General features: G+C 64.3%; 58 protein-coding genes (2 of these 58 running past the window's edge). 27 read left to right on the top strand and 31 right to left on the bottom strand.

Annotated features, from left to right (window positions below; all coding sequences use genetic code 11):
* The 6 genes from whiA to AUCHE_RS16090 form a co-directional block, all read left to right on the top strand.
* Positions 1 to 300: the 3' end of a DNA-binding protein WhiA gene (whiA, locus tag AUCHE_RS03825; RefSeq protein ID WP_006501959.1), read on the top strand. Its footprint begins 681 nt before the window's first position; only the last 300 of its 981 coding nucleotides appear in the window; its start codon lies off the left edge, out of view; the stop codon is at positions 298 to 300.
* A gap of 275 nt (positions 301 to 575) precedes the next feature.
* Positions 576 to 1,580 (top strand): type I glyceraldehyde-3-phosphate dehydrogenase, encoded by a 1,005-nt coding sequence (gap, locus tag AUCHE_RS03820; protein ID WP_006501958.1) that lies wholly within the window; start codon positions 576 to 578, stop codon positions 1,578 to 1,580.
* Positions 1,581 to 1,683: 103 nt separating this feature from the next.
* Positions 1,684 to 2,892, top strand: a complete 1,209-nt coding sequence (locus AUCHE_RS03815) for a phosphoglycerate kinase (RefSeq protein WP_006501957.1) — start codon at positions 1,684 to 1,686, stop codon at positions 2,890 to 2,892.
* A gap of 3 nt (positions 2,893 to 2,895) precedes the next feature.
* A complete protein-coding gene (tpiA, locus tag AUCHE_RS03810; protein WP_006501956.1) occupies positions 2,896 to 3,684 on the top strand; it encodes a triose-phosphate isomerase in 789 nt (262 codons plus the stop codon).
* Between the two features lie 174 nt (positions 3,685 to 3,858).
* Positions 3,859 to 4,104 carry a preprotein translocase subunit SecG gene (gene secG / locus AUCHE_RS03805; RefSeq protein WP_006501955.1) on the top strand — a complete coding sequence of 82 codons (246 nt, stop codon included), beginning with the start codon at positions 3,859 to 3,861 and terminating at the stop codon, positions 4,102 to 4,104.
* Between the two features lie 63 nt (positions 4,105 to 4,167).
* On the top strand, positions 4,168 to 4,518 hold the full coding sequence (locus AUCHE_RS16090; RefSeq protein ID WP_006501954.1) for an RNA polymerase-binding protein RbpA: 351 nt from the start codon (positions 4,168 to 4,170) through the stop codon (positions 4,516 to 4,518).
* 76 nt (positions 4,519 to 4,594) lie between these two features.
* On the opposite strand, the gene AUCHE_RS03800 is transcribed toward AUCHE_RS16090, so the two are convergent.
* From AUCHE_RS03800 to tkt, 4 genes are read right to left on the bottom strand one after another with little or no spacing between them, the layout of a single operon-like run.
* On the bottom strand, positions 4,595 to 5,524 hold the full coding sequence (locus AUCHE_RS03800; RefSeq protein WP_006501953.1) for a glucose-6-phosphate dehydrogenase assembly protein OpcA: 930 nt from the start codon (positions 5,522 to 5,524) through the stop codon (positions 4,595 to 4,597).
* Positions 5,521 to 7,065, bottom strand: a complete 1,545-nt coding sequence (gene zwf, locus AUCHE_RS03795; protein WP_006501952.1) for a glucose-6-phosphate dehydrogenase — start codon at positions 7,063 to 7,065, stop codon at positions 5,521 to 5,523. Before zwf ends, AUCHE_RS03800 begins: the two co-directional genes overlap by 4 nt.
* Positions 7,066 to 8,181 (bottom strand): transaldolase, encoded by a 1,116-nt coding sequence (gene tal / locus AUCHE_RS03790; RefSeq protein ID WP_006501951.1) that lies wholly within the window; start codon positions 8,179 to 8,181, stop codon positions 7,066 to 7,068.
* The gene (gene tkt / locus AUCHE_RS03785; RefSeq protein ID WP_006501950.1) at positions 8,178 to 10,328 is read right to left on the bottom strand and encodes a transketolase; all 2,151 of its coding nucleotides are present in this window, start codon (positions 10,326 to 10,328) and stop codon (positions 8,178 to 8,180) included. Before tkt ends, tal begins: the two co-directional genes overlap by 4 nt.
* A gap of 272 nt (positions 10,329 to 10,600) precedes the next feature.
* Here tkt and AUCHE_RS03780 point away from each other — a divergent pair, with 272 nt between their 5' ends.
* Complete coding sequence (locus AUCHE_RS03780; RefSeq protein ID WP_006501949.1) at positions 10,601 to 11,575, top strand: heme o synthase; 975 nt, start codon at positions 10,601 to 10,603, stop codon at positions 11,573 to 11,575.
* Between the two features lie 53 nt (positions 11,576 to 11,628).
* On the opposite strand, the gene AUCHE_RS03775 is transcribed toward AUCHE_RS03780, so the two are convergent.
* From AUCHE_RS03775 to AUCHE_RS03765, 3 genes are all read right to left on the bottom strand, one after another.
* A complete protein-coding gene (locus tag AUCHE_RS03775; RefSeq protein WP_052024795.1) occupies positions 11,629 to 12,633 on the bottom strand; it encodes a COX15/CtaA family protein in 1,005 nt (334 codons plus the stop codon).
* A gap of 97 nt (positions 12,634 to 12,730) precedes the next feature.
* Complete coding sequence (locus AUCHE_RS03770; RefSeq protein WP_245706799.1) at positions 12,731 to 13,537, bottom strand: ABC-2 transporter permease; 807 nt, start codon at positions 13,535 to 13,537, stop codon at positions 12,731 to 12,733.
* Complete coding sequence (locus AUCHE_RS03765; protein WP_006501946.1) at positions 13,534 to 14,232, bottom strand: ABC transporter ATP-binding protein; 699 nt, start codon at positions 14,230 to 14,232, stop codon at positions 13,534 to 13,536. The genes AUCHE_RS03770 and AUCHE_RS03765 overlap by 4 nt, the downstream gene beginning before the upstream one ends.
* Positions 14,233 to 14,382: 150 nt before the next feature.
* Here AUCHE_RS03765 and AUCHE_RS03760 point away from each other — a divergent pair, with 150 nt between their 5' ends.
* The 14 genes from AUCHE_RS03760 to panC all read left to right on the top strand — a co-directional run bounded on the left by AUCHE_RS03760 (position 14,383) and on the right by panC (position 27,046).
* Positions 14,383 to 15,168, top strand: a complete 786-nt coding sequence (locus AUCHE_RS03760) for a helix-turn-helix transcriptional regulator (RefSeq protein WP_081578121.1) — start codon at positions 14,383 to 14,385, stop codon at positions 15,166 to 15,168.
* Positions 15,165 to 16,580 (top strand): Fe-S cluster assembly protein SufB, encoded by a 1,416-nt coding sequence (gene sufB / locus AUCHE_RS03755; RefSeq protein WP_006501944.1) that lies wholly within the window; start codon positions 15,165 to 15,167, stop codon positions 16,578 to 16,580. Before AUCHE_RS03760 ends, sufB begins: the two co-directional genes overlap by 4 nt.
* Positions 16,580 to 17,776: a Fe-S cluster assembly protein SufD gene (sufD, locus tag AUCHE_RS03750; protein ID WP_006501943.1), complete on the top strand. Its 1,197-nt coding sequence runs from the start codon at positions 16,580 to 16,582 to the stop codon at positions 17,774 to 17,776. Before sufB ends, sufD begins: the two co-directional genes overlap by 1 nt.
* A complete protein-coding gene (locus AUCHE_RS03745) occupies positions 17,773 to 18,105 on the top strand; it encodes a non-heme iron oxygenase ferredoxin subunit (RefSeq protein ID WP_006501942.1) in 333 nt (110 codons plus the stop codon). The genes sufD and AUCHE_RS03745 overlap by 4 nt, the downstream gene beginning before the upstream one ends.
* 40 nt (positions 18,106 to 18,145) lie before the next feature.
* Positions 18,146 to 18,904 (top strand): Fe-S cluster assembly ATPase SufC, encoded by a 759-nt coding sequence (gene sufC, locus AUCHE_RS03740; protein WP_040321534.1) that lies wholly within the window; start codon positions 18,146 to 18,148, stop codon positions 18,902 to 18,904.
* Positions 18,904 to 20,262, top strand: a complete 1,359-nt coding sequence (locus AUCHE_RS03735; RefSeq protein ID WP_006501940.1) for an aminotransferase class V-fold PLP-dependent enzyme — start codon at positions 18,904 to 18,906, stop codon at positions 20,260 to 20,262. The genes sufC and AUCHE_RS03735 overlap by 1 nt, the downstream gene beginning before the upstream one ends.
* Positions 20,262 to 20,738, top strand: a complete 477-nt coding sequence (sufU, locus tag AUCHE_RS03730; protein WP_006501939.1) for a Fe-S cluster assembly sulfur transfer protein SufU — start codon at positions 20,262 to 20,264, stop codon at positions 20,736 to 20,738. The genes AUCHE_RS03735 and sufU overlap by 1 nt, the downstream gene beginning before the upstream one ends.
* Positions 20,735 to 21,103 (top strand): metal-sulfur cluster assembly factor, encoded by a 369-nt coding sequence (locus AUCHE_RS03725; protein ID WP_006501938.1) that lies wholly within the window; start codon positions 20,735 to 20,737, stop codon positions 21,101 to 21,103. The genes sufU and AUCHE_RS03725 overlap by 4 nt, the downstream gene beginning before the upstream one ends.
* A 195-nt stretch (positions 21,104 to 21,298) precedes the next feature.
* Positions 21,299 to 21,877: a TIGR03086 family metal-binding protein gene (locus tag AUCHE_RS03720; RefSeq protein ID WP_006501937.1), complete on the top strand. Its 579-nt coding sequence runs from the start codon at positions 21,299 to 21,301 to the stop codon at positions 21,875 to 21,877.
* Between the two features lie 810 nt (positions 21,878 to 22,687).
* A complete protein-coding gene (locus AUCHE_RS03715; RefSeq protein ID WP_006501936.1) occupies positions 22,688 to 23,896 on the top strand; it encodes a tyrosine-type recombinase/integrase in 1,209 nt (402 codons plus the stop codon).
* A complete protein-coding gene (locus tag AUCHE_RS15490; protein WP_006501935.1) occupies positions 23,889 to 24,791 on the top strand; it encodes a Rossmann-like and DUF2520 domain-containing protein in 903 nt (300 codons plus the stop codon). The genes AUCHE_RS03715 and AUCHE_RS15490 overlap by 8 nt, the downstream gene beginning before the upstream one ends.
* A 116-nt stretch (positions 24,792 to 24,907) precedes the next feature.
* Complete coding sequence (gene panD / locus AUCHE_RS03700) at positions 24,908 to 25,321, top strand: aspartate 1-decarboxylase (RefSeq protein WP_040321416.1); 414 nt, start codon at positions 24,908 to 24,910, stop codon at positions 25,319 to 25,321.
* Complete coding sequence (gene panB, locus AUCHE_RS03695; protein ID WP_006501933.1) at positions 25,321 to 26,184, top strand: 3-methyl-2-oxobutanoate hydroxymethyltransferase; 864 nt, start codon at positions 25,321 to 25,323, stop codon at positions 26,182 to 26,184. Before panD ends, panB begins: the two co-directional genes overlap by 1 nt.
* 1 nt (position 26,185) lies before the next feature.
* Entirely contained in the window at positions 26,186 to 27,046 is an 861-nt protein-coding gene (gene panC / locus AUCHE_RS03690) for a pantoate--beta-alanine ligase (protein WP_006501932.1), read from the top strand.
* Here panC and AUCHE_RS03685 read toward each other — a convergent pair.
* From AUCHE_RS03685 to deoD, 7 genes are all read right to left on the bottom strand, one after another.
* On the bottom strand, positions 27,035 to 27,613 hold the full coding sequence (locus AUCHE_RS03685) for an HhH-GPD-type base excision DNA repair protein (RefSeq protein WP_006501931.1): 579 nt from the start codon (positions 27,611 to 27,613) through the stop codon (positions 27,035 to 27,037). The two genes, panC and AUCHE_RS03685, sit on opposite strands and share 12 nt — an antisense overlap.
* Positions 27,614 to 27,630: 17 nt before the next feature.
* Positions 27,631 to 28,752, bottom strand: coding sequence for an ATP-binding protein (locus AUCHE_RS03680; RefSeq protein WP_040321531.1), 1,122 nt, complete (start codon positions 28,750 to 28,752; stop codon positions 27,631 to 27,633).
* 61 nt (positions 28,753 to 28,813) lie between these two features.
* Entirely contained in the window at positions 28,814 to 29,647 is an 834-nt protein-coding gene (locus tag AUCHE_RS03675; RefSeq protein ID WP_006501929.1) for a hypothetical protein, read from the bottom strand.
* On the bottom strand, positions 29,647 to 30,657 hold the full coding sequence (locus AUCHE_RS03670; RefSeq protein WP_006501928.1) for a transketolase family protein: 1,011 nt from the start codon (positions 30,655 to 30,657) through the stop codon (positions 29,647 to 29,649). Before AUCHE_RS03670 ends, AUCHE_RS03675 begins: the two co-directional genes overlap by 1 nt.
* Position 30,658: 1 nt before the next feature.
* Positions 30,659 to 31,552, bottom strand: coding sequence for a transketolase (locus tag AUCHE_RS03665; protein ID WP_006501927.1), 894 nt, complete (start codon positions 31,550 to 31,552; stop codon positions 30,659 to 30,661).
* Between the two features lies 1 nt (position 31,553).
* Positions 31,554 to 32,834, bottom strand: a complete 1,281-nt coding sequence (locus AUCHE_RS03660; protein ID WP_006501926.1) for an aminotransferase class III-fold pyridoxal phosphate-dependent enzyme — start codon at positions 32,832 to 32,834, stop codon at positions 31,554 to 31,556.
* 739 nt (positions 32,835 to 33,573) lie between these two features.
* On the bottom strand, positions 33,574 to 34,284 hold the full coding sequence (gene deoD / locus AUCHE_RS03655) for a purine-nucleoside phosphorylase (RefSeq protein ID WP_006501925.1): 711 nt from the start codon (positions 34,282 to 34,284) through the stop codon (positions 33,574 to 33,576).
* A gap of 299 nt (positions 34,285 to 34,583) precedes the next feature.
* Between deoD and AUCHE_RS03650 the strand changes: the two genes are divergently transcribed.
* Positions 34,584 to 35,750: a glycosyltransferase 87 family protein gene (locus AUCHE_RS03650; RefSeq protein WP_245706825.1), complete on the top strand. Its 1,167-nt coding sequence runs from the start codon at positions 34,584 to 34,586 to the stop codon at positions 35,748 to 35,750.
* 61 nt (positions 35,751 to 35,811) lie between these two features.
* Here the strand turns inward: AUCHE_RS03650 and AUCHE_RS03645 are convergent, their stop codons facing one another.
* Complete coding sequence (locus AUCHE_RS03645) at positions 35,812 to 35,985, bottom strand: CsbD family protein (protein WP_006501923.1); 174 nt, start codon at positions 35,983 to 35,985, stop codon at positions 35,812 to 35,814.
* A 325-nt stretch (positions 35,986 to 36,310) separates the two neighbouring features.
* On the opposite strand from AUCHE_RS03645, the gene AUCHE_RS03640 reads away from it, so the two are divergent.
* A complete protein-coding gene (locus AUCHE_RS03640; protein WP_006501922.1) occupies positions 36,311 to 36,667 on the top strand; it encodes an RNA polymerase-binding protein RbpA in 357 nt (118 codons plus the stop codon).
* An 87-nt stretch (positions 36,668 to 36,754) separates the two neighbouring features.
* On the opposite strand, the gene AUCHE_RS03635 is transcribed toward AUCHE_RS03640, so the two are convergent.
* The 3 genes from AUCHE_RS03635 to lnt form a co-directional block, all read right to left on the bottom strand.
* Complete coding sequence (locus AUCHE_RS03635) at positions 36,755 to 37,192, bottom strand: FxsA family protein (RefSeq protein WP_245706824.1); 438 nt, start codon at positions 37,190 to 37,192, stop codon at positions 36,755 to 36,757.
* 71 nt (positions 37,193 to 37,263) lie between these two features.
* Positions 37,264 to 38,094 (bottom strand): polyprenol monophosphomannose synthase, encoded by an 831-nt coding sequence (locus AUCHE_RS03630; protein ID WP_006501920.1) that lies wholly within the window; start codon positions 38,092 to 38,094, stop codon positions 37,264 to 37,266.
* A gap of 27 nt (positions 38,095 to 38,121) precedes the next feature.
* Positions 38,122 to 39,720, bottom strand: a complete 1,599-nt coding sequence (gene lnt, locus AUCHE_RS03625) for an apolipoprotein N-acyltransferase (protein WP_006501919.1) — start codon at positions 39,718 to 39,720, stop codon at positions 38,122 to 38,124.
* 390 nt (positions 39,721 to 40,110) lie between these two features.
* Between lnt and AUCHE_RS03620 the strand changes: the two genes are divergently transcribed.
* Positions 40,111 to 41,034, top strand: coding sequence for a 5'-3' exonuclease (locus AUCHE_RS03620; RefSeq protein WP_006501918.1), 924 nt, complete (start codon positions 40,111 to 40,113; stop codon positions 41,032 to 41,034).
* A gap of 28 nt (positions 41,035 to 41,062) precedes the next feature.
* Here the strand turns inward: AUCHE_RS03620 and AUCHE_RS03615 are convergent, their stop codons facing one another.
* From AUCHE_RS03615 to dop, 12 genes are all read right to left on the bottom strand, one after another.
* Positions 41,063 to 43,903, bottom strand: a complete 2,841-nt coding sequence (locus AUCHE_RS03615; protein WP_006501917.1) for a DEAD/DEAH box helicase — start codon at positions 43,901 to 43,903, stop codon at positions 41,063 to 41,065.
* A 70-nt stretch (positions 43,904 to 43,973) separates the two neighbouring features.
* A complete protein-coding gene (gene tatC / locus AUCHE_RS03610; protein WP_040321411.1) occupies positions 43,974 to 44,726 on the bottom strand; it encodes a twin-arginine translocase subunit TatC in 753 nt (250 codons plus the stop codon).
* Between the two features lie 59 nt (positions 44,727 to 44,785).
* On the bottom strand, positions 44,786 to 45,211 hold the full coding sequence (gene tatA, locus AUCHE_RS03605) for a Sec-independent protein translocase subunit TatA (protein ID WP_006501915.1): 426 nt from the start codon (positions 45,209 to 45,211) through the stop codon (positions 44,786 to 44,788).
* Positions 45,212 to 45,274: 63 nt separating this feature from the next.
* Entirely contained in the window at positions 45,275 to 46,291 is a 1,017-nt protein-coding gene (locus tag AUCHE_RS03600; RefSeq protein WP_006501914.1) for a helix-turn-helix transcriptional regulator, read from the bottom strand.
* Positions 46,288 to 47,298 carry a helix-turn-helix transcriptional regulator gene (locus AUCHE_RS03595; RefSeq protein ID WP_040321410.1) on the bottom strand — a complete coding sequence of 337 codons (1,011 nt, stop codon included), beginning with the start codon at positions 47,296 to 47,298 and terminating at the stop codon, positions 46,288 to 46,290. Before AUCHE_RS03595 ends, AUCHE_RS03600 begins: the two co-directional genes overlap by 4 nt.
* A gap of 55 nt (positions 47,299 to 47,353) precedes the next feature.
* Positions 47,354 to 47,737: an FKBP-type peptidyl-prolyl cis-trans isomerase gene (locus AUCHE_RS03590; RefSeq protein ID WP_006501912.1), complete on the bottom strand. Its 384-nt coding sequence runs from the start codon at positions 47,735 to 47,737 to the stop codon at positions 47,354 to 47,356.
* Positions 47,738 to 47,813: 76 nt separating this feature from the next.
* On the bottom strand, positions 47,814 to 48,809 hold the full coding sequence (locus tag AUCHE_RS03585) for an FKBP-type peptidyl-prolyl cis-trans isomerase (protein ID WP_006501911.1): 996 nt from the start codon (positions 48,807 to 48,809) through the stop codon (positions 47,814 to 47,816).
* 129 nt (positions 48,810 to 48,938) lie between these two features.
* The gene (gene pafA / locus AUCHE_RS03580) at positions 48,939 to 50,306 is read right to left on the bottom strand and encodes a Pup--protein ligase (protein ID WP_006501910.1); all 1,368 of its coding nucleotides are present in this window, start codon (positions 50,304 to 50,306) and stop codon (positions 48,939 to 48,941) included.
* A 3-nt stretch (positions 50,307 to 50,309) separates the two neighbouring features.
* Complete coding sequence (gene prcA, locus AUCHE_RS03575) at positions 50,310 to 51,032, bottom strand: proteasome subunit alpha (RefSeq protein ID WP_006501909.1); 723 nt, start codon at positions 51,030 to 51,032, stop codon at positions 50,310 to 50,312.
* Entirely contained in the window at positions 51,029 to 51,847 is an 819-nt protein-coding gene (gene prcB, locus AUCHE_RS03570) for a proteasome subunit beta (protein ID WP_006501908.1), read from the bottom strand. The genes prcA and prcB overlap by 4 nt, the downstream gene beginning before the upstream one ends.
* Entirely contained in the window at positions 51,844 to 52,038 is a 195-nt protein-coding gene (locus AUCHE_RS03565) for a ubiquitin-like protein Pup (protein WP_006501907.1), read from the bottom strand. The genes prcB and AUCHE_RS03565 overlap by 4 nt, the downstream gene beginning before the upstream one ends.
* A gap of 32 nt (positions 52,039 to 52,070) precedes the next feature.
* Positions 52,071 to 53,645 carry a depupylase/deamidase Dop gene (gene dop, locus AUCHE_RS03560; RefSeq protein WP_006501906.1) on the bottom strand — a complete coding sequence of 525 codons (1,575 nt, stop codon included), beginning with the start codon at positions 53,643 to 53,645 and terminating at the stop codon, positions 52,071 to 52,073.
* Positions 53,646 to 53,725: 80 nt separating this feature from the next.
* Here dop and AUCHE_RS03555 point away from each other — a divergent pair, with 80 nt between their 5' ends.
* A complete protein-coding gene (locus AUCHE_RS03555) occupies positions 53,726 to 54,340 on the top strand; it encodes a class I SAM-dependent methyltransferase (protein ID WP_081578119.1) in 615 nt (204 codons plus the stop codon).
* A gap of 3 nt (positions 54,341 to 54,343) precedes the next feature.
* Positions 54,344 to 55,363, top strand: a complete 1,020-nt coding sequence (locus tag AUCHE_RS03550; RefSeq protein ID WP_143114858.1) for an alpha/beta hydrolase — start codon at positions 54,344 to 54,346, stop codon at positions 55,361 to 55,363.
* Here AUCHE_RS03550 and AUCHE_RS03545 read toward each other — a convergent pair.
* Positions 55,351 to 55,920: a TetR/AcrR family transcriptional regulator gene (locus AUCHE_RS03545; protein WP_006501903.1), complete on the bottom strand. Its 570-nt coding sequence runs from the start codon at positions 55,918 to 55,920 to the stop codon at positions 55,351 to 55,353. The two genes, AUCHE_RS03550 and AUCHE_RS03545, sit on opposite strands and share 13 nt — an antisense overlap.
* Positions 55,921 to 56,103: 183 nt before the next feature.
* Between AUCHE_RS03545 and AUCHE_RS03540 the strand changes: the two genes are divergently transcribed.
* On the top strand, positions 56,104 to 56,772 hold the 5' portion of the coding sequence (locus tag AUCHE_RS03540) for a ribose-phosphate diphosphokinase (RefSeq protein ID WP_006501902.1). 342 nt of this gene lie beyond the right edge of the window; 669 of the gene's 1,011 nt are visible here — the first part of the coding sequence; its start codon is at positions 56,104 to 56,106; its stop codon lies beyond the right edge, outside the window.

Genomic DNA, 56,772 nt, shown 5'->3' with positions numbered 1-56,772 from the left:
GACGACGCGAACCTGCGCCGATCGGCTCGAGCCGCGGTGACCGCGGGTGCGCGGGTCAACCGGGCTTTGGAGATCCTCGGTGAGGAGGTTCCCGACCATCTGCGTGAGGCGGGGCAGCTCCGGCTCGACCACAAACAGGCCAGTCTCGAGGAGTTGGGTTCGCTGGCTCAACCGCCGATGACCAAGGATGCTGTCGCCGGTCGGATCCGACGGCTCCTGGCCATGGCAGACAAGCGGGCCGCGGAGTTGGGGATCCCCGGCACCGAAGCAGGTCTCTCAGAAGAGCTTTTGGATGCCTGATCCCTTGTCCCAGAACGAAATCAGACAGCTATCACCTGACGGGAACGGCCGACTCCCCAGCGTCCTCCGATGACAGTTCGGCGCACCGAACGCCGATGTGGGCCTTACGTCCCGGCCCCCGAGGTGTGAACTCCCGCAGGAAACCGTTAGGGTCGGTGGTGTCGTACGACGGCGTATCGGCTCGACGTCCACTGTCTGAGCGCCATAGACGCCCTCCATGGATGGACGCCAGGCCCCTCGCCGGACCGTGAAAGGCACACCAGGAAGGCAAGAACGTGACTGTTCGCGTTGGTATCAATGGCTTTGGCCGTATTGGCCGCAACTTCTTCCGCGCTGTCGTGGCGTCCGGCGCGGACATCGAGATCGTGGCGGTCAACGACCTGACCGACAACAAGACGCTGGCACACCTGCTCAAGTACGACTCGATCCTGGGACGTTTCCCCGGTGAGGTCACCTTCGACGAGACCTCCATCACCGTGGACGGCAAGAAGATCCTCGCCTTCGAAGAGCGCGACCCGGCTCAGCTGCCCTGGGGCACCAACAACGTCGACATCGTGATCGAGTCGACCGGTTTCTTCACCGACGCCACCAAGGCCAAGGCCCACATCGAGGCCGGCGCCAAGAAGGTCATCATCTCCGCTCCCGCGAAGAACGAAGACCTCACCGTGGTCATGGGTGTCAACGAGGACCAGTACGACGGTTCCCAGACGATCATCTCCAATGCCTCCTGCACCACCAACTGCCTCGCGCCGATGGCCAAGGTGCTCAACGACGGTCTGGGCATCGTCAAGGGGCTCATGACCACCATCCACGCGTACACGCAGGACCAGAACCTGCAGGACGGCCCGCACAAGGACCTGCGTCGCAGCCGCGCCGCCGCCCTGAACATGGTGCCGACCACCACCGGCGCCGCCAAGGCGGTCGCCCTGGTTCTGCCTGAGCTGAAGGGCAAGCTCGACGGTTACGCGATGCGCGTGCCCACGCCCACCGGCTCCGCGACCGACCTCACCTTCGAAGCGTCTCGCGAGACCACTGTCGAAGAGGTCAACGCCCTCATCAAGGCCGCCGCCGAGAGCGGACGCCTCCAGGGCATCCTGAAGTACACCGAGGACCCGATCGTCTCCAAGGACATCGAGACCGACCCCGCAGCCTGCATCTTTGACGCCCAGCTGACCAAGGTCATCGGGAACCAGGTCAAGGTCGTCGGGTGGTACGACAACGAGTGGGGCTACAGCAACCAGCTCGTTAACCTCACCTCGCTGGTCGCCAGCAAGCTCTGATCACGCGACTGCGCTGAACGACCCCGTGCGCCGGGCGGCCCCCCGGCCACCCGGCGCACGGGCGTATTCCCACGACATCTACCGCCCTTTCGCGAGGAGAACCATGAAGACCACGGAGGACCTGCTCCGGCAGGACCTGCACGGCAAACGCGTGCTCGTCCGCAGCGACCTGAACGTCCCGCTCGACGACGCCAAGAACATCACGGACGACGGGCGCCTGCGCGCATCCGTGCCGACGATCAAGGCTCTGGCCTCTGCTGGTGCCGCCGTCGTCGTCGTCGCTCACCTGGGCCGTCCCAAAGGTGCGCCCGAGGCGAAGTACTCCTTGGCTCCCGTCGTGGACCGTTTCTCCGAGCTGCTCGGCACCACTGTTCGCTTCGCCACCGACACGGTGGGCGAATCGGCGAAGAAGGCCGTCGCCGACCTCCAGGACGGTGAGATCGCGCTCCTGGAGAACCTGCGTTTCAACGCGGGGGAGACCAGCAAGGACGAATCCGAGCGGGGCGCCTTCGCCGACGAGCTCGCGGCCTTCGCGGACTTCTTCGTCTCCGACGGATTCGGTGTGGTGCATCGCAAACAGGCCAGCGTCTACGACGTGGCGACCCGGCTGCCGCACTTCGCCGGCGGGCTCGTGGGCACCGAGGTCGAGGTCCTGAAGCGTCTGACCCAGGAGCCCAAGCGACCCTATGCCGTCGTACTGGGCGGCGCGAAGGTAGCCGACAAGCTGGCTGTCATCGCCAATCTGATGAAGACCGCCGACCGGCTCATCATCGGTGGCGGTATGGCCTACACCTTCCTCAAGGCGAAGGGCTACGAGGTCGGGACGTCCTTGTTGGACCCGGAGAAGGTCGAGACCTGCGCGGCTTATCTCGCCGAGGCCGAGGCCAAGGGTGTGGAGATCGTGCTGCCGATCGACACGGTGATCGCGCCGGAGTTCTCCGACCAGGTCGAGACGAAGATCGTCTCCTCCGATGAGATCCCCGCGGACTGGATGGGCCTGGATATCGGTCCGAAGTCCCGAGAACTGTTCGCGAGCAAGATCGTCGACTGCAAGACGGTTTTCTGGAACGGCCCGATGGGGGCGTTCGAGATGGCGCCTTACTCCGGCGGAACCAAGGCTGTGGGGCAAGCGCTGGTCGATGCAACGGCATCCGGGGCGTTGACCGTGGTCGGCGGGGGCGACTCCGCTGCCGCAGTGCGCCAGCTTGGCTTCACCGACGACCAGTTCGGTCACATCTCCACCGGCGGTGGAGCAAGCCTTGAGTACCTGGAGGGGAAGACCCTCCCCGGCATCGAGATCCTGGAGAGCTGAACAGTGACGACCCGTACCCCGCTGATGGCGGGCAACTGGAAGATGAACCTCGACCACCTGCAGGCGACGCATCTGGTGCAGAAGCTGGACTGGTCGTTGAAGGACGCCAAGCACGACTTCACCGAGGTGGAAGTCGCGGTCTGCCCGCCGTTCACCGACCTGCGTACCGTGCAGACCCTGGTGGAGGGTGACAAACTCGAGCTGCGTTATGGCGCGCAGGACATCTCTCGGCACACCGAGGGCGCTTACACCGGTGAGATCTCCGGTCCGATGCTGTCCAAGCTGGGATGCACCTACGTCATCATCGGGCACAGCGAACGTCGTGAGTACCACGGCGAGTCCGACGAGCTGCTCAATGCGAAGGTGAAGGCGGCCTACGAGCACGGGCTCACGCCGATCCTGTGCTGCGGCGAGGGCCTCGACGTCCGGAAGGCCGGCGGCCAGGTCGCCCACGTCCTGACCCAGATCGAAGCCGATCTGCAGGGTGTTCCCGCTGAGCAGGCTGCTTCGATCGTGGTGGCTTACGAACCCATCTGGGCGATCGGCACCGGCGAGGTCGCCACGCCCGAGGACGCCCAGGAGGTCTGTGGCGCCATTCGGGTGAAGCTCGCCGAGTTGTACGGCCAGGAGATCGCCGATGGGATCCGTGTGCTCTACGGAGGTTCGGTCAAGTCCGGCAATGTGAGCGCCATCATGGCCAAACCGGATGTGGACGGCGCATTGGTCGGCGGGGCTTCGCTGCAGCCGGAAGAATTCGCGGCGATCTGCGGGTTCGAGGCCGCGAAGAACTGACTCAGGACCTGCAGGTCCTCGCATGTCGGCAGGTCCGGGACGGCTCACCAAAGCGTGTCGCCGCCTCGGGCCGGCCGACCGGGTCGGCGAGGGCAGGAGCGTCCGGTAAGCTCTGCAGCGGTCGGGGTATTCCCCGAGACAAGTTCTCCGTGCTAAGGACAAGGTGGCGCACGAGTGGATGTTTTGAAGATCGCGCTCCAGGTCTTCCTGGTGTTGGGTTGCATCTTCCTGACCTTCCTGATCCTCTTGCATAAGGGCAAAGGTGGAGGAATGTCCGACATGTTCGGTGGTGGTTTCTCCAACACCATGGGCGGATCCTCCGTTGCCGAGCGGAACCTCAACCGGATCACCATCGCTATCGCCCTGATGTGGTTCGTCTGCATCGTGGGGCTCGGACTTCTGGAACGTTTCAAAGGCTGATCCGTCCTTGTCCGGCGCTGCCTCCGACGGGGCTGTGCCGGACATTTTTCTTGAGGAGCTCCGATGACCGGTGCCAGTGCGATTCGCGGTAGCAGAATCGGTGCAGGGCCCATGGGGGAGAGCGAAAGAGGGGAATCCGCGCCACGGGTCGATGTGACCTACTGGTGTGCCAACGGACACGAGACCCGACTCAGTTTCTCTGCCGAAGCAGAATCCAACACCCCCGCTACCTGGGACTGCCCCCGATGCGGTTTCCCAGCAGGGCAGGACCGGGAGTGTCCCCCGGACGCCTTAAGACATGCGCCGTACAAGACCCACCTGGCCTATGTGAAGGAAAGGCGTACTGACGCCGACGGGGAAGCGATCTTGGCAGAGGCCCTCGGAGCGCTGCGCAAGCGCACGACCGGCAGCTGATCGTACTTTTCGATACGGCTGGGGCCGGGGACCATCTTGATGGTCCCCGGCCCCAGCCGTTTTTGAATATCGCAGATCAGCTCTCGGCCGCCCCCTTGACCAGGGGAAGACCTTTCACCAAGGACTCTTCGTAGACCTCGTCCGGGTCCAACCGGGCAAGCTCGTCGGCGAGACATTCCTCGTCGGTCCGTCGGGCCAGGGCGATCCGACGCACTGGTTGTCCGGGCTGGGAGAGCACCGCCACCAGTCCGTCCGGGCGGGTCAGTTCCAACGCGCCGCTTTCCCGTTCCAGGACGACCGACAGCAGGCCTGCGCCAGGAGCGGCTCGTTCGCGGGTCACCGAGCATTCCAGACGATGGGCCAGCCAGCCTGCGATCAGGTCCGTGGACGCGGAATCCTCTCCACCGCAGACGGTGACATGGATGACCGGCTCGAAAGGCGGCTGTTCCAGAGCGGCCGCGAGGACACCCCTCCACCTGGTGACCCTGGTCCAGGCCAGATCGGTATCACCGGCGGCATATGTTCTCGGACGGGCGAAGATCGCCTTCAACGGGTCGGAGGAATGCTCCGCGTCGGTGATCCGGCGGCGGGCCAGAGCTCCGACCGGATCCTGTGCCGGATTCTTCGGAGCATTCTGCGGCCACCAGGCCACGACCGGTGAATCCGGGAGCAGGAAGGGCAGTACCACAGATTCGGCGTGGCCGTTCACTTCCCCGAACAGCCTCAGGACGACGATCTCCGAAGCCCCGGCGTCACCACCGACCCTGATCTGTCCGTCGATCCTGTTCTTGCCCCGTCGGGTGCTGTTGACCACACAGACGATCCGACTGGGATGTTGGTGGGTCGCCTGAGTCGCGACGCGCAGAGTCTCTTCGGCATGTTCATCGTCCACGACGATGACCAGGGTCAATACCCTGCTCAACGCCATCGCGCCGGTGTCCTCACGTAGCCCCTGCAGCCGGGAGGACAGGGCCCCGACGGTGGTACCAGGCAGATCCACAATCATGGCATCCTCCAGACGCGGCCGTCACGGGACAGCATGTCGTGCGCACTCTGCGGGCCCCACTGCCCCGCCGGGTACGTCTGTGGCCGTTCGGGGGAGAGCGCCCAAGCCCGGGTCACCGGGTCGAGGATCTGCCAGGACAGTTCGACCTCCTCGTGTCGGGGGAACAACGGCGGGTCACCCAACAACACGTCGAGGATCAACCGTTCGTAGGCTTCCGGGCTGGACTCGGTGAAGGAGCGTCCGTATCCGAAATCCATGGAGACCTCCCGGACCTCCATCTGCGCTCCGGGTACCTTCGCACCGAAACGCATGGTCACTCCCTCGTCGGGCTGGACCCGGATGACGATCGCATTCTGTCCGAGCTCCTCGGCATCGGTCTCGTCGAAAGGTAGATGCGGTGCTCTCTTGAAGACCAGGGCGATCTCGGTGACCCGTTTGGCCAGTCTCTTCCCGGTGCGCAGGTAGAAAGGCACCCCTGCCCACCGCCGAGTCTCCACAACGAGTTTCAACGCGGCAAAGGTCTCGGTCGTCGAGTTCACGTCGACACCGTGTTCATCGGCATAGCTCCCCACCGGGACACCGCCCTGCCAGCCCGCGCCATAACGTCCGCGAGCCGTAGCCTGTTCCACCGGGCCGGCGAGCCTGACCGCGGAGAGGACCTTCTCCTTCTCGGCGCGCAGATGATGCGCTGCGAAGGAGATCGGCTCCTCCATCGCGGTCAAGGCCAACAGCTGCAGCAGATGGTTCTGGATGACATCCCTCGCCGCGCCGATCCCGTCGTAGTAACCGGCACGTCCTCCGATCCCGATGTCCTCCGCCATGGTGATCTGCACATGGTCGATGTGGTTGCTGTTCCAGATCGGTTCGAACAGTTCGTTGGCGAAACGCAGGGCCAACAAGTTCTGGACGGTTTCCTTCCCCAGGTAGTGGTCGATCCGGAAGACCGAGTCGGCGGGGAAGACGTCCTCCACGATCTCGTTCAGTATCCGGGCGCTGGCGAGGTCGTCGCCGAAAGGTTTCTCGATGATCACCCGGCGCCAGGCATCCTCCCTGGAGGACGCCAGCCCAGAACGCTGCAGCTGTTGACACACCGGACCGAAATAAGACGGAGGGATCGACAGGTAGAAGGCGTGATTGCCTCCGGTGCCACGTTGCTCGTCGAGCTCCTTCACGGTGGCGCTGAGCCGGTCGAAAGCGTCGTCGTCGTCGAAGGCTCCCGAGACGAAACGAACACCTTCGAGGAGCTGACGCCACACCTCCTCTCGGAAGGCGGTGCGAGCATGGGCCCGCACCGCCTCGTGCACGACAGCGGCGAAGTCCTCGTCGCGCCAGTCCCGCCGACCGAAACCCACCAGTGAGAATCCTGGCGGCAACAACCCTCGGTTCGCGAGATCGTAGATCGCCGGGAGGAGCTTCTTACGGGCGAGGTCACCGGTCACCCCGAACATCACCATCGCACACGGGCCGGCGATCCGTGGGAGACGCTTGTCCCGCGTATCCCGCAACGGATTGACACCGGGAGTGATCTGAGCAGGACTCATTCAGTCACGCACTTTCCTGAGCTCGGACTCCACCGAGGACAACAGCTCGGACCAGGAGTCCTCGAACTTCACCAAGCCCTCGGTCTCCAACTTCTCCACGACCTCGGTGTACGAGATCCCCAGCCGTTCCAGATCGTCCAGGACCGTTGCTGCGGACTCGACCGAATCGGTCATCACGTCACCGAGGATCTCGGCGTGGTCGGCCACCGCAGCCAATGTCGCCCGAGGCATCGTGTTCACCGTCCCCGGTGCCACCAACCCGGTCACGTACATCGTGTCCGGATAGGAGGGATCCTTCACCCCGGTGGAAGCCCACAACGGGCGTTGGGGGCGGGCCCCGTCATCGGCGAGATTCGCCCACCGGGGCGTACTGAAGGTTTCCGCATAAGCCTGATAGGCCAGACAGGCGTTGCCGATACCCGCTCTGCCCCGCAGAGCCGCAGCCTCCGAGGAACCCAATTCGTCCAACCGCGCGTCGATGTCACTGTCGACGCGGCTGATGAAGAAGGACGCCACCGAATGGATGCGGTCCAACGGACGCCCCGCCTGACGGGCCTGCTCCAGACCCGTCAGGTAGGCGTTCATGACCGCCCGATAACGATCCAGCGAGAAGATCAAGGTGACATTCACATCGATGCCCTCGGCGATGAGTGTCGAGATGGCCGGCAACCCCTCGACCGTCGCCGGGACCTTGATCATCACATTCGGTCGGTCCACGACGGACCACAACCGGCGAGCCATATCCACCGTCGCCGCCGTGTCCCGGGCCAGACGGGGGTCGACCTCGATCGACACCCGCCCGTCCTGCCCTTGCGTCCGGTCGTACACCGGACGCAGCGCATCGCAAGCCTGCCGGACGTCATCGGTCGTGATCACCAATACCGCCTCGTCGACGCCCACGCCTTCACCGGCGAGCTCAACGAGCTGGGAGGCGTAAGCGTCCCCGTCTCTGAGCGCGCCAGCGAAGATCGTCGGATTCGTGGTGACACCGACCACGCCCTGGTCGTCCACGAGCGAAGCCAGCTCACCCGAGGTGATCATCGCCCGGTTCAGGTCGTCGAGCCAGACGGACACGCCTTCACCGGCGAGCCGCTCCAGCCGTGGGTTCTGCGTCATCTGGCCCCTTCCACAGCGGACATGGTCTGCTTGGCGGCGGCGACGACACGCTCCGCCGTGAACCCGTACTCCTCGAACAGTTTCGCACCTGAAGCAGACTCGCCGAAGTGGTCGATGCTCAGGATGACCCCGGCGTCGCCGACGAACTCCCGCCACTGGCCGGAGTGCGCGGCCTCGACGGCAACCCGTGCGCGGACGCCGGAGGGCAGCACCGACTCACGGTATTCCTCGCTCTGAGCGGCGAACCACTCCCAGCACGGCATCGAGACCACTCGGGCACGGATCCCCTCGCCGGACAAGGTCTCGTAGGCGGACAGCGCCAACTGCACCTCCGATCCGGTGGCCATCAGGACGACCTGGGGCTCGCCCTCGCAGTCGGCCAGGACGTAGGCGCCCTTGGCGACACCTTCGGCAGAGGCATAACGCTCCCGGTCGACCGTGGGTACCGCCTGTCGTGTCAACAGGATCGCCTTGGGGTTCTCCCAACTGCGCAGGATCGTCCGCCATGCCACAGCGGTCTCGTTGGCGTCGGCAGGTCGGACGACCTCGAGGTTCGGGATGAGCCGCAGGCTGGGGATGTGCTCGATCGGCTGATGGGTGGGCCCGTCCTCACCCAGACCGACAGAATCATGTGTCCACACGAACACCGCAGGCATCTTCTGCAGCGCGGCCAATCGCACGGCCGGACGCATGAAGTCGGAGAACGTCAGGAAGGTCCCACCATAAGGACGGGTCAAACCCTCCAAAGCGATCCCGTTGAGGATCATGCCCATCGCGTTCTCCCGGATCCCGAAGTGCAAGGTGCGCCCGTACGGGCCGCCCTGCCATGAACGGGTCTGGTGCTCAGCCGGGACAAAACTCGGCTGCCCATCCATCGTCGTGTTGTTCGACTCGGCGAGATCGGCCGAACCACCCCACAACTCCGGCATGACCTCGGCCAGCGCCGACAGGACCTTCCCGGACGCGGCACGGGTCGCGATCCCCTTGGCATCCGCGGGGAAGACCGGGAACGCCTCCTCGAAACCTTCAGGCGTCTCGTGAGCGAGAACCCGGTCGAGCAACGCCGCCCGCTGCGGGTTCGCCGCCCGCCACGCCTCGAAGCGGGAATCCCACTGCGCCCGCTCGGCCCGGGCCCGGACCGCCAAACCCTCCCGGGTGTGAGCGATCACGGCGTCGTCCACCGCGAAGTCGGCGTCGGGGTCGAAACCGAGCAGCTTCTTCGTGGCCCGGATCTCCTCGGCGCCCAATGCGGCACCGTGCGACTTCCCGGTGTCCTGCAGAGTCGGCGCAGGCCAGGCAATCACCGTGTCGAGGATGACGATCGTGGGTTTGTCGGCCACCCGACGGCCCTCCTCGATCGCCGCGTGCAGGGCGTCGACGTCCTCGACATAGGCCTCACCCCCCGGGCCCTGACGCCAGTCGACATGACGGACGTCCCACCCATAGGACGTGAACCGGCCGGCGACGTCCTCGCTGAAGGAGATGTCGGTACGATCCTCGATCGAGATGTAATTCGAGTCGTACACCAACGTCAGATTGCCCAACTGCTGATGCCCCGCCAACGAACAGGCCTCGGAGGCCACACCCTCCTGAAGACACCCGTCACCGGCGACGACGTACACATGATGATCGAAAGGGCTCTCCCCGACCGGCGACTCAGGATCGAAGATCCCACGCTGACGACGCTGAGCCATCGCCATCCCGACCGCACTGGCCAACCCCGAACCCAACGGCCCCGTGGTGATCTCCACACCCGTGGTGTGATGCACCTCCGGATGCCCCGGAGTCTTGCTCCGCCACGTCCGCAAAGCCTTCAGATCATCCAACTCCAGACCGATACCGGCCAGATACAACTGAACGTACTGGGTAAGGCTCGAATGCCCATTCGACAGGACAAACCGGTCCCTGCCCAACCACATCGGATCAGCCGGGTCCAACTTCATGACGTTCTGGTAGAGCAGATAGGCCACCGGCGCCAAACTCATCGCGGTACCGGGATGCCCGTTACCGACCTTCTGCACCGCGTCGGCAGCCAGGATGCGCGCGGTGTCCACGGCCCGGACATCGAGATCACTCCAACCGACCGACTCCGCCACAGGGGCGGCAAGGGACTGGTCACGAAGGGCGAAGGGGCGTAGCTGAGACACTGGTTCTCCTCACTGGGCGAGATCACAGGCGGACCTGCGGGCGCACTCGTCGGCGCTGTTCGGCGTACCGGGCAGCACTGACCGGAACATCCACACTCGAGCGTACCCATCACTGAAGACACTGGAAATCAGGGGTTCGGAGCACCACCCCGCGCACCCCCTGCGCCGTAGACTGGCGATACCTCGTTCAACGGAAGAATGGGGAAAAAGCTTCCCGACAACGACCAGACGTCGAGAAAGCTGCCGACCGCCTCCGGTACTCGAAGGACACCGTGACCACGCTGCCCCCTCGCCGCCACAGCGCACCGACCGAGGACCACGAAGCCACCGGCCCGGCCCCAGCCGCCACCTTCGGCGACTACATGTCGCTGGTCAAACCCCGCATCATCGAACTCCTCCTCGTCACCACCTTCCCCGTGATGTTCCTCGCCCAACGAGGAATCCCCTCACCCTGGCTGATCGCAGCAACCCTGATCGGTGGCACCCTGTCCGCCGCCAGCGCCAACATCCTGAACTGCTACCTCGACCGGGACATCGACCGACTGATGCACCGCACGGAAAACCGCCCCCTGGTCACCGGCGCGATCTCACCCCGCCGCGCCCTGACCCTGGGCATCCTCGTGGGCCTCGCCTCGGTAGCAATCCTGGGCCTCTGCGTGAACTGGCTGTCCGCCTGGCTGTCCCTCGCCGCGATCTTCCTCTACGTCGGCTTCTACACGGTGCTCCTGAAAAGACGAACCTCCCAGAACATCGTCTGGGGCGGCGCCGCAGGCTGCATGCCAGTCCTCATCGGCTGGTCAGCCGTCACCGACAGCCTCACCTGGACACCAGTGATCCTCTTCCTCGTGGTCTTCTTCTGGACACCACCGCACTACTGGCCCCTGTCGATGCGCTTCAAAGACGACTACGCCGCAGCCGGCGTACCCATGCTCCCCGTCGTAGCCCAAGACCTCCACGTCGCACACCAGATCGTGATCTACTCCTGGGCCACCGTCACCACATCCCTGACCCTCATCCCCGTAGCACCCATGGGATGGATCTACACCCTGACCGCAGCACTCTCCGGCATCGTCTTCCTCGTCGAAGCCCACCGACTGCACTCACGCGCCAAGAACCCGGCGAACGACTCCCTGGCCTCACTGAAACCGATGCGACTCTTCCACTACTCGATCAGCTACCTGACGGTGCTCTTCATCGCGGTAGCCATCGACCCCCTCGTCCACCTACCACTCACCGCGCTGACCTGACAGACGAAAAACCGACCCGGCCACCCACCACGCCCGCGACCGGCCACCACGGATCACACCGACCGCGCTCGCGACTGGTCGCAGACCTCGACCGCGACACTCTCAGCGGCAGGGGCGCGGCCCGCCATCACCGCGAAGGTGACCACAGCGGTCAAGACTGCGGACAGGCCCATGTGGAAGGCCACCAGGACGACCGGAAGCCCGGTGAAGTACTGCAGATAACCGACAGCACCTTCGCACAGCACCAACAGCAGGGTCAGCGTCCACCACCGCGGCACTTCCTGAGGGCACTCACCCGGACGGTCTGAATCACGTGACTCACGACGGGAGATCAGGACCAGGGCGAGGGCCCCCGCCGTGAACACCCAGACCGACAAGGCGTGCAGACGAGAAGTCAGCAACGGGTCGAAACCGAAACGGACGTTCTCCACCGCGTCCCCGGAATGCGGGCCCGACCCGGTGACCGCAGTACCCAGAACGACCACCAGCACAAAGGACGAAACCACGACCACGACCAGCCGACGCATCAGTGTGCTGGTCACCGCTCTGCTGGGATGGCACCCCTTGTCGTAGTAGGCCAGGAGCCATGCCGAGTAGGCGACCAAGGCCACCGACAACAGAAAGTGTGGAGACACTGTCCGCGGATCGAGTTTGGTCAACACGATGACTCCGCCGACGACGGCCTGACCGAAGATCCCGGCCAACGGCACCCACGCCCACGTCCTGAAACGGCGACTTTCCGGGCCACCCACCGCCCGCCCATGACGATGAGCTGCCACCACCACCCAGACGGCCGCCGCAGTCAGCACGAAAGTCATCAACCGGTTACCGAATTCGACATACACATGCCACCCCTCGGCCTGCTTGGCCACCGGGGTGAACGATCCGGGCGTGCACTCCGGCCACGTCGGGCAACCCAGCCCCGACCCGGTCAACCGGACCAACCCACCGGAGACGATGATCGTGCCTTGGAGGACAAGATTGGCGATCAGTGCCGCCCGCAACCGAAAGGGGTCGGTCTGCCGGGCAGGGGATACGTCGGAGGTCACGGGCGTCATCGTACGTTCCGGAGAGGGACCGAAGGCCTCACCGCAACGACGGGTCGCCGACCGGTCCGCATGTCACTCAACGCAGCCTCACCCCCCCGGGCCGCGATCAGTCCGACCAACGGAAGAAACGCACCGTGGCAGCAACCAGCGCCGCACCCCAACACGCCAGGACGAGCATCGGCAGAACCGCGACCGAACCTCCCGCAGCCGCACGCAGACCCTCGCCCAGAGCCCCCGGCGGCAACAAGCCCACCAACACCGACCACACCCGCGGATACCCCTGGGCCGGTAACAGGACAGCTCCGCCGAAGGCCATCACCACCCACAGGAGATTGGCCAACGCGAGCACTGCCTCGGCACGCAACGTCCCGGCCAACAACAACGCCATCGCCACAAAAGTCGACGTACCCAACACCCAGAACACCCCCAGCCCAGGAATCAGCGACCAAGAAGGCCGCCACCCCAGGAGCCCGCCAGCCACTCCCAGCACCGCGAACTGCACCACCTGGATGAACAACACCGCCAGCACCCGCCCACACAAGAAACCGTCCCGGCCCAGGGGAGTGGTCCCCAACAACCGCAAGACCCCATAACGCCGATCGAAACCGGTACCGATGGCCTGTCCGGTAAAGGCCGACGAAAGCAACGCCAATGCCAACACGCCGGGCATCACCACCTCGACCCGCGACCCGCCACCCACATCCGGATAAGGAGAAAAAACCAAGCCCACCAGCGCAAACACCGGAAGAACCACAGATACCAGAAGTTGCTCCCCATTACTCAGAATGGTGACCATGTCGAACCCGGCCTGAGCCAGGACCCTTCTGCCCGGCGCCGCAGCGTCACCGCCTCCGACGGGCAGACCGTCCTGGCCACGAGACGAGACATCCCCTCCACCGGTCGACGTACTCATCCACGAGCCCTTCCGGTGAGTGCGAAATATGCCTCCGAAAGAGATGAGCCCCCGCAGACCTGCCTCAGGGGCCCGCGAGCCACCGCTCGCCCTCCATGGACCACCACCACCTGATCCGCCAACTCCTCGGCCTCCTCGAAGGAATGCGTGGTCAACACCACGCACACCCCACGATCACGATGCTCCCGGACGATCTCGTAGACATCGAGACGTGCATGCGGATCCAACCCGGACGTCGGCTCGTCCAGGAAGACCACCTCAGGTGACCCGACCAGCGCCGCAGCAAAAGCCACCCGACGACGCTGCCCGCCGGAGAGCCTCCGGATAGTGGTACGCGCATACCTGTCGATCCCCAGACGTCGAACCAGGGGTTCCACCGGGACGGGCCGCTCGTAAAACCGTGCAAGATGCGCCAACACAGCTACCGGTCGGGCACCATTCGGCAGCCCCCCGTCCTGCAACATCACGCCCACTCGAGCCCGATGAGCCGCCGACGCTCGCCAGGGGTCGACACCCAGGACCTCGACCCGTCCAGCATCCGGACGGATCAGTCCTTCCAGGCACTCCATCGTGGTGGTCTTCCCCGCACCATTCGACCCCAGAACCACAGTGACCTCGCCCCGCTGGGCGGACCAGCTCATTCCCTCCACCGCGACGGTGGAACCAAAACGCTTGCAAAGTTTTTCGGCGATCACAACGGACACGCCCCGAAGTCTAGGTGCGAGAGCGTCCCGACAGGCCCGCCACCACCAGGGCAACTACGGAAACAACGATCTGTCACCGCGAATCCCTGCCGGCCACGAGCGGGTGACCAAGCACCCGAATAATTAGGTAAGGTTTGTGTTGTGTTTTTCGCCCCGCTCCACGGTGGAGACGCCACACGCGTCCGCCACCAGGACGCACGCACCCGCGAGAAGGTCCTGCGTGCGGTAGTGGAGCACGGCCCCGTGACCGCGGGAACCCTCGCCGAAGAACTCGGCCTCACCCCTGCCGGCGTCCGCCGACACCTGGACACCCTCGAGGACGCCGGACAGATCCGCCTGGCACCCGCCCTCGAAACCCGTCGAGGACCAGGACGACCCGCCCGCACCTACGTCGCCGGCGACGTCAGCCAAGCCGGACTCACCACCGAATACGACCACGTCGCCACCCAGGCACTCCGCTTCCTCGCCGAACAAGCCGGCCCCCAAGCCATCACCCTCTTCGCCCGCCGTCGCATCGCGAACCTCGAAGAACGCTACGGGCCCACCATCTCCGCAGCAGGACCGGACATCACCCGCCGCACCGAAGCCCTCGCCGCGGCTCTCTCCGCCGACGGCTTCGCCGCGACCGCCCGCCCGATCGGCCACAGCACCGGCACCAACTGCCCGGCCAGCAGCACCCTCGGCCTCCAGCTCTGCCAAGGACACTGTCCCGTTCAGCAGGTCGCCGCAGAATTCCCCCAATTCTGCGAAGCCGAAACCGAAGCCTTCGCCCGTCTGCTGGGCGTCCATGTCCAACGACTCGCCACCTTGGCCTGCGGAGGACACGCCTGCACCACCTACATCCCGGCAGGCACCACCGAAACGACCGCCGCCCACCAACCCCGCCAGAGTGGCGACGAAGAAAAGACCGAGAGGAGCGAAGGATGAGCATCGACGAGCTCAACCCGGGCTTGAAAGATTTAGGCCGATACGAATACGGCTGGGCCGACAGCGATGTCGCTGGCGCCTCCGCCCGCCGAGGCCTGAACACCGACGTCGTCACCGACATCTCCCAGCGCAAGAACGAACCGGAGTGGATGACCAAACTCCGACTCAAGTCCCTGCGGCTCTTCGACAAGAAACCCATGCCCAGCTGGGGGAGCGACCTCACCGGCATCGACTTCCAGAACATCAAGTACTTCGTGAAATCCACGGAGAAACAAGCCACCACCTGGGAAGAGCTCCCCGAAGACATCAAAGCCACCTACGACAAACTGGGCATCCCCGAAGCCGAGAAACAACGCCTCATCGCCGGCGTCGCAGCCCAGTACGAATCCGAGGTCGTCTACCACCAGATCCGCGAAGACCTCGAAGAAAAAGGTGTCATCTTCGTCGATACCGACACCGGACTACGCGAACACGAAGAGCTCTTCAAAGAATATTTCGGCACCGTCATCCCCCCCGGCGACAACAAATTCGCCGCCCTCAACACCGCAGTCTGGTCCGGCGGCTCCTTCATCTACGTCCCCCCGGGCGTCCACGTCGACATCCCCCTCCAAGCCTATTTCCGCATCAACACCGAGAACATGGGCCAGTTCGAACGCACCCTGATCATCGCGGACGAAGGCTCCTACGTGCACTACGTCGAAGGCTGCACCGCCCCCATCTACAAATCCGACTCCCTGCACTCCGCCGTCGTCGAGATCATCGTCAAGAAGAACGCCCGCGTCCGCTACACCACCATCCAGAACTGGTCCAACAACGTCTTCAACCTCGTCACCAAACGAGCCACCTGCGACGCCGGGGCCACCATGGAATGGATCGACGGCAACATCGGATCCAAAGTCACCATGAAATACCCCGCCGTCTTCCTCCTGGGCGAACACGCCAAAGGCGAAACCCTCTCCATCGCCTTCGCCGGCGAAGACCAGCACCAGGACGCCGGCGCCAAAATGGTCCACGCCGCCCCCCACACCTCCAGCTCCATCGTCTCCAAATCAGTAGCCCGAGGCGGCGGACGCACCAGCTACCGAGGACTCATCCAGATCCTCGACGGCGCACAAGGCTCCAGAAGCACCGTCCGATGCGACGCACTCCTCGTCGACAACATCAGCCGCTCCGACACCTACCCCTACGTCGACGTCCGCGAGGACGACGTCCAAATGGGCCACGAAGCCACCGTCTCCAAAGTCAGCGACGACCAACTCTTCTACCTCATGTCCCGCGGCATGACCGAAGAAGAAGCCATGGCCATGATCGTGCGCGGCTTCGTCGAACCCATCGCACGCGAACTACCCATGGAATACGCGCTCGAACTCAACCGCCTCATCGAGCTGCAGATGGAAGGAGCCGTCGGCTGATGCCGATCGAGACCACCGCCGAAACCGCGACGACCACCCCGAACGTCGCACCCGCCCACCAGCACGACGGACACGCCGTCCCCGAACAATCCCGAGCCGACCGCACCACCTCCTACAACCCCGACGACTTCGCCGTACCCCACGGACGCGAAGAAGAATGGCGCTTCACCCCCCTCGACCGACTCCGCGGACTCCTCACCACCACACCCACACCCCACCCGGCACCCACCACCCACGGCGACCAGCGAGTACGCCACGAAACCACCACCCGCGAAGACGCCCGCACCCGCGCCACCGCAGGCCTCCCCGCCGACCGCGCCGCAGCACTCGCCGAAGAATCCTGCGACCAAGTCACCCTCCTCACCCTTCCCACGGAGACCGAACTCACCGAACCCTTCTACCTCCGTCAAGAAGGAAAGGGCACCACCGGGCCCACCGCGGGACACACCGTCATCCACGCCGAGCCCTTCAGCACCGGCACCGTCGTCCTGCACTTCACCGGTAGAGCCACCCTCACCGACCGGGTCGAAGTCGTCGCCCAGGACGGAGCACAGCTGACCATCGTCACCATCCACGAATGGGACGAGGACACCGTCCACCTCAGCGAACACGACGTCCTCCTCGGCCGCGACGCCACCGTCCGCCACATCACCGCCACCCTCGGCGGGAACCTCGTCCGCCAAGGCACCAACGCCCGATACACCGGCCCCGGCGGCACCTTCGAAGGACTCGGCGTCTACTTCGCCGACGACAGCCAACACATCGAACACCGACTCTTCGTCGACCACTCCGTCCCGCGCTGCACCAGCAACGTCGTCTACAAAGGCGCACTCCAAGGCGAGACCGCCCACACCGTCTGGGTCGGAGACGTCCTGATCCGCGCAGCAGCCGAAGGCACCGACACCTACGAACTCAACCGCAACCTCGTCCTCACCGACGGAGCCCGCGCGGATTCCGTACCCAACCTGGAGATCGAGACCGGCGAGATCGTCGGCGCAGGACACGCCAGCGCCACCGGCCGCTTCGACGACGAACAGCTCTTCTACCTCATGGCCAGAGGAATCCCCGAAGCAGAGGCCCGCAAACTCGTCGTACGAGCCTTCTTCGGAGAAATCGTCCAGAAGATCGGTATCCCAGAAATCAGTGAACACCTGATGTCCGCCGTCGACGACGAACTCGCCAAGGCCGGATCATGAGCTTCCAACACGCCTGCCGCACCACCGACATCCCGGACAGCGGCGCGCTCAAAGTCGACCTCGACGGCGCCCGCAGCGCCATCGCCATCGTCCGCGACGAAGAAGGCACCATCCACGCGGTCGAAGACGAATGCAGCCACGGCAGCGTCAGCCTCTCCGAAGGAGAAGTCGACGGCAACTGCATCGAATGCTGGCTGCACGGGTCCGCCTTCGACCTGAGAACCGGAGAACCGCAAAGCCCGCCAGCAACCGCGGCCATCCTCGTCTATCCCGTGCGGCTGGAAGGCGACGACATCTTCGTCGACGTCTCCACACCCACCAACATCTGAGCGGTCCCACCCCGCAGCCTGACCACAAGGAGTAATGGACGTGTCCACCCTCGAAATCCGCGACCTGCACGTCAGCGTGGAGACCGACACCGGCGCCAAGGAGATCCTCCGTGGCGTCAACCTGACCATCCGATCCGGAGAGACCCACGCCATCATGGGCCCCAACGGATCAGGGAAATCAACCCTGGCCTACAGCATCGCCGGCCACCCCAAATACACCGTCACCTCAGGAACCGCCACCCTCGACGGCGAAGACATCCTCGCCATGAGCGTCGACGAACGCGCCCGCGCAGGACTCTTCCTCGCCATGCAATACCCCGTGGAGGTCCCCGGAGTCTCAGTATCGAACTTCCTCCGCACCGCCAAGACCGCAATCGACGGCGAAGCACCGAAACTGCGCACCTGGGTCAAAGACGTGAAATCAGCCATGGCCGACCTCAAGATGGACCCGGCCTTCGCCGAACGCGACGTCAACGCAGGATTCTCCGGCGGAGAGAAGAAACGCCACGAGATCCTCCAACTGGAACTCCTCAAACCCAAGATGGCCGTCCTCGACGAAACAGACTCCGGACTCGACGTCGACGCCCTCCGCATCGTCTCCGAAGGCGTCAACCGCGCCAAAACAGCCAACGACCTCGGCGTTCTCCTCATCACCCACTACACCCGCATCCTGCGGTACATCAAACCCGATTACGTCCACGTCTTCGCCGGCGGCCGCATCGTCGAAGAAGGCGGCCCCGAACTCGCCGACCAGCTCGAGGAGAACGGCTACGACCGGTACATGGCGGCGAACTCCTGATGGCGATCAGCGGCACCACCGCGGCGACAGGGAACCCTCAGGACGGCGGCACCCCCCCAGCCACGCCGTTCACGGCCGACGAGCTGACCCGGATCCGCCACGACTTCCCCATCCTGACCCGCACCCTGCGCAACGACCAGCCGCTGATCTACCTGGACTCCGGAGCAACATCACAGAAGCCACGTTCCGTTCTGGACACCGAACGGAACTTCTACGAAACCCTCAACTCCGCCGTACACCGTGGCGCCCACCAACTCTCCGAAGAGGGCACCACGGTGTACGAGACATCCCGCGCTCGCATCGGGCGGTTCATCGGCGCTCCTGCTCGAGAGATCATCTTCACCAAGAGCGCCACCGAATCGTTGAACCTCCTGGCCTACACACTGAGCAATGCCCAGGCCTCCGGAGCTCTCGACAACTTGCCCTCCGACATCGCGCAGCGCCTCACACTCGGACCCGGTGACGAAATCTGCACCACGGAGATGGAGCACCACGCCAACCTGGTCCCCTGGCAGGAACTCGCGAAACGCACCGGGGCCACTCTGCGTTGGATCCCACTCGGAGCAGACGGTCGACTAGACCTGGACGCTCTTGACCGAAACGTCAACCCACGCACCAAAATTCTCGCATTCACCCATGTCAGCAACGTACTCGGCACGTTGAATCCCGTCGCCACCCTGACCGCTCGTGCACGCGAGGTCGGCGCACTGACCGTCCTGGACGCCTGCCAGTCCGCGCCTCACCTGCCTCTCGACGTGACCGCACTCGATGTCGACTTCGCCGCTTTCTCCGCCCACAAGATGCTCGGACCGATGGGTCTGGGAGTGTTGTGGGGTAGGTACGATCTGCTCTGCGCTCTCCCTCCGTATCTGACCGGCGGTTCCATGATCGAAGTGGTCCGCATGGAGGGTTCGACCTACCTGCCGCCTCCGGAGAAATTCGAGCCAGGTGTCCCTGCGGCCGCGCAGGTGGCCGCGTTCGCAGCTGCCTGCGATTACCTTGACGACCTGGGGATGTCCCGTGTCGCGGCGCACACTCATGCGTTGGCCGGTCAGCTTCTGGCTGAGTTGGTGGAACGTCCGTGGGCGCGGGTTCTCGGGCCGGGGGAGAGTGCGGACCGTTCCGGCGCGGTGTCCTGGGTAGTGGACGGGGTCCACCCTCACGATGTCGGCCAGATCCTGGACGATGCGGGCATCGCCGTCCGAGTCGGCCATCATTGTGCTGCGCCTCTGCATCGGGCGCTGCGGGTCGTGGCTTCGACCCGTGCCTCTTTCGCGCCGTACAACACTCCGGACGAGGTGGCTGCCTTGGTCACTGCTCTCGACCGGATTCCGGCCATCTTCCGATTGGAGACGTGATGGATCTCTATCAGGAATTGATCCTCGATCACAGTAAGCATCCGCAGCACGCCGGTCTTCGTGAACCGTTCGGTGCCGAGGTGCATCACGTCAATACGACCTGTGGCGACGAGATCACTCTGCGCGTCTACCTGGATGATGCGGCCAAGGGAGCCGAGGCCGTCGTGCAGGACATCAGTTATGACGCGCTGGGTTGTTCGATCTCGACGGCCTCGGTCTCGATCCTCGCCCAGGAGTGCATCGGTCATACCTTGGCCGAGACGATGGAGACCTATTCCGCCATGCGCACCATGCTCACCTCACGGGGCCAGGACAATGGCAACGAGGAGATCATCGGTGACGGTGTCGCGCTGGCCGGGGTGGCCCAGTACCCTGCCCGTGTGAAATGCGCCTTGCTCGGCTGGAGCGCACTGACCGATGCTCTCGCCCGCGCTGGAGCCGACCTGACGACCTTCACCCCGGAGGAAGACCGATGACCGAGCCCGCTCAGAACCCGTCGCAGGATCTCCAGGACGGCGGCACACCCTCGATGCCGACGAATGTCGCCGACATCGAGGAAGCCCTGCGTGATGTCGTCGACCCCGAGTTGGGTATCAATGTGGTCGACCTGGGGCTGATCTACGGTGTGCATCTTGACGGTGGAACACATGCGGTGATCGATATGACCTTGACCTCTGCGGCGTGTCCGCTGACCGATGTCATCGAGGACCAGACCGCACAAGCTCTGGAAGGTTTGGTCGAGAGCCATCGCATCAACTGGGTGTGGATGCCTCCGTGGGGACCGGACAAGATCACGCCGGACGGGCGCGAGCAGCTGCGCGCCCTCGGCTTCAACGTCTGAGTTCTTCGATACTCATCGGCCTGACGCGTCCGGCCCTCTCGTGAGGGTCGGACGCGTCAGGGAAAATCTGTGTCTCGATCGGATGGCATGCCCCTCGGCGTCGGCTGGATGACCAGGAAGCGTAAGGTCAGCTAGCGTCGGTGGAGGAGCACATCACCTTGATCGATCGTGCCGACCTTCAGGAGCGATGACTTGATGAGTTCTTCTACCACGATAGCTTTGCTCCCCGAAGCAGCACGGGCGATGAGCGAAGTCTTGAGCCAGGTGCCTGGTCCGTCGTGGTACGACCCGTCTCCCTGTCACGGTTGGCGGGTCGGCGATGTCGCCAACCATGTGGTGGCTGAGCATTTGTGGGCGCCTCATCTATTGAGGGGAGAAACCTTGGACCAGGTCGGGGATCGTTATGCCGGTGACATGCTGGGCGCGGATCCGGTGGCTTCCTGGCGCCGGGCGATGACGATGTCCTTGATGGCCTGGGCGCAGGTAGACCATGATGCGCGGGTGCATACCGGGCAGGGTCTGATCGATGTGGTCGAGTACGCCCACCAGATGTTGCTCGATCTGGTGGTCCATGCCTGGGATATCGCTGCAGGTGCCGGTGTCTCTTATGCGCCGGTGGAGAATGCGATCGAGGATGCCATCGCCTATGAGAAGCCACGTGTCTCAGCTCAAGGAATTCCTGGGGTGTTCGGGCCACCATCGACCTATGCGGGGGAGAACCGGTTGGGAGTGCTCCTGGCGATGACAGGTCGTACGCCTTTCCGGCGAGGGTGAGGGATTTCGCTGAAAAATTCATCAGGGACGATGCGGGGGAGTGGGGCTGCCGTGGATCGGCATTGTGGATGGGGACGTGCATTGCGTGATCGTTCGGTGAATCCGGTGTGCTGTTGATGCGCGTCGAGCGCGAGAGCGAAAAGAGTTGTTTTCCGATTCCTCGGGTTCATTTGTCCAGGCATAACCATTTTCCGATAACGATGGTTATGTCATTTTTTTAAAAGTCACACCATTACTCACAACAACAAAAACAAGCAATGAAACCAGGATTTCACCTCAAGCCAAAACACCTTCGCCCCTGTTGCCTCACTTGTCAGTGACGGGGGAGGGGGATGCCGGGGTGACGCCCGTAGCCGCCAGCCGCTACCTGTCATGACCGATTCTTCCCTCCAGGGGCCTCAGAAATTCGTCAGGAGCGATTCTCCGCGACAGGCCTCCCTCCGCCGTGCGCGGAACGCGCCTTGAGCGGACGGAGGGGCGCTCCCAGCACATGCCTTCAGGTCAAGGGCGTTGACCTGCACGGATAGCGCAGATGACCGACGGATACCGTATCCGGCCGCTGATACGCGCTTGAGCTGCAACGATGCCGCACAGTAAACAGCTCAGTCCGCCTTCAGTCCGCGCCGGAACGCCCCCAGAACACTCTCTGCACAGAGTGACGAGTTGCTCCAGGGAATCGGGCCCGGTGCGACCTCCAAAGTGCGCCCACCCCGGGCCGTCATCTGTATAGGGTTGACCCCTGGTGCAGGAGAAGGGCAGTCGACTGCCAGGCGACATGAGCCCTCTCGGCACGATCGACGTGAGGGATCGATGGGATCAGTCAAGAAGAGGAAAGACACCGGACGGTGGCGGGGACGATACCGGGATGCTTCGGGCCGCGAACATGCCAAGGACTTCGACCGACAGACCGACGCGCGACGCTGGGTCGCCGAAGAAGAACTCAAAGTTCATCGCGGAGACTGGACCGACCCGCGGCGGGCCACCGTCACCGTCGGTGAACTCTGGCCGGACTGGTTCGCCGCACAACGGCTCAAACCGTCGACCCGAGCCTCGTACGACTCGCTCTGGCGAACCGTCGTCGCCCCGACCTGGGGGGAGACCCCCTTGTCCAAGGTCACCACCGCTGGAGTCCGACGGTGGGTGAACAATGCCGAAGGCCCACGCGGACCGGTATCGGCGTCCAGGGCCAGGCAGGCACACCACGTACTGTCTGCTCTGCTCGACTCTGCCGTAGAGGACGGGCGTATCCCACAGAATCCGGCGCGCCCCGCCACGACCAACCGAAGAGGTTTCCTCCCTCCTCTTCCCAGGCAGGAAATGCACTGTCTGAGTCGCGCTCAATTGTTGGCCTTGGCCGACGCCATTCCGAGTCACCGTCCGGCAATCTATCTTCTCGGTTTCTGCGCGCTGCGTTCCGGAGAAGTCGCCGGTCTGCGGGTCGGCGACGTCGATCTGCTCCGGCAGCGGCTGCACATCCGCCGGAATATCGTCGAGATCTCCGGGCAACTCGTCGAAGGCGAGCCGAAGTCCGCTCGAGGACGACGGACCCTTCCGCTGCCGGGCTTCGTCCTCGAGGTCATCGCGCCATTGGTCGACGGGCGTTCTCCCGACATGCCGTTACTGACCTCACCACGAGGGCGTCCCTGGCGGGCCACCAATTTCCGTCGTTCCTTCGACCGCGGCATCATCTCGGCCGGCATCGCCACGCAGGAGGGGAAGGACACCGTCCGGGTACATGACCTGCGACATTCCGGGGTCTCCTTGTGGCTTTCCGAAGGTGTGCCCCTGGTCACCGCCTCCCGGATGGCCGGGCATGCCTCGGTGTCCATCACCGGTGACACCTACGCCCACGTCCTCCCCGACCAGCTGGACGAGATCGCCCAGACCTTGGACGCCGCCCACGAGGCACGGGCCCCGATGCCGGTCGATCTGGCCGCCCGTCGGTCGGCATCCCTACGTCGACCGACGGGCGGTCTCTCCGCCGCCACCGGGACCGATGACTTGCGGCCACGTGGCTGACGGTACGAACACCTCGACGTCTTTCATACGAGGCGTACCTCGGCGGATCGGGATCTACGGCACCGGACGGCTCGCCCATGCCCTCGCCCAGGCGCTCGGCGGAAACGACCGGGAACTGCAGCTCGTGCTCAGCGGGCGCGATCTCGCGCAGGTGCAGGCTCTGGCCCGGCAGACCGGAGCCCGGATCTCCACTCCGGAGGAACTGCCCGAGCAGAGCGATCTGCTCCTGCTCCTGATCGCCGACGACGCCATCGCCGATGTGGCTGCCGAACTGGCAGCTCTTCCCGGAGAACCTCCCGATTCGGTCGTGCACTGCTCCGGTGCAGTGGAGCTTGCCGTTCTACGGCCCTTCGCCGACCGGGGATCCCGCACGGCAGCGTGGCATCCACTGTGGTGTTTTCCCCGTGGAGGAAGCATCCAACCGTGTACCTGGACGGTGGCCGGGGGAGAGGGCTCGTTGGCCACCGATCTGGTCGAACTCACCCGCTGCCTCGGTGGATCTCCTCGGATCATGACAGGTGGTGACCGGGCCGGCTATCACGCGGCAGCGGTTCTCGCGTCCAATCTCCCCATGGCCCTTCTTGCCCGGGCCTGCGACCTTCTCGTCGACAACGGTTTCACCCGCGACGAAGCGGTCGAAGCCTTGCTGCCGTTGGCCAGAAGTGCGTACGCCGCGGTCGAACAGGCCGGTTTACCTGCGGGAATCACCGGTCCTGCCGTCCGCGGCGACATCGGAACCCTTCGCCGCCATCTGGATGCTCTTACAGATCGTCCTCAGACCGAACTGCTCTACCGGCTGCTCAGCCTGACGGTCCTGGACCTTGTCCGTTCTCCCGAGCAGGACGCCCACCGAGAACTCCGGCAGATGCTCCTCCCCGAGAGGCCTCATCACTGAGCCCCGAAAGATGTCCTGTGTCGCTTAGGATCGGGCCTCGGCGGCGAGCTGGAAAAACGTTGCGGTTCGCTGTATCCCACTGAACTGACACGGAGACGGCTTTGCCCTACAGGACCATGGTGAGCGGCAAGATCCATCGCGCCCGTATCACCGCTGCAGATCTGCACTACGTCGGCTCCATCACGGTCGACGAGGATCTGCTCGACGCTGCCGGGATCCTGCCCTACGAGCAGGTCCAGGTGGTCGACATCGACAATGGTGCTCGACTGGAGACCTACACCATCCCCGGTGCCCGTCGGTCAGGAGAGATTCAGCTCAACGGTGCCGCTGCCCGGCTGGTAGCGCCCGGGGACCTGGTCATCATCATGTCCTATCAACAGGTGGAGACACCCGTTCCGACGGACTGGCATCCTCGCGTTGTTCTCGTCGACCCCGCCAGCAACACCGTCGACCGGGTGATCACCCGGCGTGACGACCCAGCCGCCCTCGTCGGGGCCACCCTCCTGCACGCTCCCGAACGGATGATCTGATGCGCCTTTCCGTCGCCGACCTGCACGCCCGCTATCTCGACGGACAACGACTCACAATGGTCACCGGCTATGACTACACGTCGGCCCGGATCATCGACCGCACCGAGATTCCACTGATCCTCGTCGGAGATTCGCTCGGCATGGTCGTCCAAGGCCATGACAGCACTCTTCCGGTGACGGTCGAGGAGATCCTGTACCACACCCGCTCGGTCGCCCGCGGCGCGAACCGGGCGCTGATCGTCGCCGACCTGCCCTTCCTCAGCTACAGCACACCTCAGGATGCGATTCGGCACAGCGGGCGGCTTCTCGCCGAGGGCGGCGCCGGATCGGTCAAACTCGAAGGCGGGGTGACCTCGGCCGACACGATCCGTTGCCTGGTCGACGTCGGCATCCCGGTCATGGGGCATATCGGTTTCACCCCGCAGGCGGTGCACCACATCGGTCTGTGTGTCCAGGGCAAGAACCTGGCCCGAGCCACCCAGATCTACCGGGACGCCCTGGCCGTCGAGGAATCCGGGGCCTGGGCTGTCGTCCTCGAGCTCATCCCCTCCGGGCTGGCTCGGGCCATCACCGAACGTCTGGCCATCCCCACCATCGGCATCGGCGCCGGTCCTCACTGCGACGGCGAGGTCCAGGTCTGGCACGACATCCTCGGCCTCTACGACGACTTCGTTCCTCGGCACACCCGCCGGTTCGCTGATCTCGCCGAGACCGCGGCCCGCGCGCTCGAGGACTACCATCGGAGTGTCCTCGAGCGGAGTTTCCCTACCGGGGAGAACAGTTCCTCTCTCGATGAGGACATCTTGTCCGCAGTATTGGTCGCGGTCGACCACACCACGGGCCTTCCGTCGGGAGAACGCTGACATGCAGATCGTGACGACCCGCGACCAGATGCGATCAGCTCGGGCGGCATACACTGCTCTGGGTTTCGTCCCCACCATGGGCTACCTGCACGAAGGGCATCTCTCGTTGGTCCGGCGAGCCAAGGCCGAATGCGGTTCCGTGGCGGTATCGATCTTCGTCAATCCCACCCAGTTCGGCCCTGAGGAGGACCTCGACGCCTACCCTCGGGATCTCGCCCGAGATCTCGATCTCCTCGCTCAGGCCGGTGCCGACGTGGTCTGGACACCGCAGGTCCAGGACATCTATCCGCGAGGGTCGGTCACCGCGGTCGAGGTCGGAGAGCTCTCGGTTCCCTTGGAGGGAGTCCGTCGTCCCGGGCATTTCCGGGGAGTGGCCACCGTCGTGGCGATCTTGCTCGCGGTGACTACACCGGATCGGCTCTACGTGGGGCAGAAGGACGCCCAACAGGCGGCAGTGTTGCGGCGTATGGTCGACGACCTGGGGTTCGCTACCGAGGTGGTGGTGGCGCCGACCGTCCGGGAGGACGACGGACTGGCCCTCAGTAGCCGCAATGCCTACTTGACCGGGGGCGAACGTCATGCCGCTCGCTGTCTGTCCCGGGCGCTGAGCAGAGTCGACGAGGCCTGGCGTGCGGGGGAGCGCAGCGCTGAGAGACTGCGGGAACTGGGCAGATCCGTCGTACTCGCCGAGCCTCTGGCAGAGCTGTCCTACTTCTCTGTCGCCGACCGGGAGACCCTTGTCGAGATCGCCGATGGCGTCATGGTCGATCCGGGACACGGTGCTCTGGTGTCCACCGCAGTGCGGATAGGCGCTCCGACACTCCTCGACAACATTGTTCTGACCCCGTATTCACCGAGCTGATGATTTCGCGGTTTTCGCCGCCGCTTTCATCTGTTGTTTGTACGCTCTGACCTGTGCCAGGCTCGGTGCGTCGACGACATCGGCGACCGATCGGAAACCTTCGGTGCCGTAATCACCGGCAGCTTCGACCCACCCCTCGGGGCAGATGCCACGTTGTTTGCCCAACAAGGCCACGAAGATCTTGGCTTTCTGCTCACCGAACCCGGGTAGATCCTTCAGACGTCGCAGCAGGTCTGCACCGTCGGTGGCCTCGGACCAGATCCTCTCGGCATCTCCGTCGTAGGAGCTCACCAGTTCTGCGCACAGTTTCTGTGTCCGTTGTGCCATCGACCCCGGATACCGGTGCAGGGCCGGGGGAGTGCGGAACCATTCCTCGATGGTCTCGGTGGGGGCGCCGGCGATCATCTTCGCGTTCAGACGGTCGGTGCCCATCCGTTCGGCCAGTACCGCCGGAGAGGTGAAGGCCTTTTCCATGGGGATCTGCTGGTCGAGCAACATCCCGATCAGCAGGGCCAGCGGGTCACGGTCGAGCAACAGGTTCGCTGCATCGGTGGTTGCAAGGTGCATAACCCCAGGTTAGCGGCCTAATGTGAGCGGTTCCTATCCCGCCGACGAAGATATGAGCCCAGGTAGGGCACCGAGAATCGCACCAGTCCGTATCCTGCAGGTTCGATCGTCCCGTTGGTGATCAACCGGTCCCGGTACACCCCGGCATATTGTGCGGATACCTGCATCCGTGCGGCGATATCCCCTGTCCGCGACGGTCCTTCCCCGTCCTTGGCCATCGCTCGAAGGTAGGCCTTGTCGATATCGGACAGTTTCGCCACTGCGGGTTCATGGACCAAGGTGCCCAGCCGTTGGGTCGCCTGTTCGATGCCGTCCACGACATCGGCATGAGTGACCTGTTCGGCTTGCGGGTTCCGCAACCAGATCCGGTGTCCGACCAGCTGGACCAGGAACGGATATCCGTAGGTCGCTCGGGCTGCACGGGATGCGTCCTTCTCATCGATATGTCGTCCGGCATCCCCGAAGGTCTGTACGAAGGCCTCTGCGACCTCCGGGATCGGAACCTCACCCAATGAATATCTCTCGGCACGACGTAGGAAGGTCACCACGTCATCGTTCAGTAGGTCCTCGACCGCCCATCGCAGGCCGGCGGCCGCGAAGGCCAAGTCCCGTTGTTCCCGGCGTGCCACCTGCACCAGCTCTCCGAGTTTGCGCAGCTCTTCCCGGTCGGCGCTCTGCACTTCGTCGACCGTGACCATCAGCCCGGTCTCTCGTGGGCGCAGGATGTCGGTCAGCTCCATCACCTGCGACCGCAAGGTGGATTCCGCCGGGAAACGGTCGGCCACGGTGCCCCCGCCACCGCCGAACGGGGTAGAGACCGACAGCTGGGTCAACCTTCCCCGTGGACGTTCGCTGTGTTCGGTCAACAAGCGAGGAAGGTGGTCACGGGTCAACCGTTCCAGCAGTCCCTTCGACGCCGTCTCCCTGACCACCAGCCACCCCAAGGACGCGGCGAGATCTTCGTACGCATTGAGCATCACAGTCTTACCTGTGCCCCGAGCTCCTACGAAAAGAACTGTGCGGGTGGGAGACTGAGGGCCATCCTCGAAAGTGTCCCGGATCTCGTCGAGAATCTGATCCCGCCCGATGAGGATATGCGGACTGGCGCCGAAGGTCGGCGCGAAGGGGTTCCGAGCCATACCCAAAATATAAAGAGAACGGCCTGGATATAAAAGCTTCTCAACGGGCGCGCCCGAAAACCTACTTCGCGTACTCCCCGACAGCCATCATGAACCCACCGATCTGCGCACCGAACTCCGGCGCGCCCTCCATGACCAACTTCCCCGACGCGGTCGACTCCAGCATGTCATCGATATCCAGCAAGATCCCCAATGCCGAGTCCAACGAATCAAAACGCAGAGTGAAGAAGGGCTTGCTCCGCAGGTAAGCCCCCCGCGCTGCCTTCGTGCGGCCGGCCCTGACCCGCAGATGTGCAGCAACCTCCGGATGGCCATCCACCGACCAGGCATACACCCGATCCGGGCTCCGCGCCGCCCACCTCGCGATCTCAGGATGACCAGCCCGGTTCAACCCGCTGATCCCCGACGACAACAGACCAAAATACAACCGGACGACCAACGACTTCGTCGCCTCGTCCCGCGGCGGCCGATCCGCCCCCAACAGACTCGACAAAGCCATCAAGACCCGCATAAAAGCGATAAACAGCATAAAACCACCAGGACGCCATATGCCCCGGATCCGCGGCAACCGCTTCGTCCGCCCCTTGAAGAACGCATTGAAATGAGCCAACGACCCGAAGAACAACTCCACATCGGGTGACTCACACACCCCCAGGCGCACCTCCAGATCCCCATCAGCCACGACATAGTGCACCGCCCGCACCCCGTCAGGACCATCCACCGCCACCTGGACGACGCCCTCCCGACCACGAAACCCCCGCCCGCATTCCGCCCGCTCCGCCACCAACACCTTCACCAACGGAAGCACACCCCGCAGAAAGACCACCGAGGTCAAAACCTCCTCGGAAACCTCCCCCTCCTGCGCAACGACCGCCACCTCCTCCACGCCGCCCATCAGAACTCGTCGTCCCAGTCGTCGGCGTCCTCGAAATCCAACTCCATCACCTCTCGCACAGCAGCGACGATCCCCGCCATGTCGAAACCATGATGAGACATCAGATCCTCATGCAAACCGATGGGGGAGAAGCAGTCCTGCAGACCCAACCGACGGAAGACACACGCCCGACCGCCCTCCGCGACAACCTCAGCCACCGCCCCACCCAACCCGCCGACCACCGTATGGTCCTCCACCGTGACGATCCGCCGGGTCTCCTGCACCGCCGCACGAACCGCCTCCACATCCAAAGGCTTGATCGTGTGCATATCCAACACCCGCACAGACACACCATCGATATCGGCAAGCTCCCGCGCCGCCTGCACCGCCTGGAAAACCCCCGCCCCACAAGCAATCACCGTCAGATCAGTCCCCTCGTGCAGACACACCGCACGCCCGACCTCGAAACCGTAATCCATCCGCTCATAAACAACCTGGTCAAAACCACGATTGATCCGCACATACACCGGCCCCGGACGTTCGTAGGCCGCGATCACCGCATTCGCCGTCTCCACCCCGTCCGCAGGACACAACACCGTCAGATTCGCCATCGACCGCATGATCGCCAGATCTTCCGTGCAATGGTGCGTCGACCCAGCCTGACCGAAACTCAACCCCGCATGCGAACCGATCATCTTCACACCCAGGTTCGGATAACAGACATCCGTATGCACCTGATCCAACGCCCGCATCGAATTGAAAATCGCAAAACTCGACGTAAAAGGAACCAACCCACACGCAGCCATCCCCGCCGCCGCACCGATCATGTTCGCCTCAGCGATACCGAAGTTGTAGAACCGATCCGGAAAACGCTCCGCAAACACCCCCACCTTCGTCGACTTCGCCAGATCCGGTGTCAACGTGACGATCTCAGGATGATCCTCCGCCAGATCCGCCAACACCGTCGCATAGATCTCCGCCGTCGACAGCTTCGTCGTCTGATCAACCGTGTACGTCAAACCACCCGCCATCTCAACACTCCCGCCCGGTCAACACATCCACCGACCCCACACCCACCAGCTTCCGCCGCAAGGCGTCATACCGATCCAAGGACTCCAGACACCGATCCCGCACCTCGTCATTGATCGCCCCGTAATGCCACCGATAATCACCTGCCATGAAATCGACCCCACACGCCTTCACCGTGTCCGCCACAACACAGAAAGGACGCCCCCTGGTCGACTTCGCCACCTCGAAAGCCTCATGAATCGCGTCATAGTCATGACCGTCGATCCGCCGCACCTCAAACCCAAAAGACGCGAACTTATCCTCCACCGGCTCCAACGCCATCACCGACTCCGTCGGACCATCGATCATGCACCGATTCCGATCAACCACAACCACGACATTGTCCAACCGGAAATGCGCCATCGACATCGCCGCCTCCCAGTTCGACCCCTCGTTCAACTCACCGTCACCCACCACCACATACGTCCGCCACCCCTGCCCCAGCTGACGCGCAGCCAACCCGAAACCCACCGCGATCGACATCCCGTGCCCCAACGAACCCGTCGACGCCTCCACCCCCGGCACCTTCTTCGCATCCAGATGCATCCCCAGCCGACTCCCCGTCAGATTGAACTCCCTCAACTCCTCGGCCGGAAGCCACCCCAGGTCAGCCAACACCCCCACATAGGCCACCCCACAATGCCCCTTCGACAACAAGAAACGATCCCGCCCGGGCGCTCGCGGATCGCTAGGGTCGATCTTCATGCCGTGGTAATAGAGGTAGGTCATCAGATCGTTCACTGACAGGCCTCCGCCGATGTGGGCGCTCCCCGCCCAGTAAGTCGTGTTCACGGTTTGTCGTCGTAGCTGAGCTGCCTTTTCCTCCAAAGCGAGCCGTTCATCGCTGGTCAGCCTCATGTCAGCCCTTCCCGACAGTCTGGATCTCTTGACGTTCCGGATGTCGCGCCCGCACCACAGCGAAGGATTCGTGAGCGACGTCGAGGGTGTACGCGATGTCCTCCTCGGTGATCGCCGTGTTCATGAACAGGTTGTGGTGGCTGGTGAAGAAAACACCTCGCCGAACGCACTCGGCGATCCATTCCTGATGGAGCATCATGGTGTCGTCGTCGGCGATCCGCATGAACCACATGGCCGGCTCTCCGCTGATCCGCAGATCGAAACCGTGCTCGGCAGCTGCTGCTCGTAAACCGTCGGTGAGGATCCGGCCGGTCTGCCTCATCCGTCCTGGTGCGTCGATCCTCGTGAGTTTCTCCAGGCAAGCGATCGCCGCGGCGAAAGGGACAGAGCTGAGCCAGTACGATCCGGTGTACATCACCGAGCCGGCGGCAGCTCTGAGAGCATCATCACCGACCAGCGCGGAGACATTCCAGCCGTTGGCCAGAGCTTTGCAGAAACATTGCAGATCTGCTCGTAGGCCGTAGTGTGCGGAGGATCCACGCATGTCGAGCCGGAAGCCGGCTCGCACGTCGTCGACCGCCAGCACGATGCCGTGTTCGGTGCACAGTTCGCGCACGGTCGACCACCAGGAAGGTTCCGGCAATTCGTTGTCCGCGAAGACCGGGTGGTGGTAGGGCGTAGCCATCAGCACGGCGATCTGGCCTCGGTGTGCTTCCATCGTGCGGCGCAACGCGTCGAGATCGCCCCAGGTGCAGTAGAGGTTGTTGGCGACATCGTGATCGGTGATGCCGGGGGAGCCGTACTGCTGCGTCCAGGGTGCCACCCCGTGGTAGTGCCCGCGGAAGAGGATCGCCTTGTCGCGTCCGGTGGCGGCTCGGGCGATCATCATGGCCAGCGAAGTGGTGTCGCCACCGTTCTTGGCGAAGAAAGCCCAGTCGGCGCCGTCGACAGTGTCGACGAGGAGTTCGGCGAGTTCGACCATCGTGGCGGTGGGCAGGGTCGTGCAGTTACCGGTGGCGATCTGAGCCCGCGCCGCCGCGTCAACATCCGGGTCTCCATAGCCGAGGATGTTGGGTCCGTAGGCGCACATGTAATCGATGTACCGGTTGCCGTCGACATCCCAGACGTAGGCTCCATGTGCTCGAGCTGCATAGAAGGGGTACGCGGAGACCGGGATGTAGCAACCTTCGCTGGGTCCGAGGTGCCCGTAGATCCCGCTGGGGACCACTTTCAAAGCTCGTTCGAAGAGCGCGCGGCTCTGTGGGTGTTCATAGGTCTGCACTGGACCTCACCTCGATGTGTCCTCGGGTTGCGCCTCGATACACGGGAGGTTATCCCTCTGCCTACGAAAACCGTTGTATCTCAGTTGTTTTCATGAGTGATCTTGGCCATTTCCGGCCCGATGCAAGGCGATGGCCCATCGCGGCATGCACGTTTTCGTGCACAGGAAGGTCCGCACGATTTCGTGCGGAAGGAGGTGGAGGTGCGGCAACTCAGTGCACAGCTTCTCGAGAGCCAGCAAGTGAAGTGACGCTCACAACATCATCGAGCCGCGTCCGTCGATCCCACCGCCCGACGAGCAGGTGATCGTCTTTCCTTCATTGCCGGGAGCAGCTGTGAAGTGGGTTTTGGAGATGAGGGGAGTGGTGGTTTTTGAAAAGTGACATAATGAAGATTATCGGCAAGCTCTCTATCTCGCCGTGACCACCTTCGTGAGCTCAATTCGCATCATCACCGAATGATCTGCGACGCCCCGGTCCGTCGAGAGCCGTTCTTCACCTCGGCTACGAGGTCAACGCACTTGAGAGTTTCGGCCAGGTGCCGGTAACGAGCGATGGAAAACCTCCAGGACAACACCCGGAGACAAAAAAACTCCAGGCCGGACGGGTGCACACCGTCGTTCATGAGCGATCGACGCTGAGGGCGGAAGGAAGATGTTACCGCCCTCAGCGCAGGACCGGCTCCATGAAGAATCTCCCCGGCACGGTCGAGCCTGCGAAGGGAGCACGGAACAGAATCGCTCAACTATGCGCAGCGGCAACCGCCAGCGCCAACGCATCACCGAAGCGCGTCTCCCTCTCTTCAGCAGACATGTCAGAACTCCCATCGAGCAGATGGTCACTCACGGTCAAGACCGCCAAGGCATCCTTGCCGAACTCGGCTGCCACACCGAAGAGCGCCGCAGCCTCCATCTCGGCCCCCAGGATCCCGTACCTGTCGTACAGATCCAGATCGGCGAAAGGAGTGACCAGATAAAAATGGTCTTTGCTCAGCACCGTCCCGACATGCACACCCTCACGACCGGCGGCTGCGCCCATAGCAGCTGCGGCGAGTGGAAAGCTTGCTGTCGCAGAGAAATTCAACCCCGGCAGCCGGTGTTGATTAATCGATGAATCAGTGTGGGCCCCCGTGGCGACGATGACATCGCCCACGCTGACCCGACGCGAGATACCTCCGGCGGTCCCAACTCGGATGATCCGTTCGACCCCGTAGTGCATGAACAGCTCGGTCGCATAGATCGTCGCCGAAGGCATTCCCATGCCCGACCCCATCACCGAGAGAGGCTTACCGTCGATCGTGCCCGTGAACCCCAGCATGCCCCGAACGTCGGTGATCAACTCCGCGTCAGGCATGAGCTGTTCGGCTATGCGGCGAGCACGACGGGGGTCGCCGGGCATCAGGACAGCTGATGCGAAAGACCCCGGTTCGGCTGAGATGTGCGGCGTGGCCATCGTGTTCCTTTTCTCTGGATTGAAGACCCTCGAGAGCGTCCTCCGCAGAGCGGAAGCTCCCTGCCGCCCACGCTACGGGAGCGGTGTTCGAGGCCCCCAGCCTCCCCCCCTGGGGCTACGCCGCCGAATCAGAGTGGAGCAGCGTATTTTTCAAGCGGGGCGTCGAAGGAAGAACCTGCCATCAAGCTCAGTTGAGCGCCCGAATAGGCTGACGTCGTGGATGACGGCAAGACCCCATGAGCAGACGCTCCCCCTCCCCCACGATGCGATATCGACTCCTCTATCTTGCGCCGTTGGTCATGGCCATTACTCATGCGCTGATCGCAGCCGTCTGGGATGTCTACCCTCCTGATCTTGAGGTCTATGTGCGTGGCGGCAGAACTTTACTTGAAGAGGGGGATATCTACCTCAGCCCGAACGATGTCCTCCCTTTCACCTATCCCCCCTTTGCCGCTTTCCTTTTCCAGGGATTTGCCCTGGCGCCCTCGATGGCTCCTCCCCTGCTCACATTCTTGTCCGGGCTAGCTCTGGCCAGAGTAGTAATCCTGACCTTCTGTCATGTCGACATAGATGTTCACCTCGACATCCGTCATCTTTTCCTCATTTTTATCGGATCTCTCCTTTTGGAGCCGATCACCATGACATTCACCCTCGGGCAGGTGAACCTCATACTTCTGTGGATGATCTTCGAGTGCGCGATCGGCGATCGGCGGTGGAGATATATCGGCATCGGCATCGCGGGGGGGATCAAACTCACCCCCTTGATTTTCCTCCTCCCGCTCATGAAACCTTCTCGGTGGCGAGAAATGGCCGGTAATTTATTGGCATTATCCACCACTGTGATGATCGGGTGGCTCGTCTGCCCCGACGGAACTGTTGATTTCTTTATCGATAAGATGCGCGATCCGAAGAGGGTCGGGGGGGTCGAATACATCAGCAATCAGTCGCTGAACGGGATGATCTGGCGGTCGTTCGGTCCAGGCGGCGATGTCAGGGCATGGCTGATCAGCACGTTGGCGGTAATCGCTCTGGCTGCTGTACTCACGTGGACCAGCACTTCGCGACTGGTCCAGTTCCTCATCTGCGCCGCGACCGGAGTCCTCGTCTCCCCCATTTCATGGATACACCATTGGGTCTGGACGCTTCCTCTGATCATTTTTCTTCTTCGAGGAAGAACGGTCACCACTGGCCGTTTCAGGAGATGCCTGGCTGGCCTTGTTATTTTCGTGGAGCTATCACGCATCACCTGGCTGACTCCACACGAGAAAAATGCAGAATTCGAAGCTGCTATTCCACTGCTCCTGAGTGGGCAGCTCTACATCATAGGGGCACTGTGCATGCTATTCATATTTTTCTATGAAAAACAGATGCAGGGCCCGCCGTCTGCGCCACCTATCTCGGCGGTCCAATGTCCTGACATCACGCAACTGTCACCCGACGGCGAACCATCGGAGATAACGAGATAACACAGACATCAGAGATAGTCAGACTGGGCCCTGCAACTGGAAGACGGCTCAATCAGGCAACTCAGCCCTTGAACGCGTCCTTGACCTTCTCTCCGGCCTGCTTGAGGTCAGATGCAGTCTGGTCAACACGTCCTTCGGCCTCCAGATCCTTGTCGCCGGTGGCGCGGCCAGTCATTTCCTTGGCCTTTCCCTGCATTCCTTCAGCCGCATTGCGCATCTTGTCGTCGATCCCCATGATCCGGTACACGTCCTTCCCTCTTGACTATTCGGACGACGGACTTGTACCCACGCCTGCTTGCCCTAAACCGAATCCCCACCTCCGGACGGGAAAAATTTGCTGGGAAAACAGCGTGTATAGACTGGAAACACCCTGTGCGCCAGGTCGTTCGCCCTGACAGCACTTTCGCCGGTAGAGTTCCGTGGTCACCCACTGGCGCGGAGGCGCCGAACAAGGGTGCGCGACCGCCGGAGCAAGTCACATGGGGAACAAGGCTTCGGCCCAGGGCGTTGTGGCCGATTGAGCACGCAGAGCGAGTCAGGCAGCTGACGGAGGACAAGAAATGGCAGAACGGTCGCTTAGAGGGACCAACCTATCGGCGTTGAGCATGGAGACGGACGAGAATGTCGTCCTCTCCGAACGCCAGATCACCCGGTATGTCTGCGCCAACAACCACGTCAGCGAGCTTCCCTTCTCCGTCGAAGCCGACATCCCCCCGACATGGGAATGCCGCTGCGGCCAAGAGGCCAAGCTCGTCGACGGCCCCGCACCCGAGGAAAAGCCCACGAAGGTGGCCCGTACCCACTGGGACATGCTCCTGGAACGACGCTCCATCGCCGAGCTCGAAGAGCTTCTCGAAGAGCGTCTGACCTTGCTACGCGCATCCCGAGGCGAGCCCACGGGCAAGCAGACAGCCTGAACACAGGTGTAAGAGGGCCCGGGCTGGGCGAGAATATGATTTCTCGCCCAGCCCGGGCCCTCTTACACCTGTAGGGATCGCAGAGGATCAGAGCACTTTGCCCGACACGATGTCCGGCCCGTCCTCTCCCTTGTCTGTCCCCTGACCCGGACCGGGACGCTCAGGCGGGCCCCCAGCGAACAGTCGCCGTTCCACCGCTCCCTGCAGAATTCGTCGAGCGATCGGCCTGGTCGGCGGAGCCACCGCAAAAAAACCGATGGCGTCCGTGATGAAACCCGGAGTCAGGAGAAGTGCACCACCGACCAAGACCAGCGCGCTGTCGGTCAGTTCTTTACCTGGCATCCGCCCGACCTGTAAAGCCTCAGAGAGCTGACGCCAGGTACTACGCCCCTCTCGCTTCATCAACCACGCACCGAACAAGGACTCGGCAAGCAGAAGAATGAAGGTCGGCCAGCCGCCGATGGTTCGCCCTACCGCGAGAATCACAGCGATCTCCGCCAAAGGCATGACCATCAGCAAGATCACCAAGACCGGAAAGATCCGGACACGTCTCCGACGAGGCTCGGGCCTCGCCGGAGAACGAGGAGGGAAGCCAGTCATCGATCGAGAGAGTTCCACCGTCCGGAACGGGCCCGCCCGAAGGCCGACTTCACCTGGCCTGCGCGATACTTCAAACCCCATGAAGTCACATTGATCAAGGACTCACGTACGATGTCGCCGCTCATCTTGGAGTCGCCGATCTCCCGCTCGACGAACATGATCGGAACCTCGACGATCTCCAATCCGGCTTTGACAGCCTTCCAGGTCAGATCCGTCTGGAAGCAGTACCCGTGGGACTCCACATGCTCCAGACCCATCATCCGCAACGCATCGGTCCGGTAAACCCGGAAGCCTGCGGTGGCATCACGCACCGGCATCCCGAGCAGCACCGCGATGTACAGGTTGCCGTAGACGGAGAGAGCCTTACGGTGTGCGGGCCAGTTGACCACCGAACCACCGGGTACCCAGCGGGAACCGATCACCACGTCCGCATTGGCCGCTGCCGCCAGCAGGGAGGGCAGATGCTCAGGACGGTGAGACCCGTCGGCATCCAGTTCCACAACCGCGTCGTAGCCTTTTTCCATCGCCCATTCGAAACCTGCGAGATAAGCCTTGCCGAGGCCTTCCTTACCCTTGCGGTGCATGACCTGGATCTTGTCGTCCTCGGCGGCCAAAGCGTCGGCGACCTCACCGGTCCCGTCCGGCGAGTTGTCCTCCAGGACCAGGATGTCGCACTCGGGCACGGCTTCCCGGACCCGCTTGGCAATGACAGGGAGGTTTTCCCGCTCGTTGTAGGTCGGGATCAGCACGACCACCTTCTCCAGGGGTGGGCGCATCCGCTCGGGGAGCTGGGGGGCGGCCTGACGGAAGCGTGAGAAGACGGACATGTGATCCTCGGCTCGTGAACGGACTGGTCACGCCATCCTACGGCGCCGACGGGCCAGGGCCACTATCACAGCCAGGATTGTCAGGACACTTGTCCCATATGCCGGGAGATCGCCCAGTTCAGTAGCGATCGTCCGCTGATGACGCAGCGGAAGGTCCTCCGTCAGTACCGCCTCCTCGAAGAGACCCGTCCAACCGTGGGTGACTCCATCAGGGGTGATCAGAGAGCTGACGCCGACATTGCTGATGTGCGCCACGCTGCGTCCGTGCTCGATGGCACGCAGGCGGGAGATCGCCAGCTGCTGCACCGATTCGTCGGTATATCCGAAGGTCGCATTGTTGGTGGGCACCATGATGAGGTTGGCGCCGTCGCGCACACCGTCCCGTACGAGCCCGTCGTAGGCGACCTCGAAGCAGATGTTGGCCCCCACGGCCACACCGGGATCGCCGCCTTGCCTCGGCAGCCGGAAGACCCCGACCTCGTTACCCCCCACGAAGTCACGGCGGACCAGGTCGACCTTGTCGGACAAGGCACGGAAGAAGCTGCGATAGGGGATGTACTCCCCGAAAGGAACCGGATGTCTCTTGTCGTAGCGCTGACTGGGACGCTCCTGGCCGGGAAGATACACCAGAGCAGCATTGGTCAGCTTGTCCGCCGGTTCGGTGAGCACCGCTCCCACGACGACGGGCGCGTCGATCGCGTCGACCGCGCTCCGGATCCTGGTGGCGGCGTCCTCGTGCCTTAACGGGTCGATGTCCGAAGAATTCTCCGGCCAGAGCACCACGTCCGGTGTGCGTTCGCCCTTGGCCCGGATCTTCAGCGCAGCTCGTTCGGTCAGTGTCGCGTGATTGTCCAGGACTGCCCGCCGTTGAGCGTTGAAGTCCAGTCCGGCCTGCGGGACATTCCCCTGGATCGCCATGACCCGGGCGGTGGGGCCGTCGACCGGCAAGGGAATAGCCAAGGGCGCCAAGGCCAGCGCCAATGCAGCAACGCCCGGGACACCGACCTCTCGGAAGAAGGGCCCAGGCACTTCGGGCACCTCCTCGGACATGACCGCGGACGGCGGACGCAGGCGGGCCGGGATCCTGTCCATGACCGGCTGACGGCAGCGACGTAGGAGATGGGCCGTACCGACAGCGAGGAAACCACCACAGACCGCGACGACGAAAGTCACCCCCGGCGCTCCAGCAAGACTGGCCACCCGCGCGAAGGGAGCATCTGCCTGACCGAAGGCCACCCTGGCCCAGGGGAAACCCCCGAACGGCGTGGTGCTCCGCAGCAGCTCCATGAGAACCCAGGAGCCTCCGACCAGCCAGGGGTAACTACGGTCACGCCAGGCGACGACGCCGGCACAGGCACCCAGGACAAGGAAGTAGAGCCCCTCGAGCAGGCTCAGTGCCATCCACGGCCCCGGCCCCACGTAGACCCCTGCCCAGGAGAGCAACGGGATCATGAAGGCCATGCCCCCGAGAAATCCGACGAACGCGCCCTTCCCCGGGCCTGTCCCCCGGGTACTCAGGGCGATGAGGGCGATCCCGAAAGGCGCCAGATACCAGAGGTCGACGCTTGGTTGGGCACACCACAGGAGTAACCCGCCGATGACGGCGAGGAGAGAGCGAGCCAGCACGTCGGGAAGGGTACCTGGCCCGGCTGGGATGCTGTCGGTCGGCCAGCCCCTGCCGGTTCTCCGACATCGTTGCCTGGGAAGGACGGATATCCGTCCTTCCCAGGCAACGATGCGCCCATCGCCGTTGGGTCCTTCCCCGATAGGAGGGGTGTTTTCTACTAGGCGCATGGAGCTTGGTCGGGCCGTTCGTCGCAGGGTTCGACGTAGAACGGCTCGTTTCAACATAGTCCCTGCACGGATGCTGTCAATATCGCCCCTGCCTGCGGAGTTGGGGGAACGATCCTGTTCATGAGCTGATCTTCCAGCGAATTTTTCACTGGGGCGATTTAATTCACACTCCGACCGGGGTGCAGCTTCCTGTTCGCAGGTGTGGACTGACAGGCTGGGTACATGTCTTCTTTGATGCTGGTGGATGCAGCAGGCCTGTACTACCGGGCCTTCTACGGGGTCCCGGCAGGCCGCGAGCGCGTCGACCAGGTCAGGAACAATGCGGTCCGGGGTTTCTTGGACATGATGGCGTCCCTGATCGGGCGTCGGCGTCCCGGTGGGGTGATCGCGTGCTGGGATGCCGATTGGCGGCCCGCATTCCGGGTGGAAGCGATCTCGTCATATAAGACCCATCGGTGTCATCCGGATGGTTCCGGGCGGGAGGATGTCCCTGTCGAACTCGCCGAGCAGGTGCCGGTGATCGCTGCGGCACTCGACGCGGTGGGCATCGCCCGGGTAGGGGTGCCCGGGTATGAGGCCGACGACGTGATCGGCAGTTATGTCGCGGCATGCCGGGACCGGCCGATCGAGATCGTCACGGGCGACCGCGATCTCTTCCAACTCGTGGACGACACACGCCGGGTCAAGGTCGTGTACACCGCTCGGGGAGGGGTACGGGACTCCCAGGTCGTCGACGAGTCGTGGTTGGCGGAACATTACGGGGTGTCCTCAGGCAGGGCTTATGCGGACCTCGCAGTGTTACGGGGAGATCCCTCCGATGGTCTCCCGGGAGTTGCGGGCATCGGGGAGAAGACGGGAGCGAAACTGCTGGCGGCCTTCGGAAGCCTGGCGGGACTCGTGGCAGCGATCGATGCCGCAGACATCCGGTTGAAAGGAGCGCAGGCCCGGCGTCTCCGGGATGCCCGCGCCTACCTGGACGCGGCTCCCACCGTGGTGCGGGTGGCTTCTGACTGCCCGCTGCCGCCTGGGGTGGATGGGGCGCTGCCCCGGCGGATCGCCGATCCCCGGACGGTCTCGGAACTGGCTCTCTCCCACCGGCTGACGTCGAATTTCTCCCGGCTGATGTCAGCGCTGCAGATCCCTTGATCCCGTCGTACTTCCGAGCGGAAGCCGGTCAGTCGAGTCTGTCCGCTGCGACGACTCCCCTCAGCACGGAGCTTCCCGCTCGGCGAGCGGACTCGGCCAGTTCCGGACGAGGCGCAGCCTGGGCAATCTGATCGAGGAGGTCCACGACCTGTTTGCATCGTCGGACGAAGTCCCCCGGTGCGAGATCGCTCCCGTCCAGAACGGACTCAAGTCGTGATCCGGTGGCCCATCGGTGCATGATCGCGCTCAGACCGGCGTCCGGAGGTGCTGTAGTCGGCAGGCCTCTGGCGGTCAGCCGGTCGTCCAGTCCCGACCACAGGTCGAGCATCGCGTCATAAGCCTCCCCGACTGCCGCTGTAGGCATCGTCGGGAAGGGATTGTTTTCCTCCCGGCGAGGTTCGTGCACCAGGGTGGAGACCATCGCCGCCAGTTCCGCCGGGGACAAGGTCAGCCACAAGTCGTGCCGAAGGCATTCGGCCACCAGCAGGTCACGCTCGTTGTAGATCCGGCGCAGGCGTTCTCCTGCCGAGGTGACCGTGGTTCCTCCGTCGGTGAGATAGCCCAGTTCGGTGAGGATGTCGCAGAGGCGGTCGAAAGTCCGCGCGATCGAATTGGTGCGCCCGGCGACCTTCCGACGCAAGGCAGCAGTCTCACGTTCCAGGCGCCACCAACGTTCTGCCCATCGGGCGTGGTGCTCGCGGTCAGGGCAGCCGTGGCAGGGATGTCTCCTCAGCTGAGCCCGCAGGTCATCGACGCGACGCTCGGTGGCTTGGGCCGAATGTGTGACGGACATGTCGGCTTCCGGCGGTGGCCCGTCCACCGGGACCTGCGCCCGGACGGTGGCGGCCAGATCCTTGCGGTCCTTGACGACCCTCGCGTGGAAGCCCTTCGGGATCTTCACTTTCGCGACGGCTCTCGCCGGGCAGGAGAGTTCACGCGGACCGATCCGGATCGCCCGGGCGTCCTCGGTCAGGACGGTGACGAGCGGATCGCTTCCGCGCGGGTTGCTCCCGGAGAGCACCACTGCTCGTCCGCTGTGTCTGCCTTCGGTGAGGTGGAGGACATCGCCCGGGCGGAGGCCTTCGAGACTCTGGGCGATCAGCGCGCGATGAGCGGTGTGGCGAGCGCGTACCGCGTCCTTTTCCACGTCGGAGATCTGCCGTCGCAAGGCGGCGTATTCGGTGAAGTCTCCGAGGTGGCAGGTCATGGATTCGGCGTAGCCGTCCAGGGCTTCTTGGTGTTGGTGGATGGTCCGGTTCATCCCGACGACCGAGCGGTCGGCTTGGTATTGCGCGAAGCTGGTTTCCAGGACGTTGCGGGCGCGGTCGCGGCCGAAGGTGGCGACAAGGTTGACTGCCATGTTGGGGTTGGGGCGGAAGCTGCTGCGGAGCGGGTAGGTGCGGGTGGAGGCCAGTCCGCCTACGGCGTCGGGGTCGATCTGGGGGTTCCAGAGGACGACGGCGTGTCCTTCGATGTCGACGCCTCGTCGTCCGGCTCGTCCGGTGAGTTGGGTGTATTCGGCGGGTGTGATTCCGACGTGGGCTTCGCCGTTGTATTTGACGAGTTTTTCGAGGATGACGCTGCGGGCTGGCATGTTGATGCCGAGGGCGAGGGTCTCGGTGGCGAAGACGGCCCGGATGAGGCCTGCGGTGAAGAGTTCTTCGACGATCTCTCGGAAGGTGGGCAGCATTCCGGCGTGGTGGGCTGCGAATCCTCGGGTCAGTCCGGCGAGGAAGTCCCGGTATCCGAGGACTGTCAGGTCGTCGGGGGCCAGGCTGGCGACCCGTTCTTCGACGGTTCGGTGGATGTGTCGTGCTTGGTCTTCGGGGATGAGGTTGGTTCCGGCTTGGAGGAGTTGTTGTACGGCCGCGTCGCATCCGGCGCGGCTGAAGATGAAGGTGATGGCGGGTAGTAGTCCGGCTCTGTCGAGGCTGTCGATGACGGTGGCTCGGGAGTGTGGTCGTCCGGGGGGCCGGGGGTGGGTCTCCGCGGGCGTCGAGTGGTTCGTTCGGGGGTGGCCGGGGCGTCGCCGGATCTTTCCTCTGCGGCCGCGGGGTCCGCCGATGTCCTCGAGTCGTCCTCTCCGGTCGGTGGAACGGCGCTGTCCGATGATGGCGTCGAGGAGGTCGGGGTTGATCGTGAGGGTCTGTGGGGGTCCGTGGTGGTGTCGGTGTGTGGGGGTGCGGGGGTCGTCGGTCTCGGCGAAGAGGTCGTGGACGGTGTGTCCGACCATCATGTGTTGCCAGAGTGGGACGGGTCGGAACTCTTCGACGACGATTTCGGTATCGCCGCGTACTTCTCCTAGCCAGGCGCCGAATTCTTCGGCGTTGCTGACGGTGGCGGACAGGGAGATGACGCTGACGTGGTCGGGGAGGTGGATGATGACTTCTTCCCATACCGCGCCGCGGAAGCGGTCTGCCAGGTAGTGGACTTCGTCCATCACTACGTAGCCGAGGCCGGCGAGGTCGGGGCTCTCGACGTAGAGCATGTTCCGGAGGACCTCGGTGGTCATGACCACGATCGGGGCGTGTCCGTTGATCACGGAGTCGCCGGTGAGGAGTCCGACCTTGTCGTTTCCGTGTCGTCGGCACAGGTCGGTGTACTTCTGGTTCGACAGGGCTTTGATGGGGGTGGTGTAGAAGGCTTTCTTGCCTTGGGTCAGGGCGAGATGGACTGCGAACTCCCCGACGATGGTCTTGCCGGCTCCGGTCGGGGCGGCGACGAGGACGCCTCGGCCTTCTTCTACTGCTTGGCAGGCTCTGATCTGGAAGTCGTCGAGGGGGAACTCGTAGCCGGCTGCGAATTCGTGGGTCTGGGAGGAACGACGCTGTTTTCGAGCGGCCGCGTACCGTTCTGCGGGTGACGACATGGTGCCAGGCTACGGCAGCGGAGCTTGGTGGTCCGTCGTCGACCGGGCGGTGACGGACCACCGGGTCCGGTCAGAGGGGGCTGGCTTCGTCGTCGGAGACCTGGGTGGTCCAGTCGGGGCGGTGTCGGGCGCGTCGCCGGTCGTTGAGTGCTGCGATTCCGCAGGCCATGAAGTAGAGGGCGACCATGGGTAGAGCGAGGGTGAACATGGTGAATGGGTCGGGGGTGGGGGTCATCACGGCGGCGAAGACGAAGATGCCGACTACGGCGAATCGCCAGACTGTGAGCATCGACGAGGCGGGGAGTATCCCGATCAGGTTGAGTGCGACGAGGAAGACGGGGAGGAGGAAGGCCAGACCGAACGCGATGATGAAGCGGGTCACGAAACGGATGTAGTCCGGTGCCTGCACGATGTTGTCGGCCTCGGCCGGGGTGAATTCGAGCAGGATCTGGACGGCTTTGGGCAGGGTCACGTAGGCCAGATAGCATCCGGCCGCGAAGAGGGGTACCGCGCAGGCGAAGAATCCGAGGGCGGTGTGTTTCTCGCGTTTCGTGAGCCCTGGGACGATGAAAGCCCAGATCTGGTAGATCCACATCGGCGCCGAGATGATCAGTGCGATGAAGATGGCGACCTGGAGCTGGATGGCGAAGGGGTCGGTCAGCCCGCCGAAGTTGACCTGTCCGCCTTGGCGTTTGATCGGTTGGATCAGCAGGGTCAGTGCCGGGTGGTAGAGCTTCCAACCGGGTACGACCGCGATCAGGACGGTCACGGCGGCGATCAGGAAACGGTTACGCAGTTCTCGGAGATGGTCCACCAGGGACATGTGTCCCTCGGGGTCGCGTTTCGGCCCTGCCGGCAGAGAGAGTCTCACCGGTGGAGAGATCAGCGGGCCGGGTCCTGGCGTGGGCTCTCGGGCTTGGTCTCCGCCCGATGCTTCGCCTCGAATTCTGCACGCACCTGTGCTTCGATCCGTGCCCGTTCGGCTTTCTCCGTCTCCTCCTGGCGGATCTTGGCCTCGACCTCCGCGCGGATCCGTGCTTCGCGTTGTTCGGGCGTCTCTGCGGGAGCCGTGGTCTTGGCGCCGTCGGTGGGCTTCTGTGCCGTCGGTGGGACGGTCTGCCCGGGGACGGTCGTCTGGCTCGCTGCGCTGGGTTTGTCGTCGCTGCGCATCTCCTCGACCTCGGCCTTGAGGATGCGCATGGAGCGTCCCAGGCTACGAGCCGCGTCGGGGAGTTTCTTCCATCCGAAGAGGATCACGACGATCAGGACGATCACGATGAACTCGGGACCGCCTAGCCACTGTGGCATGTGTCACGCCTTCCGCTGAGATCTTGCTTGCGCACCGTCGCGAGGAAAAGGCTCCGGCGCCGGTCAGTGTACGTCCTCAACCAGGTCGTAGGCCGAGAGAGCATCGCGGGCGCCCTGGGTGATCTGGTCGGCGAGCCAGGTGGGTTCCAGGACGTGGATGGTTCCGCCGGAGCGCCATGCGAGGCGTCGTAGCCAGGCTACGTCGGCGGTGTGCAGGGTGAGGGTGGATGTGCCGGTGGGGTGTCTTTCGAAGGAGACGTGGGGGTAGTAGTCGCGCATCCATTCGGCGGCGGGGGTCAGTTGTAGTCGGACGAGGAGGTCGTCGGGTCCGGGTTGGAAGATGCCGTTGTCGACGTCTCGGGGGTGGGCGTGTTCTGGTGGTGTGCCTGGTTGGTCGAGGAGGGTGATGTCTTCGACGCGGTCGAGGCGGAAGAGGCGTACGGCGTCGGAGCGGTGGCACCATCCTTCGAGGTAGCCGCGGCCGTCGACGCTGGTGATGCGCATGGGGTCGACGTCGCGTTCGGTGGTTTCGTCGCGGGCTGCGACGAGGTAGCGCAGGTGGATGCGGCGTTTTTCTTGGATTGCGCGTCGGGCGGTGGCGAGGATGTGTTCTTGCGCGCCTTCGGTCATGTCGATCTGGATGCGGTCTCGGGCTGATTCGATGGTGGGGATGGCTGCGGAGGAGATGGCTTCTTCCAGTTTCGCCAGGGTGCGGTCGAGGGCGTCGTGGTCTTCTGGTCCGGGGATTTCGGAGAGGGTGCGTAGGGCGATGATGAGGGCGAGTGCTTCGTCGCGGCCGAGGCGCAGTGGGCGGGAGATGGTGTCGGCGTTGCTGAGGTAGACGCGGCCTTCTTCCCATTCGGCTTCGATGAGGTCGTCGGGCATGCCTCCGGGGGTTCCGCAGAGGAAGAGGAGTGCCAGGTCGGATTCGAGTTGTTCTCGGGTGACGTGGAGTTCTTCTGCTGCTCGGTCGATTTCGATTCCGGGTCGGTGGAGGAGCCAGGGAACCATGGTGAGGAGGCGGGCTAGTCGTTCGCCGGCGGATTCTTGGGGTGGGCGTTTGCGGTGGGGGTCGGTCATTGGGGTGTTCCGGGGGTGGTGTCGCGGTGGGTTTCGAGGGTTTTTCGTAGGGTGCGGGTGAGGGCGTCGATGACGGTGTGGGGGGAGAGTGCGATGACGTCGGGGCCGTAGGAGGCGAGTTCTTGGGCGAGGTTCTCGGTGTCCTGGGCGTGGAGTGTGAGGATGTCCCAACCGGGTCTGGTGGGGTCGGTGGCGGTGGTGGCGGCTCGGCGTCGGAGAGCGTGTCCGGTGCCGGGGCGGACGGCGATCTGGGCGGGGAAGGGGTCGCCTGAGCTGATACGGGCTTGGACGAAGGCGCGGGGGCGGTGCCCTGGGGGGACGTCGTAGCTTCCGGGTTGTCCGGTGCGGCGGACTTCGCCTTGGATTCGGCTGAGGCGGAAGATGCGTGGTTCGTTGAGGTCGGTGTCCAGTGCGGTGAGGTACCAGTGTCCTCGCCAGCTGGTGAGTCCCCAGGGGTGGACTTTGCGGGGGCGGGTCTGTCCGGAGTGGGCCGAGGTGTAGGTGAAGGTGATGGGGCAGGTGTCGACGACGGCGGCTCGGACCGGTTCGAAGGTGGGTTCGTGGGTTCGGATGCGTGCTTCGATCCCGATGATGGAGCTGTTGTCGCGTTCTACCCCGTCGGCGGCGAGTTTGCGTAGTGCGGTGGCTGCTGGGCCGCTGAGCGAGGCTTGGGCCCAGGTGCGGTTGGCGAGGGCGAGTACGGCGAGTTCGTCGGGGGTGAAGTGGAGTTCGGGGAGGTCGTATTCGCGGCGGTCGATGCGGTAGCCGGGTTCGTCGTCGAAGAAGGTGTCGAGTTGTTCGGTGATGAGAGGGATGCCGAGGTCTCGTAGTTCACCTTTGTCGCGTTCGAACATGCGTTCGAAGGCTTCGTCGGAGGTGGTGGACGCGTAGGCCGCGACCGAGGACCTGATCTGGTCCCGGGTCAGCGGCCTACGCGTGTACAGCAGGCAGATCACCACGTTGAGTAACCGTTCGGTCTTCGCGGCGACCATCGGCTGGGAACTCATGGGGTCGACGCTACCTGTCCGATGTGAGTCAGCGGGAGCGCCGGGCGGGCGTGGGTCAGCGCACGCCCACCAGGTCGACCACGAAGATCAGGGTCTCCCCCGGTTTGATGACGGCGCCGGCACCCCGGTCTCCGTAGCCCAGGTGCGGGGGGATCACCAGGCGTCGGCGACCGCCGACCTTCATCCCGGCGATGCCTTCGTCCCACCCTCGGATGACCCGGCCCGTCCCGAGGGGGAAGGAAAGGGTTTCCCCTCGGTTCCAGGATGCGTCGAACTCCTCACCGGTCGACCAGGCGACCCCGACGTAGTGGGCTTCGACGAGGGAGCCCGGGCGGGCTTCAGCTCCGTCGCCTTCGATGAGGTCTTCCATGACCAGTTCGGTCGGGGGGTTGTCTCCGGGGAAGTCGATCTCCGGTTTGGTGCGATTCGTCTCCGACATGCAGTTCACTCCTTCTCAGGTCGTCGAGGTGCGTGGCTGGGGCCACGGCTGCTTCGGTGCACGGCCCTGGGGGGGCTCAGGCGTCGTAGGCGTCGAGGATATCCAGGACGAAGATCAGGACATCGTCGGGTTTGATGTTGGCTTTGGGTTCGCCCTTATCACCATAGGCGTCCTCGGGCTGCGCCACGATGAGCAGGCGGGAACCGACCGTATGCCCGGGGATCGCATTGTCCCAGGCTTTGATGAGGTTGCCCTCCCCCACGGGGAAGTCGACGTAGTTCGGGTCGTGGTTGCCGGAGTAGTCGAAGGGCTTGCCCGGGTCGCGCCAGGTCACTCCGGTGTACCGGAAGCGGACGACCTGGCCTTTCTCGACCTTCTTGCCCGAACCGGTGATGAGCGGTTGGACGATCTTGTCCTTCGTGGCCTGCGGTGAGGGGACGGTGATCTTGGCCGGTTGCTTCAGGTCGTCGGGTACTTCGGCGGCAGGTATGCCCGGTTTGGGCGGGACGGGGGTTCCGGTCGCCCGTTCCAGTACCGGCCGGGCAGCGACCACGTCGATCACGAAGATGAGGGAGTCGTCCAGGGACATCCCCTCGGGAAGTTGGGCGTCGTTGATCATCTTCGAGGCCGGGACCGCGGCGAGCACCTGCGCGCCGATCTTCTGCCCCTTGACCGCCTTGTTGAAAACTTCCACGACGCCTTCCTCGCCGACCTTCAACGAGGTGGGTCGGCCGGCGTAGGAGGAGCCGATCAGTTTGCCGTCGGCCCCCGAGTAGCGGGCGTGATGGACGTCCAGCCACGCCTTGTCGCCGATCTGCTCTCCCGTGCCTTCCTTGATCACCCGGGTGTGCGAGCCCTTCGACCGGACCGGTTTCTCCGCCAGCTGCACGGTCGGCGGCGTCGTGGCGTTCGCTCCTGGCGTGACAGTGATCTTGTCGAATGCCGCGTTGTTCGCCGGGACATCGGACGAGGACGACGACCCTGGCGACCCCCCGGGCGCGTCGGCGCATCCCGACACGAGCACGGCAGGGAGGATGGCCAGGCTGAACAGGCGTAATGTCACAGAGCGCACAGGCAGAACCTAACTTCGCTGGAGACTCGAGCAGGGCGTCGGGCGCAAGGGATCACCCGGCACCGGACCGCTGGCCAGCCTAACCCGGCTGGCCCGCACCGGAAGAGAAGCTCCTCGCAACGGAGCCCCTCATCCCCGCATCGAGGAGATCAACCGGTCCACACGTTCGTCGACGTGGGCAAAAGGATCCTTGCAGATCACCGTCCGTCCTTCGTCACCGTCGATCCTCAGATGCGTCCAGTCGACCCGGCAAGGACGCCCCGATTCCTCGGCCGCGGCCACCACCGCGCCACGCAGCCGGGCACGGGTCGTCGACGGAGGACCGGTCATCGCTTCCCTGGCATCTTCCTCGGTGGTCCACCGGTGCAGGTGGCCGGCTTTCTCCAGGCGCGCCGCCACACCTCGCCGTGGGTCGATGTCGTGGTAGAGCAGATCGAGCTGGGCCAGACGCGGATCGGACCAGTCCAGACCGTGACGGGCGACCTGCCGGGTGAGCAGCATGTGTTTGGCAGCCCAGTCGACATGGCGGGCGACCCGGTGGGCCTCCCCCGCCTCGACGGCGCCCAGGACCTCGTCCCACAACGACAGCGCAGCCTCGTCCCACGGGCGGGACGGGCCGTGCTCGGCCAGGTGCTCGGCGGCCAACACGTGATAAGCACGTTGGACGTCCACGGCACCGACCGTTCCACTCGCTGTGCGGAAAACGGCACGACCGGTGAGATCGTGGCCGACGGTACGGATCGCCGAAGCAGTGTCGACGGGAGTCAGATCGGGAGGAAGACGACCGGCCTCGAGAGCCCGCAGGACGAGATCGAGAGTGGCGACCTTCAACAGGGTGGAGGACTCGGCCATATTGCTGTCGCCGACGATGACATGGAGTCGACGGTGCCGACTCGCATCGGCGTGAGGTTCGTCCCGGGTGTTGATCATGGGGCGAGCACGGGTGGTGGCGCTGGAAGCACCTTCCCAGATGACCTCGGCGCGCTGGGAGAGGCAGTATCTGGCCCGCCCGTCAGGTGCGACGACGAGCCTCCCGGCTCCGCAGACCAGCTGACGGGTGACCAGGAAAGGGGTGAGCGCCGTGGACAGCACCGTCAGATCGGTGCTCCGGTCGATGAGGTAGTTCTCATGACAGCCGTAGGAGTTGCCGACGGAATCGACATTGTTCCGGAGGAGGAAGACCGTCACGTCCGGGGATTCCTCGGCCATGAGTTCCTCCGCGCGCGCGACCATGTCGTGGAGGATGAGGATTCCGGCGCGGTCGTGGGCGAGGAGGTCGGGCAGGGTGTCGCATTCGGCGGTGGCGTATTCGGGGTGGTTGCCGACGTCGAGGTAGAGGCGGCCGCCGTTGCGGAGGAAGACGTTGCTGCTGCGGTGTCGACGGACGATGTCGCGGAAGAGGTGGCGGACGATGTCGTCGGTTCCGGGTCGGTGGTCCTTCTCGGTGTGACAGGTCACTCCGTATTCGGTTTCCAGGCCGAGGATGCGCCGGTCCATCGGTCAGTCGCCGGTTCTGCGGTGGTCGCTGTGTTGGGTCTGGGGGTTGGTGGACCGGGGTCGTAGGTCGGGCAGGTCGACGGCGTCGAGTCTGCGGAAGGTTCGGCGGGGTCGGGTGCGGTCGAGCAGTGCGATCTCGAGGGGTGCTGGGGGAATGTCCTCGCGGCGCAGTGCGGTCGAGGCCGCGGCGATGACTTCGTGCATCGGTAGGTCGGTGTGCAGTTGTTCGCGTAGTGCGGTGGTGACGCGTTCGGCTGCGCCGCCGGAGACGGCGTAGCGGGGTTCGTCCCGGACCGACCCGTCGTAGGAGATGCGGTAGATCTCGTCCTTGGTGGGGTCGGTGCCGACCTGGGCGAGGAGGATCTCCACTTCGAAGGGTTTGGAGTCCTGGGCGAAGGTAGCTCCCAGGGTCTGGGCGTAGGTGCCGGCCAGCGCCCGTGCGGTGACATCGGTGCGGTCGTAGGCGTAGCCGCGCAGGTCGGCGTAGCGGACGCCGGCGACGCGGAGGGTTTCGAATTCGTGGTATTTGCCGACGCCGGCGAAGCCGATGCGGTCGTGGATCTCGGCGATCTTGTGGAGGGTGGGGCTGGGGTTCTCGGCGACGAAGAGGATGCCTTCCCGGCAGCTGGCGGCGAGGACGGAGCGTCCGCGGGAGATGCCTTTGCGGGCGAATTCGGCACGGTCCTTGGTCAGTTGTTCCGGTGAGACGTAGAAGGGCATGCTCATCGGGCGCCTCCGGGGTTGTGTCGGCGGTCGGCGACGAGGGTTTCGACGATGTCGGCGATGTCGTTGTCGGCGACGAGGCGGGCGCCGTCGTTGTCGGCGAGTGCGCAGGTGGGCCAGAGTCGTCGGGCGATGTCGGGGCCTCCGGTGGCGGTGTCGTCGTCGGCGGCGTCGTAGAGGGCTTCGACGGCGATGCGTAGGGCGGTGTCGGCGTCGAGGGTGGGGTGCCAGAGTTTTTTGAGGGCGCCGCGGGCGAAGAGGGATCCTGAGCCGACGCCGGCGTAGTCGTGTTCTTCGTAGCATCCGCCGGCGACGTCGTAGCTGAAGATGCGGCCGGTGTGGCCGTCGTATCCGGCGAAGAGGGGGACGACGCCGAGTCCGCGCAGGGCGAGGGGGAGGTTTCCTCGGATCATGGTGCGCAGGCGGTTGGCGCGGCCTTCCAGGGAGAGTGGTGTGCCTTCGATTTTTTCGTAGTGTTCGAGTTCGACCTGGAAGAGGGCGACCATTTCGGTGGCGACTCCGGCGACTCCGGAGATCCCGACGAGGGAGCTTTCGTCGGCGACGAAGACTTTGTCGATGGTGCGGTTGGCGATGAGGTTTCCGCTGGTGGCCCGGCGGTCGCCGGCCATGACGACGCCTCCGTCGAAGGCGACGGCGACGATGGTGGTGCCGTGTGGGAGGGGGGTCTGGGTGTCGGTGGGCAGGGTGGCCGGTGCGGTGGGGAGGAGTTCGGGTGCGTGGTCGGTGAGGAAGGCGGAGAAGGAGGAGGTCGTTGCGGTGAGGAAGGCGGGGTCGAATCCGCGTGTGTGGGAGGTCACTGGCCGCCTTTCTGGATGAATCCGCGGACGAATTCTTCGGCGTTGGTTTCCAGGAGGCTGTCGATGTCGTCGAGGACAGCGTCGATGTCCGCGTCGAGTTCTGACCTGCGGGTGGAGGCGTGGGGCGCGGCGGGGGGTATGTCGTCTGTGGGGTCTCCGTGTGGGGGGCGGGTCTGTTCCTGGCCTGGCATCGTGTCCTCCTCGTGCGCTGGTGTCTTTCAGATTAAGTGTTCGTGGTGAGTTCGTTCAGGAGCGTGTCGGCGTCCGGGCAGCGTTCCAGGAGTGCGTGGGTGCGTTCGCGGGTGCCGCGGGTGGGGTCGAGGGTGTCGACGCGTTGGAGGGCTGGGCGTCCGGGGACGTCGAAGACGATGCTGTCCCAGGATGCGGCGATGACATGGCGGGGGTAGCGGCGTAGGCATTCGCCGCGGAACCAGGCTCGGGTGTCGGGTGGGGGGCAGGTGGTGGCCTGTTGGACGAGGGTGGGGTCGGTGAGTCGTTCGAGGGAGCCTCGTTCTTCGAGGCGGCGGGCGAGTCCGCGTCCGGGGCGCAGGTCGGACCATTGGATGTCGATGGCGGACAGGAGGGGGGCGTCCCAGTCCAGGCCGTCGCGGCTGCGGTATCTCTCCAGGAGGGTCCATTTGGCGACCCAGTCGATGTGGGCTGCGGCGGAGGCCGGATCGTTTTCCAGGCGGGTGAGGACGTCCTCCCAGCGGAGGAGGACTTCAGCGGTGTCCGGGTCGAGGTCGTCGCCGACGGTGGCGGCGAGATGTCGGTGGACGAGTTCGAGGTAGGTCCATTGGAGTTGGAGACCGGTGAGGGTAGTTCCGGTTTCGGTGCGGACGGTGGCGTGCAGGGTCGGGTCGTGGGAGATGGTGTGCATGGCGGCGACCGGGTCCGTGGGGGTGATCGCGGCGGGGTCGAGGCCCAGGCGGGTGAGGCCTCCGTGTTCGATCAGGTCCAGGACGAGGCTGGTGGTCCCGGTCTTGAGGAGTCCTGCGACCTCGGCGAAGGTGGCGTCTCCGACGATGACGTGCAGGCGCCGGTATCGGCGGGGGTCGGCGTGTGGTTCGTCGCGGGTGTTGATGATGGGGCGCCGGAAGGTGGTTTCCAGGCCGACGCGGTTCTCGAAGAAGTCTGCCCTGGCGGAGATCTGGTATCCGGGGGTCTGTGAGCGGGGGCCCAGGCCGACGCGTCCTGCTCCGCAGATCACCGGGCGGGAGACGAAGAAGGGTGTCAGGTCGGAGACGATCCGTTCGAAGGGTGTGTCCCGGGTGACGAGATAGTTCTCGTGGAATCCGTAGGAGGCGCCTTTACCGTCGGTGTTGTTCTTGTAGAGGTTGATCGCCGGTCCGTGTCGCGGGTCGGAGGGGTGCGCGTCGACGGGTGCGGGTCGGGCGACCAGTTCGGCCGCGCGCGCCATGACGAGTTCGCCGGCGCGTTCCCAGAGGAGGGTGTCGCGGGGGGTGGTGGTTTCTGGTGCGCTGTATTCGGGGTGGGCGTGGTCGACGTAGAGGCGGGCTCCGTTGGTGAGGACGACGTTGGCGACGGTGGGGTCGTCGGCCCAGTCGTCGGTGAGTTGGCTGGGGTGGGCGTGTCGGCGGGGTGTGGTCCATCCGCGGGCGTCGGTCAGGGGTGTTTCGCCGGTGTAGTCCCAGTGGTGGTCGAGGTGGTGGTGTCCGTGGTCTTGGGCGTAGGCCTGCACGATGCGGCCGGAGGCGATCATCGGGTTGGCGTCGGGGTGCCCGGGGACGGTGATTCCGTATTCGGTTTCGGTGCCCATGATGCGTCGGACGGTCATGTCAGCAGCCTACGCAGCGGTGGGTGTCGGTTCGTGGGGGTCGGCCGTGGGGGTGTGCTTCCGGTTCTAGAGTGGCGGGCATGGTCGAGGGATGTGCGGGTCCGGTTCGGGGGTGCCCGTCGGGTGGTTCTCGGGGTCGGGACGAGGAAGTGGCGGCGCTGGTCCACGGGCTCACCGGTGAGGGGTCGAGGGTGTTGGACGCCGGGTGTGGTGTGGGTGGGGTTGCGGCGGTGTTGGCCGGGTTGGGGCATCAGGTGATGGGGGTGGATGTCGACCTTGAGGCTCTGCGGGTCGCGGCCGAGGAGGTTCCGCGGGTGCCTTTCTGGTTGTCCGACCTGGCGGACTTGGATGTGCCGCAGGCTGCATTGGCCGGGGGTTTTGATGTCGTGCTGTTGGCGGATGTGGTTCCTCGGCTGCGGCCGGGGATCGTGGGGGCTGTGATGGGTCAGCTGGTGGGGGTCTGTCGTCCGGGCGGGTCGGTGGTGGCTGGTTTCGCTGCGGATCCGGGGACGGTCGTCGAGTACGAGGGTGCTTGCCGGTCGGTGGGTCTGGTGGCCGGTGATCGGTGGTCCGGGTGGTCCGGGGAGGTCTTCTCTCCCGGGTCGCGGTATGTGGTGGCGGTGCATCACCGTCCGGTGGTGCGGGAGCAGGGTCCGCGTGCGGGATGGTGGGCGCGTTTGTTCGGGGCGAGGTGAGTGGTGTTGTCCGTGGATTGGGAATGTTCGGGTGGCCGGTTGCCGTGGCGGGTCAGGGCGGTGGATCTGATCTCCCGGTGGTGGGGTCCTCCGGTGTCCGCGATGGACGTGGCTGGGATCGTGTCGGCACGGGAGCAGGCGGTGCCGCCCGGCTGGCCGTGGTCGTGGGTGACCGGTTCGGTGCCGTCGTCGGTGGAGGTGGTCGACGGGTGCGCGGAGGATGCGCGGGGGCGTCGGGTCGGGGTGCGGATGTACCGGCCTGGGCTGCGGGGTGGGCCGGTTCGGTCGGAGTTGTTGCCGGTGGTGGTCTACGTCCACGGGGGTGGGTGGGTGTTGGGCAGTGTGGCGGCCTACGACCCGTTGGCCGGTTACTTGGCGGAGGCGTTGGGTGCTCTGGTGGTGAGTGTGGACTACCGGTTGGCTCCGCAGTGTCCTGCGCCGGCTGCTGCGCTCGACTGTCGCACGGTGGTGCAGTGGGTGTGGGAGCAGGCCGGGGAGTTGGGGGTCGATCCTGACCGGATCGGGGTCTGTGGTGATTCGGCCGGGGGAAATCTCGCTGCGGTCCTCGCGCAGGAGTTACGGGACGAGGCCGAGGCGGGGGTGGACGGTCCGAGGTTGCGGCATCAGGCGTTGATCTATCCGGCGGTCGATGCGGAGCGGTTGACGCCGTCGAAGATGGCGCGGGCGCGTGGGCCGATCCTGTTGCGGGAGGATCTGGACACTTATCTGTCGCACTATCTGGGGGTGTCCGAGGATGCCTTGTCGGCGCATGATCCGCGGATCTCTCCGGCTTTGGGTCGTCTCGAGGGGTTGCCGCCGACGCTGGTGCAGACGGCTCAGTTCGATCCGCTGCGTGACGAGGGCGAATCGTATGCCGCAGCGATGGCGCGCGCGGGGGTGCCGGTGGTGTGTACCCGCTATCGGGGTGCGGTGCACGGGTTTGCGAATTTCCCGGGTGCGGTGTCCGGTGGTTTTTCCCACCGGGTGGAGTTGGTGCGGGAGATCGGGCGTCATCTGGGGTAGGTGGTGTGGGTCGGTGTTCCTTCGAGGACGTCCTGGACGAGGGCGGCGTAGCGGTCGATGAAGGCTTGTTGGCTGGGTTCGTCGAGGTCGTCGCGGAGTTGCATGGGTCGTAGGGCCAGGGCGAGGCCGATCAGGAGGCAGGTGACGGTGTCGGCACGGTCGTGTCCGTCGCGGTTGTCGGGCAGGTGTGCGCGGACGTGGGAGACCACTTGGTCGAGGAAGCGGTCTCGTTCCAGTCGTGGTTCGGGTGATTGCCAGGTGAGGAATACGCCTTGGGCCCAGGGGTCTTTCTCGCCGGTGCGGGCGCGGGCGATGACGCGTCCGACGAGGTAGTGTCCGAGTTCGTCGAGGGGTACTTCGGCGGTGGTGGATGCTCCGACCTGGGGGGTGGAGATGGTGTACAGGGATGCTTTGGAGCCGAAGAGTTTCATCACCAGGGCGGGTGAGACCCCGGCGTCCTCGGCGATGCCTCGGATGGTGACTCCGGCGTAGCCGTGCTGGTGGAACAGTCGTCCTGCGCTGGCCTGGATGCGTTGCCGTGTGGTGTTCTCTCCCATGGTGTTTCCCTTCCAGCTCAGAAGTTACCCTCTGTGGGTCCTCCGGCAGTCCGGTGTGTTTCGGTGAGGTCGGTGAGTGTGCTTCGGGGCCGGTTGGATCGGCTGTCCTTTTTGGCGTGGCGGAGGAGCATGTGGTCGATATGCTGACTTTACGTTTTTCGCCGATGCCGAAGGACTTGCCCCGTGCGTGACGTGATCGTCTTCTCCGGCTCAGCCCATGAACCTCTGGCGCGACGGATCTGCAGTCATCTGGGTGTGCCGTTGTCGCAGGTCGATCTCAAGAGGTTCAGTAACGATTGTCTTCAGGCGCAGTTGTTGGCGAACTGTCGACAGCGGGATGTGTATATCGTCCAGCCTTTGGTGCCGCCGACCCAGGATCATCTCGTGGAGTTGTTGATGATGGTTGATGCCGCGCGGGGGGCGTCGGCTTCGCAGATCACCGCGGTGATTCCTCATTACGCCTACGCGCGTTCGGACAAGAAGGATGCTTCCCGGATCTCGTTGGGTGGTCGGCTGGTGGCGGACATGTTGGTCACTGCCGGGGTTCATCGGGTGTTGACCATGGCGTTGCATGCCCCGCAGGTACACGGTTTCTTCTCCGTACCGGTCGATCATCTGACCGCGATCGGGGTCCTGGCCGATCATTTCCGGGGTCGTTCCCTGGAGGATCATGTCGTGGTCTCCCCTGACCTGGGCAATGCCAAACAGGCCACGTTGTTCGCTCGGCTGTTGGGGTTGCCGGTGGCTGCGGGGAGCAAGCAGCGGGTGTCGGACGAGAAGGTGGTCATCGACTCGATCGTCGGTGATGTCGCGGGGCGGCCGGCCATCGTCTTGGACGACGAGATCGCTACG

Origin of the sequence: Austwickia chelonae NBRC 105200 (assembly GCF_000298175.1) — a bacterium.
GTDB classification, from domain to species: domain Bacteria; phylum Actinomycetota; class Actinomycetes; order Actinomycetales; family Dermatophilaceae; genus Austwickia; species Austwickia chelonae.
Note: the sequence above shows the minus strand (reverse complement) of the source record. Positions and strands in the feature narration are given on the sequence as shown.

Bases quoted from the DNA above. Each gene is read 5' to 3' on its own strand.
- AUCHE_RS03590 (WP_006501912.1), bottom strand. From the start codon at position 47,737: ATGTCGGAGACGAATCGCACCAAACCGGAGATCGACTTCCCCGGAGAC.
- AUCHE_RS03565 (WP_006501907.1), bottom strand. From the start codon at position 52,038: ATGCCAGGCCAGGAACAGACCCGCCCCCCACACGGAGACCCCACAGAC.
- AUCHE_RS03555 (WP_081578119.1), top strand. From the start codon at position 53,726: ATGGTCGAGGGATGTGCGGGTCCGGTTCGGGGGTGCCCGTCGGGTGGT.
- sufD (WP_006501943.1), top strand. From the start codon at position 16,580: ATGCCGATCGAGACCACCGCCGAAACCGCGACGACCACCCCGAACGTC.
- sufB (WP_006501944.1), top strand. From the start codon at position 15,165: ATGAGCATCGACGAGCTCAACCCGGGCTTGAAAGATTTAGGCCGATAC.
- AUCHE_RS03685 (WP_006501931.1), bottom strand. From the start codon at position 27,613: ATGCACCTTGCAACCACCGATGCAGCGAACCTGTTGCTCGACCGTGAC.
- panB (WP_006501933.1), top strand. From the start codon at position 25,321: ATGCGCCTTTCCGTCGCCGACCTGCACGCCCGCTATCTCGACGGACAA.
- AUCHE_RS03650 (WP_245706825.1), top strand. From the start codon at position 34,584: ATGGCCATTACTCATGCGCTGATCGCAGCCGTCTGGGATGTCTACCCT.
- AUCHE_RS03715 (WP_006501936.1), top strand. From the start codon at position 22,688: ATGGGATCAGTCAAGAAGAGGAAAGACACCGGACGGTGGCGGGGACGA.
- AUCHE_RS03725 (WP_006501938.1), top strand. From the start codon at position 20,735: ATGACCGAGCCCGCTCAGAACCCGTCGCAGGATCTCCAGGACGGCGGC.
- AUCHE_RS03680 (WP_040321531.1), bottom strand. From the start codon at position 28,752: ATGGCTCGGAACCCCTTCGCGCCGACCTTCGGCGCCAGTCCGCATATC.
- zwf (WP_006501952.1), bottom strand. From the start codon at position 7,065: ATGAGTCCTGCTCAGATCACTCCCGGTGTCAATCCGTTGCGGGATACG.
- AUCHE_RS03775 (WP_052024795.1), bottom strand. From the start codon at position 12,633: ATGACGCCCGTGACCTCCGACGTATCCCCTGCCCGGCAGACCGACCCC.
- panC (WP_006501932.1), top strand. From the start codon at position 26,186: ATGCAGATCGTGACGACCCGCGACCAGATGCGATCAGCTCGGGCGGCA.
- AUCHE_RS03735 (WP_006501940.1), top strand. From the start codon at position 18,904: ATGGCGATCAGCGGCACCACCGCGGCGACAGGGAACCCTCAGGACGGC.
- pafA (WP_006501910.1), bottom strand. From the start codon at position 50,306: ATGGACCGGCGCATCCTCGGCCTGGAAACCGAATACGGAGTGACCTGT.
- AUCHE_RS03630 (WP_006501920.1), bottom strand. From the start codon at position 38,094: ATGTCCGTCTTCTCACGCTTCCGTCAGGCCGCCCCCCAGCTCCCCGAG.
- AUCHE_RS03595 (WP_040321410.1), bottom strand. From the start codon at position 47,298: ATGAGTTCCCAGCCGATGGTCGCCGCGAAGACCGAACGGTTACTCAAC.
- tatC (WP_040321411.1), bottom strand. From the start codon at position 44,726: ATGTCCCTGGTGGACCATCTCCGAGAACTGCGTAACCGTTTCCTGATC.
- sufU (WP_006501939.1), top strand. From the start codon at position 20,262: ATGGATCTCTATCAGGAATTGATCCTCGATCACAGTAAGCATCCGCAG.
- AUCHE_RS03720 (WP_006501937.1), top strand. From the start codon at position 21,299: ATGAGTTCTTCTACCACGATAGCTTTGCTCCCCGAAGCAGCACGGGCG.
- panD (WP_040321416.1), top strand. From the start codon at position 24,908: ATGGTGAGCGGCAAGATCCATCGCGCCCGTATCACCGCTGCAGATCTG.
- tal (WP_006501951.1), bottom strand. From the start codon at position 8,181: ATGACGCAGAACCCACGGCTGGAGCGGCTCGCCGGTGAAGGCGTGTCC.
- AUCHE_RS03640 (WP_006501922.1), top strand. From the start codon at position 36,311: ATGGCAGAACGGTCGCTTAGAGGGACCAACCTATCGGCGTTGAGCATG.
- AUCHE_RS03665 (WP_006501927.1), bottom strand. From the start codon at position 31,552: ATGAGGCTGACCAGCGATGAACGGCTCGCTTTGGAGGAAAAGGCAGCT.
- AUCHE_RS03800 (WP_006501953.1), bottom strand. From the start codon at position 5,524: ATGATTGTGGATCTGCCTGGTACCACCGTCGGGGCCCTGTCCTCCCGG.
- deoD (WP_006501925.1), bottom strand. From the start codon at position 34,284: ATGGCCACGCCGCACATCTCAGCCGAACCGGGGTCTTTCGCATCAGCT.
- AUCHE_RS03620 (WP_006501918.1), top strand. From the start codon at position 40,111: ATGTCTTCTTTGATGCTGGTGGATGCAGCAGGCCTGTACTACCGGGCC.
- AUCHE_RS03770 (WP_245706799.1), bottom strand. From the start codon at position 13,537: ATGAGTACGTCGACCGGTGGAGGGGATGTCTCGTCTCGTGGCCAGGAC.
- AUCHE_RS03675 (WP_006501929.1), bottom strand. From the start codon at position 29,647: ATGGGCGGCGTGGAGGAGGTGGCGGTCGTTGCGCAGGAGGGGGAGGTT.
- dop (WP_006501906.1), bottom strand. From the start codon at position 53,645: ATGACCGTCCGACGCATCATGGGCACCGAAACCGAATACGGAATCACC.
- AUCHE_RS03600 (WP_006501914.1), bottom strand. From the start codon at position 46,291: ATGACCGACCCCCACCGCAAACGCCCACCCCAAGAATCCGCCGGCGAA.
- tatA (WP_006501915.1), bottom strand. From the start codon at position 45,211: ATGCCACAGTGGCTAGGCGGTCCCGAGTTCATCGTGATCGTCCTGATC.
- AUCHE_RS03545 (WP_006501903.1), bottom strand. From the start codon at position 55,920: ATGGGAGAGAACACCACACGGCAACGCATCCAGGCCAGCGCAGGACGA.
- AUCHE_RS16090 (WP_006501954.1), top strand. From the start codon at position 4,168: ATGACCGGTGCCAGTGCGATTCGCGGTAGCAGAATCGGTGCAGGGCCC.
- AUCHE_RS03745 (WP_006501942.1), top strand. From the start codon at position 17,773: ATGAGCTTCCAACACGCCTGCCGCACCACCGACATCCCGGACAGCGGC.
- AUCHE_RS03615 (WP_006501917.1), bottom strand. From the start codon at position 43,903: ATGTCGTCACCCGCAGAACGGTACGCGGCCGCTCGAAAACAGCGTCGT.
- AUCHE_RS03815 (WP_006501957.1), top strand. From the start codon at position 1,684: ATGAAGACCACGGAGGACCTGCTCCGGCAGGACCTGCACGGCAAACGC.
- AUCHE_RS03670 (WP_006501928.1), bottom strand. From the start codon at position 30,657: ATGGCGGGTGGTTTGACGTACACGGTTGATCAGACGACGAAGCTGTCG.
- AUCHE_RS03645 (WP_006501923.1), bottom strand. From the start codon at position 35,985: ATGGGGATCGACGACAAGATGCGCAATGCGGCTGAAGGAATGCAGGGA.
- prcA (WP_006501909.1), bottom strand. From the start codon at position 51,032: ATGAGCATGCCCTTCTACGTCTCACCGGAACAACTGACCAAGGACCGT.